47 protein-coding genes and 1 tRNA gene are annotated in these 51,576 nt (G+C 46.2%); 5 read left to right on the top strand and 43 right to left on the bottom strand.

Annotated features, from left to right (window positions below; genetic code table 11):
- Positions 1–218: 218 nt before the first annotated feature.
- From metA to ACTO17_RS12700, 13 genes are all read right to left on the bottom strand, one after another.
- On the bottom strand, positions 219–1,142 hold the full coding sequence (metA, locus tag ACTO17_RS12760; protein ID WP_482558184.1) for a homoserine O-acetyltransferase MetA: 924 nt from the start codon (positions 1,140–1,142) through the stop codon (positions 219–221).
- 97 nt (positions 1,143–1,239) lie between these two features.
- Entirely contained in the window at positions 1,240–3,240 is a 2,001-nt protein-coding gene (gene ligA, locus ACTO17_RS12755) for an NAD-dependent DNA ligase LigA (RefSeq protein WP_482558183.1), read from the bottom strand.
- Positions 3,241–3,245: 5 nt separating this feature from the next.
- Positions 3,246–3,956 carry a pseudouridine synthase gene (locus tag ACTO17_RS12750; protein WP_482558182.1) on the bottom strand — a complete coding sequence of 237 codons (711 nt, stop codon included), beginning with the start codon at positions 3,954–3,956 and terminating at the stop codon, positions 3,246–3,248.
- Between the two features lie 14 nt (positions 3,957–3,970).
- Entirely contained in the window at positions 3,971–4,402 is a 432-nt protein-coding gene (locus ACTO17_RS12745) for a hypothetical protein (RefSeq protein ID WP_172537854.1), read from the bottom strand.
- Between the two features lie 139 nt (positions 4,403–4,541).
- A complete protein-coding gene (locus tag ACTO17_RS12740) occupies positions 4,542–5,714 on the bottom strand; it encodes an SH3 domain-containing protein (RefSeq protein ID WP_172537855.1) in 1,173 nt (390 codons plus the stop codon).
- A 127-nt stretch (positions 5,715–5,841) separates the two neighbouring features.
- A tRNA-Arg gene (locus tag ACTO17_RS12735) sits at positions 5,842–5,913 on the bottom strand.
- A 153-nt stretch (positions 5,914–6,066) separates the two neighbouring features.
- Positions 6,067–7,089, bottom strand: coding sequence for a TRAP transporter substrate-binding protein (locus tag ACTO17_RS12730; RefSeq protein WP_482558181.1), 1,023 nt, complete (start codon positions 7,087–7,089; stop codon positions 6,067–6,069).
- Positions 7,090–7,100: 11 nt separating this feature from the next.
- On the bottom strand, positions 7,101–8,390 hold the full coding sequence (locus ACTO17_RS12725; RefSeq protein ID WP_482558180.1) for a TRAP transporter large permease: 1,290 nt from the start codon (positions 8,388–8,390) through the stop codon (positions 7,101–7,103).
- A gap of 2 nt (positions 8,391–8,392) precedes the next feature.
- A complete protein-coding gene (locus tag ACTO17_RS12720; RefSeq protein ID WP_482558179.1) occupies positions 8,393–8,929 on the bottom strand; it encodes a TRAP transporter small permease in 537 nt (178 codons plus the stop codon).
- A gap of 74 nt (positions 8,930–9,003) precedes the next feature.
- Entirely contained in the window at positions 9,004–9,765 is a 762-nt protein-coding gene (gene aroD, locus ACTO17_RS12715) for a type I 3-dehydroquinate dehydratase (RefSeq protein ID WP_482558178.1), read from the bottom strand.
- Between the two features lie 45 nt (positions 9,766–9,810).
- Complete coding sequence (locus ACTO17_RS12710) at positions 9,811–11,004, bottom strand: MFS transporter (RefSeq protein WP_482558177.1); 1,194 nt, start codon at positions 11,002–11,004, stop codon at positions 9,811–9,813.
- Between the two features lie 102 nt (positions 11,005–11,106).
- A complete protein-coding gene (locus ACTO17_RS12705; RefSeq protein ID WP_482558176.1) occupies positions 11,107–11,982 on the bottom strand; it encodes a shikimate dehydrogenase in 876 nt (291 codons plus the stop codon).
- Positions 11,983–12,099: 117 nt separating this feature from the next.
- A complete protein-coding gene (locus ACTO17_RS12700) occupies positions 12,100–12,987 on the bottom strand; it encodes a LysR family transcriptional regulator (RefSeq protein WP_482558185.1) in 888 nt (295 codons plus the stop codon).
- A gap of 297 nt (positions 12,988–13,284) precedes the next feature.
- Between ACTO17_RS12700 and ACTO17_RS12695 the strand changes: the two genes are divergently transcribed.
- Positions 13,285–15,291, top strand: coding sequence for an oxidoreductase (locus tag ACTO17_RS12695; RefSeq protein WP_482558175.1), 2,007 nt, complete (start codon positions 13,285–13,287; stop codon positions 15,289–15,291).
- A 106-nt stretch (positions 15,292–15,397) separates the two neighbouring features.
- Here the strand turns inward: ACTO17_RS12695 and ACTO17_RS12690 are convergent, their stop codons facing one another.
- Complete coding sequence (locus ACTO17_RS12690; RefSeq protein WP_172537863.1) at positions 15,398–16,186, bottom strand: shikimate kinase; 789 nt, start codon at positions 16,184–16,186, stop codon at positions 15,398–15,400.
- 199 nt (positions 16,187–16,385) lie between these two features.
- Here ACTO17_RS12690 and ACTO17_RS12685 point away from each other — a divergent pair, with 199 nt between their 5' ends.
- The gene (locus ACTO17_RS12685) at positions 16,386–17,417 is read left to right on the top strand and encodes a 3-deoxy-7-phosphoheptulonate synthase (protein ID WP_172537864.1); all 1,032 of its coding nucleotides are present in this window, start codon (positions 16,386–16,388) and stop codon (positions 17,415–17,417) included.
- A gap of 8 nt (positions 17,418–17,425) precedes the next feature.
- Here ACTO17_RS12685 and xerD read toward each other — a convergent pair whose 3' ends face one another.
- From xerD to trxA, 7 genes are all read right to left on the bottom strand, one after another.
- Positions 17,426–18,307 (bottom strand): site-specific tyrosine recombinase XerD, encoded by an 882-nt coding sequence (xerD, locus tag ACTO17_RS12680; protein ID WP_172537865.1) that lies wholly within the window; start codon positions 18,305–18,307, stop codon positions 17,426–17,428.
- A gap of 16 nt (positions 18,308–18,323) precedes the next feature.
- The gene (locus tag ACTO17_RS12675; protein WP_172537866.1) at positions 18,324–18,956 is read right to left on the bottom strand and encodes a stage II sporulation protein M; all 633 of its coding nucleotides are present in this window, start codon (positions 18,954–18,956) and stop codon (positions 18,324–18,326) included.
- 50 nt (positions 18,957–19,006) lie between these two features.
- Positions 19,007–19,549 carry an NUDIX hydrolase gene (locus ACTO17_RS12670; protein ID WP_482558174.1) on the bottom strand — a complete coding sequence of 181 codons (543 nt, stop codon included), beginning with the start codon at positions 19,547–19,549 and terminating at the stop codon, positions 19,007–19,009.
- 138 nt (positions 19,550–19,687) lie between these two features.
- Positions 19,688–21,235, bottom strand: a complete 1,548-nt coding sequence (gene rny, locus ACTO17_RS12665; protein ID WP_172537868.1) for a ribonuclease Y — start codon at positions 21,233–21,235, stop codon at positions 19,688–19,690.
- A gap of 139 nt (positions 21,236–21,374) precedes the next feature.
- A complete protein-coding gene (locus tag ACTO17_RS12660; protein ID WP_482558173.1) occupies positions 21,375–21,980 on the bottom strand; it encodes a regulatory protein RecX in 606 nt (201 codons plus the stop codon).
- Between the two features lie 40 nt (positions 21,981–22,020).
- Positions 22,021–23,193 carry a recombinase RecA gene (recA, locus tag ACTO17_RS12655; protein ID WP_482558172.1) on the bottom strand — a complete coding sequence of 391 codons (1,173 nt, stop codon included), beginning with the start codon at positions 23,191–23,193 and terminating at the stop codon, positions 22,021–22,023.
- Between the two features lie 209 nt (positions 23,194–23,402).
- Positions 23,403–23,711 carry a thioredoxin gene (trxA, locus tag ACTO17_RS12650; RefSeq protein ID WP_172537871.1) on the bottom strand — a complete coding sequence of 103 codons (309 nt, stop codon included), beginning with the start codon at positions 23,709–23,711 and terminating at the stop codon, positions 23,403–23,405.
- Between the two features lie 199 nt (positions 23,712–23,910).
- Between trxA and ACTO17_RS12645 the strand changes: the two genes are divergently transcribed.
- From ACTO17_RS12645 to ACTO17_RS12635, 3 genes are all read left to right on the top strand, one after another.
- Positions 23,911–24,990 (top strand): sensor histidine kinase, encoded by a 1,080-nt coding sequence (locus tag ACTO17_RS12645; protein WP_482558171.1) that lies wholly within the window; start codon positions 23,911–23,913, stop codon positions 24,988–24,990.
- Entirely contained in the window at positions 24,983–25,687 is a 705-nt protein-coding gene (locus ACTO17_RS12640; RefSeq protein WP_172537873.1) for a response regulator, read from the top strand. Before ACTO17_RS12645 ends, ACTO17_RS12640 begins: the two co-directional genes overlap by 8 nt.
- 108 nt (positions 25,688–25,795) lie before the next feature.
- A complete protein-coding gene (locus ACTO17_RS12635) occupies positions 25,796–26,866 on the top strand; it encodes a delta-lactam-biosynthetic de-N-acetylase (protein WP_172537874.1) in 1,071 nt (356 codons plus the stop codon).
- Positions 26,867–27,038: 172 nt separating this feature from the next.
- Here the strand turns inward: ACTO17_RS12635 and ACTO17_RS12630 are convergent, their stop codons facing one another.
- The 22 genes from ACTO17_RS12630 to ACTO17_RS12525 all read right to left on the bottom strand — a co-directional run bounded on the left by ACTO17_RS12630 (position 27,039) and on the right by ACTO17_RS12525 (position 51,313).
- A complete protein-coding gene (locus tag ACTO17_RS12630; protein ID WP_482558170.1) occupies positions 27,039–28,640 on the bottom strand; it encodes a peptide chain release factor 3 in 1,602 nt (533 codons plus the stop codon).
- Complete coding sequence (gene pepF / locus ACTO17_RS12625) at positions 28,628–30,436, bottom strand: oligoendopeptidase F (RefSeq protein ID WP_482558169.1); 1,809 nt, start codon at positions 30,434–30,436, stop codon at positions 28,628–28,630. Before pepF ends, ACTO17_RS12630 begins: the two co-directional genes overlap by 13 nt.
- A 93-nt stretch (positions 30,437–30,529) precedes the next feature.
- Positions 30,530–31,897 carry an MATE family efflux transporter gene (locus tag ACTO17_RS12620; RefSeq protein ID WP_172537877.1) on the bottom strand — a complete coding sequence of 456 codons (1,368 nt, stop codon included), beginning with the start codon at positions 31,895–31,897 and terminating at the stop codon, positions 30,530–30,532.
- Positions 31,898–32,046: 149 nt separating this feature from the next.
- Positions 32,047–32,850 carry a SpoIIIAH-like family protein gene (locus ACTO17_RS12615; protein WP_482558168.1) on the bottom strand — a complete coding sequence of 268 codons (804 nt, stop codon included), beginning with the start codon at positions 32,848–32,850 and terminating at the stop codon, positions 32,047–32,049.
- A gap of 16 nt (positions 32,851–32,866) precedes the next feature.
- The gene (locus ACTO17_RS12610; protein WP_172537879.1) at positions 32,867–33,448 is read right to left on the bottom strand and encodes a stage III sporulation protein AG; all 582 of its coding nucleotides are present in this window, start codon (positions 33,446–33,448) and stop codon (positions 32,867–32,869) included.
- A gap of 48 nt (positions 33,449–33,496) precedes the next feature.
- Positions 33,497–34,042, bottom strand: a complete 546-nt coding sequence (locus ACTO17_RS12605) for a stage III sporulation protein AF (RefSeq protein ID WP_482558167.1) — start codon at positions 34,040–34,042, stop codon at positions 33,497–33,499.
- Positions 34,043–34,058: 16 nt separating this feature from the next.
- Complete coding sequence (locus ACTO17_RS12600; protein ID WP_482558166.1) at positions 34,059–35,324, bottom strand: stage III sporulation protein AE; 1,266 nt, start codon at positions 35,322–35,324, stop codon at positions 34,059–34,061.
- Positions 35,325–35,334: 10 nt separating this feature from the next.
- Positions 35,335–35,721, bottom strand: coding sequence for a SpoIIIAC/SpoIIIAD family protein (locus ACTO17_RS12595; protein ID WP_172537882.1), 387 nt, complete (start codon positions 35,719–35,721; stop codon positions 35,335–35,337).
- A 28-nt stretch (positions 35,722–35,749) separates the two neighbouring features.
- Entirely contained in the window at positions 35,750–35,944 is a 195-nt protein-coding gene (gene spoIIIAC, locus ACTO17_RS12590; protein WP_016286129.1) for a stage III sporulation protein AC, read from the bottom strand.
- A 22-nt stretch (positions 35,945–35,966) separates the two neighbouring features.
- A complete protein-coding gene (locus ACTO17_RS12585; protein WP_172537883.1) occupies positions 35,967–36,482 on the bottom strand; it encodes a stage III sporulation protein AB in 516 nt (171 codons plus the stop codon).
- Positions 36,476–37,432, bottom strand: coding sequence for a stage III sporulation protein AA (gene spoIIIAA, locus ACTO17_RS12580; protein ID WP_482558165.1), 957 nt, complete (start codon positions 37,430–37,432; stop codon positions 36,476–36,478). The genes ACTO17_RS12585 and spoIIIAA overlap by 7 nt, the downstream gene beginning before the upstream one ends.
- 305 nt (positions 37,433–37,737) lie before the next feature.
- Complete coding sequence (locus ACTO17_RS12575) at positions 37,738–38,760, bottom strand: hypothetical protein (protein ID WP_482558164.1); 1,023 nt, start codon at positions 38,758–38,760, stop codon at positions 37,738–37,740.
- A 1-nt stretch (position 38,761) separates the two neighbouring features.
- Positions 38,762–39,958, bottom strand: coding sequence for a hypothetical protein (locus tag ACTO17_RS12570; protein ID WP_172537886.1), 1,197 nt, complete (start codon positions 39,956–39,958; stop codon positions 38,762–38,764).
- Between the two features lie 212 nt (positions 39,959–40,170).
- Complete coding sequence (gene rpsU, locus ACTO17_RS12565) at positions 40,171–40,347, bottom strand: 30S ribosomal protein S21 (RefSeq protein ID WP_004054229.1); 177 nt, start codon at positions 40,345–40,347, stop codon at positions 40,171–40,173.
- A gap of 179 nt (positions 40,348–40,526) precedes the next feature.
- Positions 40,527–43,178 carry an alanine--tRNA ligase gene (gene alaS, locus ACTO17_RS12560; RefSeq protein WP_482558163.1) on the bottom strand — a complete coding sequence of 884 codons (2,652 nt, stop codon included), beginning with the start codon at positions 43,176–43,178 and terminating at the stop codon, positions 40,527–40,529.
- Positions 43,179–43,197: 19 nt separating this feature from the next.
- Positions 43,198–43,344, bottom strand: coding sequence for a hypothetical protein (locus tag ACTO17_RS12555; protein ID WP_482558162.1), 147 nt, complete (start codon positions 43,342–43,344; stop codon positions 43,198–43,200).
- Between the two features lie 76 nt (positions 43,345–43,420).
- Complete coding sequence (gene rnhA, locus ACTO17_RS12550) at positions 43,421–43,900, bottom strand: ribonuclease HI (RefSeq protein ID WP_172537889.1); 480 nt, start codon at positions 43,898–43,900, stop codon at positions 43,421–43,423.
- Positions 43,901–43,914: 14 nt separating this feature from the next.
- Positions 43,915–45,603 carry a right-handed parallel beta-helix repeat-containing protein gene (locus tag ACTO17_RS12545; protein WP_482558161.1) on the bottom strand — a complete coding sequence of 563 codons (1,689 nt, stop codon included), beginning with the start codon at positions 45,601–45,603 and terminating at the stop codon, positions 43,915–43,917.
- A 48-nt stretch (positions 45,604–45,651) separates the two neighbouring features.
- Positions 45,652–46,404: an MBL fold metallo-hydrolase gene (locus ACTO17_RS12540; RefSeq protein ID WP_482558160.1), complete on the bottom strand. Its 753-nt coding sequence runs from the start codon at positions 46,402–46,404 to the stop codon at positions 45,652–45,654.
- Between the two features lie 249 nt (positions 46,405–46,653).
- Entirely contained in the window at positions 46,654–47,871 is a 1,218-nt protein-coding gene (locus tag ACTO17_RS12535; protein WP_482558159.1) for an FprA family A-type flavoprotein, read from the bottom strand.
- 20 nt (positions 47,872–47,891) lie between these two features.
- The gene (locus ACTO17_RS12530) at positions 47,892–49,808 is read right to left on the bottom strand and encodes an acyl-CoA dehydrogenase family protein (protein ID WP_172537893.1); all 1,917 of its coding nucleotides are present in this window, start codon (positions 49,806–49,808) and stop codon (positions 47,892–47,894) included.
- Between the two features lie 299 nt (positions 49,809–50,107).
- The gene (locus ACTO17_RS12525; protein WP_482558158.1) at positions 50,108–51,313 is read right to left on the bottom strand and encodes a hypothetical protein; all 1,206 of its coding nucleotides are present in this window, start codon (positions 51,311–51,313) and stop codon (positions 50,108–50,110) included.
- Positions 51,314–51,576: the final 263 nt, after the last annotated feature.

Below are 51,576 nucleotides of genomic sequence, written 5' to 3'. Positions count from 1 at the left end.
ATCATTTTGCCTTTTAATGTATTATTTTTTCAATTGTTTTACCATGTAATAATTATCTTCACCTAATTTAGATTGTCTCCAGCTAATTTTAGGTTGTCTCCATTTTGTCTCCAGTAAAATGAAAATCTGTGCCAATTTACATCAATTTACACCAACTTATTTTGTATTTTAATAATTTTCCCTAATTCTTCAATCCCTTGATTTATCGCGGTTTCCCGCTATTTTTTCGGCACCGAAGTATACTCATAGGGCGTCGCCTGATATACGTAATAATTGAGCCAGTTTGTATACAGGGTATTGGCATGGGCCCGCCACTGCAGATTGGGGCGGATGGTACAGTCGTCGTTTTCGTAGTAATTCTTCGGCACCTTTATATCCAGTCCCTTCTCTTTATCCCGTATGTATTCTGTGTGGAGGGTAATCCTGTCATACTCCGGGTGGCCCATCACAAAGATCTTTTTACCGGTGGTATCCATAATCAGATAGGCGCCGGCCTCTTCGGACTCTGCCAGTATGGTAAGCTCCGGCACTTTTTCAATCTCTTCGATTCTCACCTGGGTATGCCTGGAATGGGGCGCCAGAAAATAATCGTCAAACCCCCGGACCAGAGGAATCTTCCGGTTCCTCACTTTATGCCGGAACAAACCGAACATTTTATGATCCAGCATTTCTTTGGGAATTCCGTAATGGTAATACAAACCTGCCTGGGCGCCCCAGCACAAATGCATGGTGGAGGTCACGTTGGTTTTCGTCCACTCACAGATTTCCCCAAACTCTTTCCAGTAATCCACTGTCTCGTATTCTATCTTTTCCACCGGCGCGCCGGTAATGATAAATCCGTCAAATTTACGGTCTCTGATCTCCTGAAAGGTATGATAAAATTTATTTAAATGGCTGCTTGAGGTATTGCGGGATTCATGACTGCCTGCCATCACAAAAGTAACATCCACCTGCAGGGGCGTATTGGAAAGTTCCCTGAGGATCTGCAGCTCTGTCTCTTCCTTTAAGGGCATCAAATTCAGGATTCCAACTTCAATGGGACGGATATCCTGATGCACCGCCCTGTTTTCATCCATGGTAAATACATTTTCCCGCTCTAAGGTTTCCTTAGCCGGCAATTCACTCTGCACTTTAATGGGCATGACTCTTCCTTCTTTCTTCTATAATTTATGGTAATTCAAATCTGCAAAAGCACGCCTTTGACTGCTTTCTGCCGGCTGTATCCAACATAAGCAATCTTTATATCAGCATATCAAGCAGCTCTTTTTCTGAAATAACCTGAATTCCCAGTTCCCGGGCCTTTGTCAGCTTGCTGCCGGCATTCTCTCCCGCCAGCACCATACTGGTTTTCTTAGAGACAGAACCGGACACTTTGCCGCCCTGCTGTTCAATCAGAGCTGCCGCTTCTTTCCGTTCCAGAGTAGGCAGCGTTCCGGTCACTACAAAAGTCATTCCCTGAAATCTGCTGCCCAAAGGCTGCTCCTTTGATTCCATATTTACGCCGTATGCTTCCATGCGCTCCACCATTCTGCTGTTCTCTTCCTCCGCAAAAAAGTCCAGAATGCAGTTGGCGCTGACGGTACCGATATCATTGACATTTACCAGGGACTCTGCATCTGCGTTCCGCAGGTTTTCGATGCTTTTAAATTCCCTTAAGATGGATTTAGCCGCCGCTTTCCCCACATTGGGAATGCCAAATCCGGTGAGAAGCCGGGCCGCGTCATTTTCCTTTGATTTCTCAATGGCGTCTAACAGCTTGTCGGTATTTTTTTCTTTCCCGATGATACCCTGCTCAATCAGTTCCTCCCGGTAATCCTTCAATGCATAAATATCCGCAATATCCTTCAAATACCCACGGCGCACCAGCTCTTCCACATAAACAGTTCCGAATCCCTTAATGTCCATCGCGTCCCTGCCCACAAAATTGATAATGCGCCGCTCTAACTGAGCCGGGCAGTTGGGGGAAGTGCACTTGAGATCTGCCGTATCCTTTTCCTTGCGTGTCTTTGCCCCGCAGACAGGACAAATCTCCGGCAGACGGTAAGGCTCGGTGTGTTCCGTTCGTTTTTCCTTTAACACTTTACGGATTTTCGGTATAATTTCTCCTGATTTATACACCAGAATCCGATCTCCGATGCGGATATCCAGTTCATCAATAAAATCCTGATTGTGAAGCGTCGCCCGGGATACGCTGGTGCCGCAGAGCCGCACCGGTTCAAAGATTGCGGTAGGCGTAATTCTTCCGGTACGTCCCACGGACAGCTCAATATCTAAAAGAGTGGTTTCTTTTTCCTCCGGCGGATATTTGTAGGCCACCGCCCAGCGGGGAACCTTGGAGGTGGCTCCCAATTTTTCCCGATCTGCCAGGGAATTAATCTTGACCACAGCGCCGTCAATATCGTATCCAAGGCTGCCCCGGTTTTCTCCAATGGCGCAGATAGCTTCCCAGACTTCTTCTTTACTCCGGCAGACCTGATAACCGTCAATGACGGGAATGCCGTTTTTCTTCAAATATTCATATCCCTGGGTATGGGTGGCAAGCTCCATTCCCCGGATCTGCTGAATATTGAATACAAACATGGACAGGCCCCGTTCCTTTGTAATCTTGCTGTCTAGCTGGCGAAGCGTTCCTGCGGCGCAGTTTCTTGGATTGGCAAATGGCTTTTTGCCCTTCAATTCCTGCATCACATTCACATGCTCAAAGTCTTTATTGGTCATATAAACTTCCCCGCGGATTTCCAGATATTCCACGGGAACTTTTAATTTCTTCTTCACATCAGAAATCACTTTTGCATTAACAGTCACATCTTCCCCGAAATTCACCCCGTCTCCGCGGGTCACTGCTGTTTTTAAGGCTCCCTCCTCATACCGGAGAGCCATGGAAAGCCCGTCGATTTTATACTCCACCACAAATTCCGGGTTCTCTAACTGCTCCTGCATCTCCTCCACAAAGTCCTCCACTTCCTCTTTGGAAAATACATCCTGCAGGCTGAGCATGGGAACATTGTGCCGGACTAAAACGCCTGCCTCCCGCTTTGCCGTTCCTCCCACTTTCTGGGTTGGAGAATCTGCCGTTACCATATCCGGGAATTCCTGTTCTAAAGATCTCAGTTCCCGCATTAACGTATCGTATTCAAAATCACTGATTTTAGGGCTGTCCAGATTATAATAGCGGTCACTGTGATATTCCAGCTGACTGCGGAGTTCTGATATCCTTGTCTCTGCCTGATTTCGCTCCATGTTTTCTATCCTTTCAACTGCTGCTGTAATTCTTTCCATTCCTGACCGGTAATTTTCCGGTATGTACCCTCTTTCAAATCCCCCAGGCGGATATTCAGAATCCTTACCCGTTTTAAATCCACCACCCGATATTGAAAAGCCTCGCACATCCTGCGGATCTGACGGTTCAGCCCCTGGGTCAAAATAATGCGGAAGGTACGTTTTCCTACTTTTTCCACCTGACAGGGCCTGGTTTCCGTTTCCAGCTCCTTCAGATACACGCCTTTTGACAAATTCGACAGAAATTCCTCCGTCACATCCCGGTTTACCTTCACAATATATTCTTTTTCATGTAAATTCCTGCTGCGCATAATCTGATTGGCAATCTCTCCCTGATTTGTCATCAGAATCAGCCCGTGGGAATTCTTATCCAGTCTGCCGATGGGATAAATCCGTTTGGGATAATTCACATAGTCCACAATATTGTCTTTCTCCCGCTTCTCGGAAGTGCATACAATTCCGGCAGGCTTATTTACCGCCAGGAGCACCGCTTCCTCCTCTATGGAGACTTTCTTCTTCCCATACATTACAACATCTCCCGGGCTGACTTTATCTCCCATCACTGCTGTTTTGCCATTAATCGTGATGGCTCCCCGTTCAATCTGACGATCAGCTTCTCTTCGGGAGCAGACTCCCGCCTCGCTGAGATACTTGTTGATTCTGACTGATTCTGACACTGCAAACCACACCTTTACAAAAATCTTTTTAATCTTGCGATATTTTCTTCTTCAAAATCCATCAATTCCTCTGCCAGTTCATTGGCAAAGCTTCCGGTATTTTTATTATTGTGTTTTACCTTCAAAAGTTCCGTAATTCCCCTGGTATTTCCCTGTATCATCATATCCGCCACATGGGGCGTGCTGATATTCAGCATGGTATTGGCCTGTATGGCGCCCCACAGCATTGCTTTGCCAAGGCCCGACTCTTTGGGCACTATCCCGTGTTCCCACAGTCCGGCCTCCGCCTTCCGTTCAAAATTCTTAAACCGGTTCCTCTCGGCTGTCAGTTCGTAGGCAAATTCCTGATTATACACTTTTCCCATCAGGGCGTCGATGGCCTTTACTGCCATGGCCGCATTTCTTCTGGTTTCTTTTAAGACATTAATTTCCTGATAATTACGCATGGTTTCCTCCTAATCGTGTTTCCTATTAGGTTGAAACATTTTGCATTTTTTATACCAGTTTTATAATAGTTCCTTTTGCTAAAAAGAGAACTGCCCATCCAGGCAATTCTCCTTCTTTAGACCTCTTTGTCCTGTCATTTTAATTATTTAACAGTAAATCTGTCCGGATATATCCGGTCTGACCATTCCACTCTACCTTTGTCCAGCCTTCTGCATAACTTAAAATTACTTTGATGCTGTCGCCTTCTGCCGTAGTTCCCACCAGTTCTGCCGACTCATTCATGGACTTGCGGACATTATAGCTGCTGCTTGCAGTAAGTACTTTTCCTTCCGGTACATAATTAATCTCCGGTGTACTGTCCTCCTCAGGCGTCTCTGCATCTGTATTCTCAGCAGTTTCCTCAGAGGGCTGCTCTGTATTCTCTTCTGAAGATTCTTCCGGCTTCGCATCGGTGTTCTCTGTATTTTCCTCCGGCTGTGCCTCTGCATTTTCCTCTGGCTGTCCCTCTTCCTTGGGGGCGTCCGGGCTATAAGACTCTCTCCACTGACGGATTGCGTCTGAAACAGCGTCCGCCTTACTCTTCAGGTTCTCGTCTGCCGCCTCGGCCTGTTTATATTTCTCATCAAATTCTGCACGAAGCTTCTGCACATCTTCTCCGGCTTCAAATTCTGCAATCAGACTGTCTATTTCCGCTTCTGTCTCCTGTTCCTGAAGCAAACGGTTGAATGCGCTGTAACGGTTGTCAATATACAGTTTTCCGTCCTCACTGGTTCTCAGATAGTAGAAATCCAATCCCGGAAGTCCGCCTTCCACACCGCTGAAATGCATATTAAATGCCACAGACACCAGATAAGAGCCTTCTTCCAGTCCTTCCTTGGTGTAGCATGTCACATCGCTGTAGCTTTCCACATGCTCATTCATCATCTGAATGTAGCTTTTTTCCATATCAGAAAGAAACTGGGTAATAGAAACCAGTTTGTCAATATCTCCTGCAGCATAAGAATTATAATAAGTAGATATCAGTTCCTTAACCTCCGGCTGCGCGTCTACTTCATACTCATCTTTCTCAGCTGTCGGCTGCTGTGCATTGTCTGCGGAAACTTCCTGCCCGTCCTGAGCCTGATCCGGTTCTTTGCCGTCATTCTTCTCATTGCATCCTGTCAGCATAAGAACAGACGCCAAAGCAAAAATCATTGCGGTTCTGGATACATATTTCACATTTTTCTTTAAAAATTCTGTAATTTTATTTATAATCATTCCATTTTCGGATACTAATTCAACGTTGTCATTCTTTCTATCTGTAAATCTCATATTTGCTCCTTACCTACAAACGCAATCTATCGTTATCAGCCACACCCGGCCTGTCCGTCAAAAGATTATCTGCCGGAATACAGCAGTTACTATGTTTCATCAATTACTGTACATCAGTAATTATAAATGCACCCAGAGGGAATCGAACCCCCAGCCCCAGAACCGGAATCTGGTATTTTATCCGTTAAACTATGGGTGCTTTTTCCAGTTATTTTTTACAACGCAACTATTGTACCATACTTTTTTCAAAAAATCAAAAGAATTTTGATGTTTTTCAAATTTTGTGCAAATTGCACCTGAAATATATATTTCAGGTGCAATTAATATACATTTTCATGTGTATGCAAGAAAATTACTGCTCCGTATATGCCTTTACAATTTCCCCGTCCACAACTTCTTTAATTTTCTCATAAACCTGCTCCGAGGCTTCCTTCATTTCCTCCCGCAGCTCTTGTTCCAGAACAACAATCTCTGTTCCGCTGTCCGCTATCTCTCTTTTTTTATCCGCAATGCGTTCATCTGAGGCTTTTCTGGCCTCTTCCCCTGCGAAGGCCGCCGCTTTTCTTAAAATTTCCTGCTCTTTGGGCATTAGCTCCTCAAAAAAACTGTCGCTGACAATCAGGGAAATCAGATGGGGCAGGTGATTGGTTTCCACCACATAATCCTGCTGTTCATAGAGCCGGTTGGATACAATGACCTCATAGGGATTTTCCTGGGCGTCAATGGTTCCCTGCTGAAGCCCGATATACACTTCGCTGAAGGTCATGGGCGTCGGGGCTGCCGCCAGCGCTTTCCAGAAATCCATGTGATAGGAATTCTCCATGGTTCTGATTTTCTGTCCTTTGAAATCGCCGAAAGCCCCAATGCTCCGATTGGTGGACATCACCCGGAAGCCCTGGTCTGCATATCCCAGCAGCCGGTATCCATGCTCCCGGTACACCTGCTGCACCAGTCCGTAAAATTCACCATCATCCACTTTCTCCCGGACTTCTTCAATGGTATCGAACAGGCAGGGCATGTCAAACACCGCCAAATCCTGCATAAAGGGCACCTGGGGCGCAGTATTTTGAATCACAAAGGGGATATCTCCAGCCCGGCAGGATTCCAGCAGCTCCCGGTCGCCGCCCAAGGTGCTGTTGGGATATACCTGAATCTTCATTTTCCCGCCGCTGAGCCTGTCTACCTCCCCGACAAATTTCTCCGCATAAATCTGGGTGACAGTATCCTCCGGGCTTGCCGTCCCAAGAGGCCAGGCGTATCTTTGCTCCCCTTCTCCTGCCTCCGGCCTGCCGCAGCCGGAAACCGGAAGAAACAGTAAAACCGCCAGACAGAACACTGTTCGCCATACACTGTGCCTTATCTTGTTTTTCTCCATCTCCGCACCTCCTAAAGAAATGCCAGGCTGATTGCCGGCACAAAAGTTAAAAGAAGCAGCGCAGCCAGAAAATACAGAATCATGGGCATGGCTTTTCCTGCAATCTCCATCACCGGAATATCCGACAGAGAGCTTGCCACAAACAGATTCACGCCTATGGGCGGCGTCACAAATCCAATGGCCAGATTCACCACCATCATCACTCCAAAATGTACCGGGTGCATGCCCACGGCTTCCACAATGGGCAGCAGAATCGGCGCCAGAATCAGAATCGCCGGCGTGGTGTCCATTACCATCCCTACTATTAATAGAAAGAGATTAATCACAAGAAGCAATGCGATCCGGTTGGTCACATGGGCAAGCAGCCATCCGCTGACTGCCTGGGGCACCTGGATCAGAGTCAGAACCCTGGAAAATGCCACAGAAGCAGCCAGAATAAACATAATGGGTGCATAAGTGCGGACAGATTCTTTCATAATCCCCCAGATATCTCCAAATCCAATGGATTTATAGACAAACAGACTGACAAACAGCGCATAAAACACAGAGATTACCGCCGCTTCCGTGGGGGAAGCAATTCCCGAATAGATGCATCCCAGGATAATCACCGGGCTGAGCAGTGCAAAAAAACTGTCTCTCAGCACGGCAAACAAACCCTTTTTATGGAGTTCTCCCACCACGGCGCTTATTTTTTCCCGATCCTCCCCATGCTTTCTGCAATAATAAAACGCATACAGCATCAAAAGCGCGCTGATCAGAAGCCCCGGGATAATTCCGGACAGAAACAAATCGCTGACGGAAGCTCCGGAAGCCATGCCGTACATAATAAAAGGGATACTGGGCGGAATAATCACTCCCAAACCGCCGGACACCGCCACCACCGCGGTGGAAAAAGATTTGTCATATCCCAGTTTTACTAAAATGGGAATGGTCATGCTTCCAACCGCCGCCACTGTAGCAGGCGCGGAACCGGAAATCGCTCCGTAGAACAGACAGGTGACAATCACGGCGCAGGGAACTCCCGCCGTGCGGCTGCCCAGAAAAAAGGCAAATACGTCAAACAGCTTTTTGGAAATTCCGCCTTTGGCCATCACAATACCTGAAAGCACAAACATAGGCACTGCAAGCAGCGGAAAACTGTCAATGCCGCCTAACATGGAACGTATTACAAACTGCCCGGAGGCCGTAAAGGAAGGATCAAAGGCTCCCGGAAGCACTGACACAATTCCAAGGGAAATGGACACCGGAATTGCAATGACCAGGCATATCACAAAAATTATAAATACAACCACTGCTGACATGTTCAGCCCACCTCCCTCTTGTTTTTCTCTTCTGCAGTTCTTTTTCCCGGCTCCTCCTGCCCGGTCCGCAGCACCTGCAGCTCAATATACCACCGCTGGATAATCCGCAGCGCCGTCAGAAGAAAGCTGAACAAAGGCGCCGCCTGGATATAGTACATGGGAATCCGGCAGGCCGGGCTGACCTGGCCGCTTTCCACTGCGGATATCAGATACTGTACGGCAAAAGGCATCAGATAGAAAAAGAAAATCAGTTCAAAGGTATGGTTTACCAGTTTGAACACCGCCTTGCCCCGCCTGGGAAACATGGCTACAAACTGCTCAATTTTAATAGAAACACATTTCTTTGTGCAATAGCTGACGCTTAGAAACCCCGCCCACACAAAGATATATCTAGTAAGCTCTTCGGACCAGGAAAGAGATGCTCCCAGCGCATACCGGGAAAACACCTGGATTCCCATAATGAGCATCATCAGAATCAGGCTTACCGCCATAAGGAATTCTTCCAGGCTGTCGTTGAGCCAAGAGAATACTCGCTTCATAGGCTTCCTCCTTATGCATCGTAAAGGGCCCGGCGAACTTACATCGTCAGGCCCTTCATTATTTACCTATTTCATTACAGACTCTTATGCAGCAGGGAAAGTACCTGCGCCAGATCCTCCACTCCCATCTGCCCCGGCGCGGAAGCTTTTTTCGCCGCTCCAAAGGTCAGCGCAGAGCCGAACACTTCGCCGCACAGACGGCTGATTACCCCTGTGCCTGCCATAGACATGGTAATAATCGGACGGTCTGCATGTTTCCGGTTCATCTCCTCTGTTGCCGCAAGCAACGTCAGGACATCCTCCTTGCTTTTGGGCATTACGGCAATTTTCGGAATATCTGCGCCAAGCTCCTGCATCTTGCAGAGCCTTCCCACAATATCGTCTTTTGCCGGGGTTTTGTCAAAATCATGGTTGGAGGCAACCACTTTCACCCCATGCTGATGCACTGCTTCAATTATTTCTTTTACCACTTCATCCCCGGTAAACGCTTCCACATCCACCAAATCCACACAGCCGCTTTCTGCCGCCGCAATATTCAGCTTCTTGTAAGCTTCCGGCTCGATAGCCCGCTCTCCGCCTTCTTTGGAAGTGCGGAACGTAAACAGAATCGGAATTTCCTTTAATGCCTCACGCAGCTCTGCCAGAACTTCTTTCACTTTATCTGTCTCAAATACATGCTCAAACCAGTCTACGCGCCACTCCACAACGTCCACGGGAATTGCGTCAAAGGTTTTGGCCTCTTTGATAATCTCCTCCTTAGTCACTCCTACAATCGGCATACAGATTTTGGGAATTCCTTCCCCTATTTTAATATTCCTTACTACTACCGGATTCATTTTACTACCTCCTGCTTCTTTGGATTTTCAATAACAGTTCTGATATTATCCCTGATTCGATTTCCGGGAATTCTCCACTAAGGTTCCATACCTTATATTTACAAATACTGCAAGAATAACTCCTACAACTGTAATAATTAAGTTCATAATAATTACATTCATAGCTGTCATCTTAGAAGCTGCGCTTAAGATCGTATAGTTGCACAAACTGGAGGCAATCATCACCAGACTTGTGATGGTTCCCTTGATCTTGGGGAACAGATCATTGACTGTAGCAGTGGCCATCTGAAGAACGCCGCCTGCCGCCGCATATCCAAGCACAAAGGCTCCCACATAACAAATCATCGGAGTTTTTATAAGATATACCAACACCAGCATCACGGCTGAAATCGCCGGGTAAATGACAAGAAATCTCACCTGTTTGAATTTGGTAATCAAGACACTCGTCACCACAAGCGCAACCATCGTTCCGGCTGAATAATAGGTCTGCATGATGGAAACTGTCTCTGAGGGGATGCCCGCAACTTCTTTTCCGAATGTCTGGGCGCAATTGAGCCAAAGCTGGAATGTTGCCGTGCTTGTAAATCCGATCAAAATAAGGGCAACGCTTTCCAGTGAAAAATGCGCATTTTTCAGGTTATCAATGAATGATTCTGATTTGCCGCTTGCAGATTCCTGGGGCAAAGGCGCAAAAATTGCCAGTACGCCCAGAACTGCAATTACAATGCCTGCCACCAAAGGCAGCGTCAGGTATGACATTTTCGTTCCTGCAAACACGCCTAAGAAGAACGGCATCATCAATTGGGCAATAGAAATAAAGAATTTAATTCCCATGGTTGCAATTCCTGTGTATGCGTATATAATCTCCGCCACTGCAGGATAAGTCGCCGTATCCAGGAAAGAATTTGCAATGCCGCCTAAGACTGCTGCCACGTAAGCGATCTGTATATTGGGTGAAAAAGCAATTCCCACAAAGAAGATTACATAGGAAGCCACGCCAATCAAAACAGATACCCTGCGTCCCAGCTTATCCGACAGAGGTCCTGCAAATGGAAGTGAAATCAGTCTCCCCAACCCCAGGGCCGCCGCAATTGCAGTTACCTGCATTACATCATCAATTCCCCATTGCGCAATCAGCATTTCCTTTACCACCTGCTGGCTTAAAATAGAACAGCCGATCCCATGGATAAAAAAATTCAAATACAGAATCAGTGCACTAAATAAATATTTCTTTTTCATGTTTTCCTCCACTGGTGCAAAAGCGCATCCAGTGCGCCATGCACCGTCCACTATCATTCCTATGATGTTATTCAATTGTCAATCTGCAAATATATTTTTATTTTAGTCGTATTTAATGTCAAGAATTTTCTTCATATGCTCAATGGGCATTTCTTTTCCGGTCCACATCTCAAAAGCAGCCGCACCCTGGAACAGCATCATTCCCATGCCGTTCATAGTCTTGCAGCCCACTTCTTTTGCCATCTTAAGCATTGCTGTCTCTCTGGGAGAATATACAACGTCTGTTACAATCAGCTCCGGACGGAAGAAAGATTTGTCAGGAATATATGTCTGTCCCTCCAAAGGTTTCATTCCCATACCCGTTGCATTTGCAAAAAGATAAGAATCTGCGATTTCTTCTTTTAATTTATCCAGATCTGCCAGATCGTATAAAGCTACCTTGCAGTTGGTTTTTTCGCTGATTTTACGCACAGTTTCCTCTGCATTGCTCCAGAATTTGTCTTTGATATTGAAAATAGACATCTCTGCCACTCCGTCCAGAGCCGCCTGCACCTCAATGGCTGTAGCTGCGCCGCCGGAGCCTACGATAGTCATTTTCTTGCCGATCACGTCGATATTGTTGTCTTTCAGAGATTTCATATAGCCGATACCGTCTGTAATGTGTCCGGTCAGTACGCCGTTCTCATTGACAATGGTATTCACTGCGCCGCACAATTCTGCTGCCGGTGATAATTTGTCCAGATATTTATGTACTACTGTCTTGTTGGGCATGGATACATTCGATCCCACCATCTTCAGCGCCCTGAGACCTTTCACTGCGTCCTCCAGAGTATCGTTGTCTACTTCAAAAGCAAGATATGCATAGTCCAGACCAAGATATGCAAATGCCTCATTGTGCATTGCCGGTGAACTTGAATGTCTGATTGGATAAGCCATTAATCCGATAAGTTCTGTATGTCCTGTAATTCTCTCTGCCATGTTATTTCCTTCTTTCATTCTTAATTTTATCGTTCTCTTATTGTCTTTCCTATTGTGTCTCCTGCCCGTTTGTTAAATCTCTGACAACCTCTTGGCAATCATTATATACTACCTTTTTCATTTTTTCAACTGTTGATTTTGCACATAATCCAAAAATTTTTTTAAAACCGGCGGCTGATACTGGCCTTTTAACTGGGCCATATAGATGTAGCGTTCGATGACAGGCTCCGTAATATTCAAGGTTTTCACATCCAGATATTTCAGCACCGGAACCTCCGGCATCACTGCAATTCCGAAATTTCCGGCCACAAGGCCCGCCATGGCGCTGTCCTCCTCAATCTCATAGGCAATCTTCGGTGCAATTCCCGCCATATCGAACATTTTCACAATGGTAGGGCGAAGGCCGCTGGATCTGGTGAAAAATATCTGAGGAAAATCTGCCGTCTCTTTCAGGGAAATCCTGTCCTTTTGAGCCAGGGGGTGATTTTTCGCCACAACTACCACCAGTTTTTCCTCCGCTACCGGCTCAAATATCATCTGCTTCTCTTCTTCTTTTCTGGAACAGAAGGCCACGTCATATTTCTCTTCCTTCAGCCCCCGGATAATTTCTATGGTATTTCCCACTGTAAACCGAAACTGCACATTCAGCTGCGGATGCTCCTCCATAAACTGCCGTACCAGCCGGGGCACAAATTCCAGTCCCAGCGTATAGATATAGGCCAGATCAATGACGCCGGAATTTTTTCCAGTCAGCGCTTTCGTCTTTTTAATGCCAACTTCTAAAGACTGCAGAGATTCCCGGGCATGCTCCAAAAATACTTTTCCATATTTGGTCAGAACCACGTTGCGCCCTCTTTTTTCAAAAAGCTCCGCTCCCAGTTCCTCTTCTAACCTGGCAATGGCGTGGCTTAAGCTTGGCTGAGTGATGGACAGTATTTCCGCCGCCCTGGAATAATGCTCTGTTTCTGCCAATGTTACAAAATAATAAAGCTGATTTAGATTCATTTTCTGCACATATCCTTTCCGAAAACTTACTTCCACAGGGCAGCCTGCGCCGCCAAAGGTATTCTGAATCATATCATACCAAAATCCATGCACATTTTCTATAGATTTTAACAAAAATATCAATTTGTTTTCTGATTCTTTATCCATTATACTGAATGCAACAAATATACCAGGGCTGCCCGTACCTGGATATATGCTATATTGACAACCTCTCAAACCTATTTGATTGTCACTCCTGCACAAGATTCTCCAGCAGGATCGGCAAAATGAAACTTCAGAACCTGGGGGTAATCATACATGAAAAATGAATACAAACATATTTTTGAACCCTTTACCGTCAAGCGCATGACCATGAAAAACAGGATTGTCATGATGCCCATGGGAACAAATTACGGTGAGCAGAACGGCGAAATGAGTTTTCTGCACATCAATTATTATGAACAGCGTGCCAAAGGCGGCACAGGGCTGATTATTGTGGAAAATGCCAGTGTATTTTCCCCGCAGGGTTCCAATGGGACTACCCAGCTGCGCATTGACCATGACAGTTATATTCCCAGATTGTACAAGCTATGCGAAACCGTACATAAACACGGCGCCTGCATTGCCATTCAGATCAACCACGCAGGCGCTTCCGCACAGGCCCACCGTACCGGAATACAGCCGGTCTCCGCTTCCGATATCCCTTCCAAAGAAGGCGGCGAAATTCCGCGCCCTCTGAACAAAGAAGAAATTCTGGAAATTGTGGAGAAGTACGGAAAAGCAGCCAAACGCGCCCAGACAGCAGGATTTGACGCTGTGGAAATTCATGCGGGCCATTCTTATCTGCTGAGTCAGTTCCTCTCACCGCTGACCAACAAGCGGACGGATGAATTCGGCGGCTCGCCGGAGAACCGCGCCCGTTTTGCCAGACTGGTTATCGAGGAGGTCCGCAGGCAGGTAGGGCCATTCTTCCCTATTTTCGTCCGGTTAAGCGCCGATGAATTTATGGAAGGCGGAAACACTTTAGACGACACTCTGGAATACTTGCAGTATTTTGAAAAAGAAGTGGATGTATTTGACGTATCCGCAGGATTAAACGGCTCCATCCAGTATCAGATTGACGCCAATTACCTGGCAGACGGTTGGCGTTCTTATCTGGCAAAAGCTGTAAAAGAGCGTTACAACAAACCCTGCATCACTATGGGAAATATCCGTAATCCCAGAATCGCAGATGATATCCTGGCCAGGGGAGACGCTGATTTAATCGGCATCGGCCGGGGACTGATTGCTGATCCGGAATGGGTCAACAAAACGGAATTCGGAGATGTGCAGGACATCCGCAAATGTATTTCCTGCAACATCGGATGCGCCGGACACCGAATCGGCATTAACCGCCCCATCCGCTGCACCATTAATCCCGGCGTAAACACCGGAGAAGATTACAAGAAAAAACGTGTGAAACGGCAATGCAACGTGGTGGTTATCGGAGCAGGTACCGCCGGACTGGAGGCTGCATGCACCGCCGCAGAAGTGGGCTGCACTACTTTCGTTATTGAGAAAAAATCTTATCTGGGCGGCCTGGCTGCGGAAATTTCCAAAATTCCGGATAAAAACCGCCTGGCAGATTTTCCCAATTATCTGATTCACCGGGCAGAAAAAATGAAGAACCTGTTTATCTTCAAAAATACAGAAGCCACCATTGAGCAGATTGAGAGCCTGCATCCTGACATTATCGTCAACGCTACCGGTTCCAGTCCTCTTCTGCCTCCCATTAAGGGGCTGCATGATGTAATTGACAAAGAAAACGGAAAAGTTTCTTCTATATTAAATATGATAAACCACGTAGTCTCCGGTGACTATCCGAAAGATATGTCCGGCAAAAAAGTCGTTGTCATCGGCGGAGGCGCCGTGGGCCTGGATGTGGTGGAATACTTTGCGCCCCGAGGCGCTGATGTGAGCATTGTGGAAATGATGCCCATCATTGGAAACGGTATCGATCCGGTATCCAAAACAGGCACTTTCAACCTGATGGAGAAACACGGCGTAAAACAGCTTACCAACACTGCTCTTCTGGAAGTGAAGGAAAGTTCTTTCCTGGTGAAAAATCCTGACGGAAGCGAAGAAGAGCTTCCCTTTGACTATGGCTTTGTATGCCTTGGAATGCGTGCAAACAATCCTATTTTAAAACAACTGCAGGATAGCTTTGACACTGGAACAACAGAAATTATGAATGTGGGAGACAGCGTTCGGGCAAGAAGAATTATTGAAGGCACAGAAGAAGGCCGTAATATTTTAAACGTTCTGGACAAACGGAATTTTATTTAAAATTTCAAATTTGGAACTGACGCCGCAGAAGTTCTCTGCAATTGCCTCTTGGCAAAAACTGCAGAGAGCTTCTGTTTCTGTTGTCTTAAAGCAGTTTTGCAGCGCCTTACCGCTTTTCATCCAGTTCCATCAGACGCTGCACCAGCTCCTCACAGATTTCCAGTTCATTCTTACCGTCTGTCTCTATAATCACATCCGCAGCGGTCTCATATTTTACCCTTCTTTTTTCCATCAGTTCGGTAATAAAAGAAACGTTTTTGTTATTTTCCAGCAGCGGTCTGTCGTGGCTGTCTTTGACCCGGTGATAAATCGTTTCCGGGCTTGCCGTTAAGAGCACCACTCTTCCGTTTTTCTTCATCTCAGCCACATTTTTTTCCCGCATCGGCGTTCCGCCGCCGCACGAAATTACCACATTATTCCTGGACTGCATTTCCACCAGAAGGTTTGTTTCCAGGTTGCGGAAATACTCTTCCCCATATACTGCGAAAATATCTGAAATGCTCATGCCCTCCCGCTGGGAAATAATCTGATCCATCTCCACAGCGTCCATGGCAAACATGGTGCTCAGATAATCGGATATGGTGGATTTGCCGCTTCCCATAAACCCAATCAGGACAATATTGTAATGGAACAAATGTCTGGCCTGGATTTTCTTACTGTTATAAGTAATGCGGTGAAAAATATCCAAAATTTCTTTGGCATGTCTTTTCCCTTCCAGTTCCTGTTCCAGTTTCTGATTCTGCCGTTTTTCCTGCTCCGGCTGAATAATCTGCATATTATGGGATTCTTTATATTTCATAATATCTTCTACAATGGCATTTCTTTTCAAAAGACATTCCAGAATCTGCTCATCGCATACTGACAGCCTGACGCGCAACTCATCTAAATGATTCATGACTTCCTCCATTCGTATTCCTTTTCCTCACCTCTGAAAACAACAGACTCATTATAGCAATTCCCCCTTTGTATTGCAATAACAAAATGTAAAAGTCCAGTTCTGCCGGGAAGGTCTGATATTTGGATACAGACATTGACAGATTTTCGATTATCTATTAAGATATTTCGTGGGATTATTGTATAAGGAGATGATGACTATGAGTTTTACATTTTTAAAACAGCTTCCAACCCCGGAAGAAATCAAACAGGAATATGCCTTATCACCCTCTGCGATTCAGACGAAAGCAGAACGGGACAGGCTTGTCAAAGATATCATTACCGGCCAGTCCGACAAATTCCTTGTGATTATAGGCCCCTGCTCTGCCGACAATGAGGACGCCGTCTGCGATTATATCAGCCGGCTCAGTAAAGTCCAGGAACAGGTGGCTGACCGCCTGGTGATTGTTCCCCGCATTTACACCAATAAACCCCGTACCACGGGAGAAGGATACAAAGGCATCGCCCATCAGCCAGACCCGGAAAAACGGCCGGATATGCTTGCCGGGCTGATTGCCATGCGCAAAATGCATATCCGCGCATTGGAAGAAAGCGGCCTTTCCTCTGCAGACGAAATGCTCTATCCGGAAAACTGGCCCTATGTGGAAGATTTGCTGTCTTATGTTGCCATCGGCGCCCGTTCTGTGGAGGATCAGCATCACCGTCTGACTGTCAGCGGTTTTGACGTGCCTGCCGGCATGAAAAATCCCACCAGCGGAGACTATTCCGTTATGCTGAATTCCGTATATGCCGGTCAGCATCCCCATCATTTTGTATTCCGGGGATATGAAGTCAGCACCACCGGAAATCCGCTGACCCATGTAGTGCTGCGGGGCGCTGTAAATAAACGGGGCGTCTGTATCCCCAACTATCACTATGAGGATTTGGAGCTGCTGATCCAGATGTACGATAAAATGGATTTGGTAAATCCGGCCGCCATTATTGACGCCAACCACTCCAACTCCAACAAGCAATACGAACAACAGATACGTATTGTAAAAGAAATTATGCATAACCGCAAAATCTCACCGGAACTGAAAAAACTGGTAAAGGGAGTTATGATTGAAAGCTATCTGGAAGCAGGATGCCAGAAAGTCGGAGAACATGTTTATGGAAAATCCATTACCGACCCCTGCCTTGGATGGCAGGAATCGGAAGAATTGATTTATCAGATTGCTGAAATGAACCAATAAGAGATGTTCTAACTCCTCGGATGGGTTCTGGCATAAACCTCCCGCACGCGGCTTTTAGTCATTTGCGCATACATCTGAGTGGTTGAAATATCTGAATGCCCCAGCATCTCCTTCACAGAATGGAGATCTGCGCCGTTGCTTACCAGATGAACGGCAAAGGAATGCCGCAGGGTATGGGGCGTCAGCTCTCTGGTAATCCCGGCTTTTCTGCCGTAGGCTTTCACCAGTTTCCAGAAGCCCTGACGGCTCATGGCCTGGCCGGAGCAATTGGTAAACAGGCAGGAGTTGTCTTTATCTGTCATAACGGGACGCCCCTCTTCCAGATACAGCTCCAAGGCCTCCTTTGCCACCGTTCCAAAGGGAACAATCCGCTCTTTCATTCCCTCCCGGCAGACAATGTATTCCATCTGGAGATTTACATCCGATACTTTCAGGGAAATCAATTCCGATACCCGGATTCCTGTGGCATACAGAAGCTCTAACATGGCGCTGTCTCTCAGTTCCTTGGGCGTTTTGCCTTTTGCTTCTTCCAGTAACCGGCTGGTCTCTTCTTTCGTCAGAATCATCGGCGCTTTTTTCTCCACCTTCGGCGCCTTTAACTCCTCTGCCGCATCTGTGTCTGCCAGTCCTTCCTTCTGCAGATAATGAAAAAATGCTTTCAGGGCCGCAATACTCCTGGAAATGGTGGACGGTTTCCTGCCCTGCTTCTCCTGAAATAAAATATAGGAATTCAGCATAATCCCCGTGATCTGATTTACCTCTTCAATTCCCTGTTCCATGAAATACTGATTCATCTTCTTCAAGTCCCGTTCATAAGAAACCACTGTATTGTAAGAAGTTTTCCGAACCTCTTCCATATATTGAACGAACTTTTGAATCTCACACGTCATAATTTACTACCTCATTTTAGAAAATTTTTAATATATTTTTTAAAATCATCGGATTCACATAGCTTTCCAGAAAAATCCCGGCAGCAAACACCAATAGCAGAACAGCAAAAGATATTCCCCCCATTCCGTATACCAGCTTACGATCCATGATTTCTCTCCCTTCCCCGGCGGAACGCCGCCGAAGAAAAACTGCCACATAACAATAAGATACATAAACAGCAAGATAAAAGAGATACTGCGGAAACAGGCCGCCCAAAACCAACACAATACCTTTTATCCCATATTTGGCAATTCCTGTGGAAAGCATAAATCCCACGGAAAATCCCTGCCACCCCAGGACAAGAATCCCGCCGAAAATTCCAAAAGACGTAAAAACCAGAGCAAACAGCAAAAGCAGCAAAGGCATCCGCTCTCCCACAATATAGAAAAACAGATTTTGCCCGTCCACCCTGGCATACTGAAATTTTTCTATAAAATAGTCATTCAGTACCCCTGCATTGGAAACCGCTTCCCTTCCCATCAGATTTGCCGCAAAAATACCTGCAACAAATGAAATCAGAAGAAACGCCTTCATGATCTTCACCCAGAGAGGTTGGGTTCTGGCCCCATCGCTTTTCTGCTTCCAGGAAAAACGCAACATTTTTTTCATAGACTTCTCATTCTTTTTTCTTAAATCTTATGCAAGTCCATGGAAAAAAATTAACTGTATTTGTTCTTATATGCCATAATCGCCGCTACCGTCTTAGCGTCCTGTATCACGCCCTGGTAAATCAGCGTACACAATTCTTCCAACGTATAAGGCTCCAAATTAATAAATTCCCCTTCATCCAAATGCTGATGGGAGGGAATCAGCTCCCGGGCTGCATATACGTCCACCAGTTCATTGCAGAAAGCAACCGTGGTACGCAGCGAAATCAGAAATTCCAGATTCTCGCACCGATACCCTGTCTCTTCCTCCAGTTCCCGGGCTGCGCACTCAATGGTGGGTTCTGTCTTGGAATCTCTTGCCCCGGCAGGGATTTCCAGGGTAAACCGATCCAGGGCATTGCGGTACTGACGAACCATCAGAATCCTTCCGTCTGCCATTACAGGCACCACTGCCGCAGCTCCCTTTCTGTGCTCCACATAATCCCATTTTTCTATTTTACCGTCCGGAAGTTCCATATAATCCGAATAGATATCCAAAATCGCTCCTTCATGCTCCAACACTCTTTTGGTTCTTTTAATTAATGGCTGTTTCATACTTGTATCCTCCCAAGCCGTTTCCATGACTTTTCTGCAATTCAAAGACCGCCAACAAACTGTTGACGGCCTGATAATTCTGGCATATGGGATCATCTTCCATTGAAAGATTGTCCACTTCCCCAAATTGTGCAACCTCTACTTAGCGTAATCTGTCACACGAGACTCACGAATTACATTCACTTTAATCTGACCCGGATATTCCAGTTCATTCTCAATCTGTTTTGAAATATCACGCGCCAACAATACCATATCAGCATCAGTAATCTGATCAGGAACTACCATAATTCGAATCTCTCTACCTGCCTGAATAGCAAAAGACTTATCAACACCCTTAAAACCATTAGCAATATCTTCTAACTGTTTCAATCTGTTTGAATATGTTTCCAATGTTTCTCTTCTTGCCCCCGGTCTTGCTGCCGAAATTGCATCAGCGGCCTGTACCAGACACGCAATCAAAGATTCTGCTTCCACGTCTCCGTGATGTGCTTCCACTGCATTAACTATGGTGGGACTCTCTTTGTACTTTCTGCACAAATCCACACCAATCTGAATATGTGAGCCTTCCATTTCATGGTCAACAGATTTACCGATATCGTGAAGCAGGCCAGCCCGTTTCGCCACCCTCACATCCACGCCAAGTTCTGCTGCCAGTAACCCGGAAAGCTGGGCTACTTCAATCGAATGTTTCAGAGCATTCTGCCCATAGCTTGTACGGAACTTCATCTTACCAAGCAAACGCACAAGTTCCGGATGAATTCCATGCACTCCGACTTCCAGCGTAGCTGCCTCGCCTTCTTCCCGAATCATGGTCTCCACTTCCTTCTGGGCTTTCTCAACCATCTCTTCAATTCTTGCAGGATGGATTCGTCCATCCACAATCAGTTTCTCCAAAGCAATACGGGCAACCTCCCGCCGAACCGGATCGAAACCGGAAAGAATCACTGCTTCCGGCGTGTCGTCGATAATCAAATCCACTCCCGTCATTGTCTCCAATGTCCGGATATTTCTTCCTTCCCGACCGATAATCCGACCTTTCATTTCGTCATTGGGAAGCTGAACTACCGATATCGTAGTCTCGGCCACATGATCTGCCGCGCATTTTTGAATGGCAGTCACCACATACTCTCTTGCCTTCTTCCCAGCTTCTTCCTTTGCTTTGATTTCCATTTCTTTGATTAATTTTGCAGTATCAAGCTTTACATCATCTTCAACCATTTTTAAAAGATAATCTTTTGCCTGTTCAGAGGTTAATCCAGAGATTCTCTCCAGTTCCTGTACGCGCTCTTCGTGTAGTCTGGAAACTTCCGCTTTTTGTCTGTTAATTTCTTCTTCCTTCGCTGCAAACCCGGATTCCTTCTTTTCAATTGCTTCCAGCTTTCTATCCAGATTTTCTTCCTTCTGAATAATCCGCCGTTCATTGCGCTGAATCTCATTTCTGCGTTCTTTGATTTCTTTATCAAGATCATTCTTGGTCCGGATGGACTCTTCCTTGATCTCCAGCAAAGATTCGCGCTTCTTGGTCTCCGCAGTCTTGACAGCTTCATCTATGATTTCCCTTGCCTTCTCCTCTGCACTTCCAATCTTGGATTCAAACACGCGTCTGCGGTATTCCAGAGTGCAGAAGTAGGTAACGGGTACTGCAAGAATTAACGTGACTACTACAGCGATTAAAATTTGCGACACAGGAGCACCTCCTTATTAAGTTTTCATTGTACATATAGCAAACTTTCATCTCTAATATGTCATATACAATAAATTACAGTGTTGGTCCGCAATCTATGAACATGAATTACAACATATTGATTTTATACTTTTTTCCGCTTTATGTCAAGTAGTCTAATACATGCAAAATATCATCTGACTGAAAACCTTTCCTCATCAGGAACTGGTACATCCTCTGTTTTTCCTTTAAATCCGCCGTTTGGGCAGAGTAATGCTTTTTTTCCACCCATTTTAAAATCAATTCCTGTTCATTTTCTCTCTGACATTCTTCCTCCAGCGTCTGCTCTGCCAGTTCTCTGTCAATTCCTTTCGCCATCAGTTCCATCTGTATCTTTCTGCGGCTTTTTTTCTCCCTCTGATTCCTGACATAATTCTCTGCATACCGGCTGTCATCCAGATAATGATACCCCTTGACATAAGCCACGGCATCTTCAATAATCTCTTCCGGATAAAAGCCCTGGCGCAGCTTCTCCCTGATCTGGGCCTCTGTCCGATCCATCTTTTCCAACAGATGCATCGTCCTTCTTCTGGCTCTCTTCTTCAAAATCTCACTGCAGATTTCCTCATACTGTCCGGCGGAAAGCTCCGCCCCTTCCTCCAGAGAATATCGTCTCACTTCTCCCCGGTACAGGACAAAGCTTCTTCCGTCCTCCAAAAAAATACGCATGCGTTTCTTATCAAGCCCGCTTATCTGCATCACCTGCATTCTGATTCTCTCCTGATTCCCTTATGCTGCCGTTCTTCCCTTACGGCTCCGGCATAGGCTTCTCTTCCGGCTTTCCGGCCTGTTCCTCCGGTTTCCCGGCCTTCTCCTCCGGCTTCTCTTCCTTGCCCGGCTTTTGCTCCTTGGCTGCCGGTTTCTCCGGCTTGGCTGCAGGCTTCTCTGCTTTCTCAGCCTCCTCTTCTTCCGTTCCCTGGGACAACACCTGATCCCGGACTTTCTTCTCCACTTCCAGGCAGATGTCCTCATGCTCCCGCAAATACTGTTTCGCATTCTCCCGTCCCTGGCCGATCTTTGTGCTGTTATAAGCAAACCAGGCGCCGGACTTCTGGATAATGGAATGGTTCACAGCCAGATCCAGAATATCTCCTTCTCTGGAAATTCCCTGGCCGAACATAATATCGAATTCCGCCTCTTTAAAGGGCGGAGCCACCTTGTTCTTCACCACCTTAATTCTGGTGCGGTTCCCGATAAATTCTCCCGCCTGCTTCAGAGATTCTATCTTCCTTACATCCAGACGGATGGAGGAATAAAACTTCAGCGCCCGCCCGCCGGTGGTGGTCTCCGGACTTCCGAACATTACGCCCACTTTCTCTCTGAGCTGATTGATGAAAATAACAATACAGTTGGACTTGCTGATAACAGCCGTCAGCTTGCGGAGCGCCTGGGACATCAGTCTGGCCTGCAGCCCCACATGGGAATCCCCCATATCGCCGTCAATCTCCGCCTTGGGCACCAGAGCCGCAACAGAGTCTACAATCACAATGTCCACTGCTCCGGAACGCACCATAGTCTCTGTAATCTCCAATGCCTGCTCTCCATTGTCCGGCTGCGAAATATAGAGATTATCAATATCCACGCCAATCTTCTTGGCATATACCGGGTCCAGGGCATGTTCTGCATCAATAAACCCGGCAATTCCTCCGTTCTTCTGCACTTCTGCCACCATATGCAGCGCAACCGTGGTCTTACCGCTGGACTCAGGCCCGTACACTTCAACAATTCTTCCCTTGGGCACGCCGCCTACCCCCAGGGCCAAATCCAGGCTGAGACATCCGGTGGGAACCGCCTCCACATTCATATTCGCCACGGATTCTCCCAGCTTCATAACAGAACCCTTCCCGTAATCCTTCTCAATCTTCGCAATTGCGGCATCCAATGCTTTTAATTTATCTTCTCTCTTATCCTCTTTCGCCATATCAATTCTCCTTCTGCGAACTTATGTTCGTATTTATACTAATATACTTTTGGGAAATTGTCAACTGTTTTCTGGTAATTTTTGCGACAGCTTTCTGCTCCATAACCGGCACAGCTAAAAAGACCCGCCCATGGATGATTTTGCTGAAAAGAAAAAAGAACAGTTACAGAAGTAACTGTTCTTTATTATAAAATTTATTTTTGGATTCGTCAAGGCAAAAGCTGCCTGATTTCTTCCAGTGAATGAAATCCCACTGCCTTTTTATAAATTTCCCCGCCTTTGAATACAATCAGTGTAGGAATGCTCATTACGCCGTACTTCTGCGCCACTGCTCCCTGCTCATCCACATTCAGTTTCCCCACTTTAATTTCCGGATATGCCTCTGCGGCCTCTTCAATCACCGGGCCCTGCATCTGGCAGGGTCCGCACCATACGGCCCAGAAGTCCACCAGCACCGGAACTTCGCTCTGCAATACTTCCTTCTCAAAATTATCTGTTGTAATCTCCAACACTGCCATAGTAAATCCCTCCTGTTAATTTTTAAATGCTGAAATTTTAACTATAAATTTTATTCTATCATACTTTCCATAATTACTGTTACACTTTTTTGCTAAAAAAATGTTAAAATTTTCTTTCCTTCTTGAATCCTCATGTTCTTCATGGTACATTAGTAACAAAACCACAGTTACAATTTGAATCTTGAATCGAGGTGTACAGATGAAAAAAATTATAAAAAGACAACTGTTCCACGATTTAGCCGTCACAATTGGGCTGCTTTTTGTAACCACCGGCCTGACATTTATTCTATTTTACTTCATTTCGCAAAGTCCGGCAAATATTGCCCTGTTTTATGTGATTGGCATCATTACAGTTGCGCGGTATACGACTGGTTACTTTTACGGCATTCTTGCTTCTTTGCTCAGTATTATTTTAATCAATTGTTTCTTTACTTATCCATATTTCAGATTGGATTTTTCTATAAATAACTATCCTTTTACGTTCATCTGCATGCTGACCCTCTCTTCCATCACCAGCGCTACTACATCCAATCTGAAGCAACAGACAGAAATTCTTGCATTTCATGAAAAACAATTGATGGAAGCAGAAAAGGAAAAAATGCGCGCCAACCTGCTTCGCGCAGTCTCTCACGATCTGCGCACTCCTTTAACCAGTATCCTGGGCTCTGTCTCTTCGATAGAAGCCGAGGAATTTAGTTTTTGTTCTCAGGAATGCCAGAAACTTCTTCACAATATCCATGATGATGCAGAATGGCTGCTGAACATGGTGGAAAATCTTCTGTCTGTCACCAGAATCCAAACCGGAGCTTCCAGTTTAAAGACCAGTCCGGAAGCGGTGGAAGAAGTGGTGTCTGAATCGGTGGACCGTCTGAAAAAACGGTTCCCGGATGCGGAAATTAATGTATCTGTTCCCGATGAACTGCTGATCGTCCCCATGGACGCCATGCTCATCGAACAGGTTTTAATTAATCTTTTGGAAAATGCCATTACGCATTCCAAAAGCGCCCTGCCCGTACGTCTTGTAATTGAAAATCAGCCGGAGTACATTTACTTCCGTATTATTGACTACGGAATCGGACTGCAGGAGAGCCATCTGGAAGATATTTTTGACGGCACCTGGTCTGAGAATTCTCCTTCCGACGTACATAAAGGCACGGGCATCGGCCTGTCTATCTGCAAAACAATCATTACTGCCCACCACGGCAGTATCACTGCGCAGAACCATAAAGAAGGGGCCGAATTTGTATTTACACTGCCAAAGGAGGAAGCATATGCATAAATTTACCGTACTTGTTGTAGAAGATGAAAAAAACATTTGTGATTTTATTTCCAAAGTTCTGACATCCCACGATTACCGGGTCAGCTGCGCTTCTACCGGAAAAGAAGCCCTTTCTCTGGCTTCTTCTCTCTGCCCTGACATTATCCTGCTGGATTTGGGGCTGCCGGATCTGGATGGTATCGAAGTGATTCAAAAAATCCGTTCCTGGTCCGGAAATCCGATCATTGTCATTTCCGCCCGCAGCCTGGAGGATGACAAGGTGCAGGCATTAGACGCCGGAGCAGACGACTATCTGACCAAACCCTTTGGAACCTCTGAGCTGTTGGCCAGAATCCGCACTTCGCTGCGTCATAGCAATAAAATAAGCAGCAACGGACTTCCCCAGCACCCATTCCGGGCCAAAGGCCTGGAAATTGATTTTTTCAAACGCAATATTACTGTAAACGGACAGGCGATCCACCTGACTCCCATTGAATATAAAATCGTGGCCTTCCTGGCCCAGAACAGCGGAAAAGTCATGACCTATTCCGCAGTCATGAATAATGTCTGGGGGCCTTACGCAGAATCCGACAACAAGATTCTGCGGGTAAACATGGCAAATATCCGGCGCAAACTGGAGAACAATCCGGCGCAGCCCATCTATATTTTTACCGAGGTGGGCGTAGGCTACCGGATGGTAGATGAAGATATTCTGTAAAATTTAAGAAATAATCCATTGTTTTTTTTCACTTTATTATATACAATGGTTATGGTGTCTTTGAAAAGAAAGACAGAAATCTATAACAGAATGAAGGGTTGAAACAAAATGATGGATGAACGAGAACGGAGACGAAGGAGAAGAATCAGACGGAAGCGGCAGGTCTACAGAGCCCGCATTCTCGTGGGCGCCGCTGCGCTTGTCCTTGTGCTGGCCGCCGGATTCGGAATCTCTTCAGCCGCCAAAAAATCTGCCGAACGAAAAGCACAGAAGGAACAGGAGTTGCAGCAGCAAAAACTGGCTGAGGAAGAAAAGAAAAAAGCCGCAGAAGAAGAGAAAGCCAAAAAAGAAGCTGCCAAAAAAGCCGCAGAAGAAGAGGCGGAAAAAACTTTTACACTGGCAGATCTGGACAACCCTGACGGGTTTGACACACGGCCCACCGAGCTTGGAATCGCGCTTGAGAACCAGCCGGTTGATTTAAACGGACTGGATACCACCGGATTGGACTGGGGCCAGGGCGGAGACAAGGATCAGTGGAACCGGCCGGCAGGATGTCTGCAGTATCAGGAAAAATACGGAAAGTACAACGCTTATTTTATCAAGGATGAACCGGAGAAAAAAGTCATTTATCTGACCATTGACGAAGGTTACGAGTACGGCTGTTCTCCGCGGATTTTAGATACGCTGAAAGAGAAAAAAGTGCCTGCTGTCTTTTTTGTGACCAAGTCTTTTGCAGAACAGAATCCAGACCTGGTAAAGCGCATGATCGAAGAAGGACATGAGGTGGGCAACCACAGCGTAACCCATCCGGCTGCCGGTCTGTCCTCCCAGACCATTGAAGAACAGACCAATGAAGTCATCGGCCTCCACAATTACATGAAGGAGCAGTTCGGCTATGAGATGCATCTCTTCCGTTATCCTTCCGGCAAATTCAGCGAGCAGTCTGTGGCTCTTTTGAACAATTTAAATTACAAGAGCGTGTTCTGGAGCTTCGCATATCTGGATTACGATGTGGAAAATCAGCCGGACCCGGCAGAAAGCCTTCAGAAAACCATTGACTGCCTGCACCCGGGCGCTCTCTATCTGCTTCATGCAGAATCAGAGACGAACACCCAGATTCTGGGAGACTTTATTGATCAGGCCAGATCTCAGGGGTATGAGTTTAAGTTATTCCAGTAGAGCGGGATATTTTGCACGGATAAACATGCCGGATTCCCTTTGACCCGTAAACCGGACGATACGTCGGTGAACGCTTGATATATTGACAGCAGACAAAACTGCAGGATTTCCCTTTGCTTCGCAAATTGGGCGCTCCTGCAGTTTCTGTATTGGAACATCCTGTACTTTACTTTTAATTCCGGCCGAACTCTGACAAGATCAAACCTTCGTTTCGATCCAGCGTCATGCCTACGCTCCAGGCATTTACAAACAATAACAGGGGATTTCCCTTTAAATCCTGGATCTTTTTCATGTCGGAGGTTCCTGTTAACTTCTCCATATCAATTTCTTTATTCTCAATCCACCGGATATGCTCATAGGGCAGTTTCTCCAGGCGGATATCCACGTTGTATTCATTTTCCAGACGGTATTTCAGCACGTCAAACTGCAGTTCTCCCACTACGCCCACAATGATTTCTTCCATTCCAGTGTGGTATTCCTGAAAAATCTGTATGGCGCCCTCCTGGGCAATCTGGGTAATTCCCTTGACAAACTGCTTGCGCTTCATGGTATCTAACTGGCGCACTCTGGCAAAATGCTCCGGCGCAAAGGTGGGAATGCCTTCAAAGGCAAATTTCTTATTGGCATTGGTGATGGTATCCCCGATGGAGAAAATTCCCGGATCGAACACGCCGATAATGTCTCCGGCATAAGCCTCCTCAATAATTTTCCGCTCCTGAGCCATCATCTGCTGGGGCTGAGAAAGACGCATTTTCTTTTCTCCCTGAACATGGGTCACTTCCATGCCTGCATCAAATTTCCCGGAGCAGATGCGCATAAAGGCGATCCGGTCCCGGTGGGCCTTGTTCATATTCGCCTGTATTTTAAATACGAAGGCAGAAAAATCCTCCGAAAAAGGATCGATCTCCCCTAAATCTGAATTTCTGGGAAGGGGCGTGGATGTCATCTGCAAGAAATGCTGCAGAAAGGTCTCCACACCGAAATTCGTCAGAGCAGAACCGAAAAACACCGGGGACAGTTCTCCCTTTGACACCAGTTCCATGTCAAATTCTGCGCTTGCGCCGTCTAACAGTTCTATTTCCTCCAGCAGCGCAGCCTTGTAATCCTCTCCGATTTCCTCCGCCAGAGCCGGATCGTCCAGATCAATATCTTTTTCCACTCCTTCTTTGGTTCCCTTTAAGGTGTCCGCAAAGGTCATGATTTTCTTCTGGCTGCGGTCGTAGACCCCTTTAAAATTCTTTCCGGAGCCGATGGGCCAGTTGATGGGACAGGTGGCAATTCCCAGTTCCTTTTCAATCTCATCCAGTAAATCAAAGGTATCGTTGGCGTCCCGGTCCATTTTATTGATAAAGGTAAAAATCGGAATATGGCGCATCACGCAGACCTTAAACAGTTTCCTGGTCTGGGCCTCCACACCCTTAGAGCCGTCAATTACCATCACTGCAGAGTCCGCCGCCATCAGCGTACGGTAGGTATCCTCCGAAAAGTCCTGATGCCCCGGCGTGTCCAGGATATTGATACAGTACCCGCCGTAATTAAATTGCAGGACAGACGAAGTCACAGAGATTCCTCTCTCCTTCTCAATCTCCATCCAGTCTGACACGGCGTGGCGGGCAGTGGCCTTGCCCTTGACAGATCCGGCCAGATTGATGGCGCCGCCGTATAAAAGAAACTTTTCCGTCAAAGTGGTTTTCCCCGCGTCCGGATGGGAAATAATGGCAAAGGTTCTGCGCTTTTCAATTTCTTTCTTTCTGTTTTTTTCTATTTCTGACAAGACAATTCCTCCATTTCTGCAATTAATTCTCCAAAGGTTTTTAAAGCCTCCCGGATGGGCTCTTTCGTGGTCATATCCACGCCTGCGTCTTTCAAAAGTTCAATGGGGGATTTGCTGCACCCGCCCTGCAGAAACTTCAGATAACGGGCCACTGCAGGCTCCCCCTCCTCCAGAATTTTTTTGCTTAAAGCCATAGACGCCGCAAAACTGGTGGCATACTGATACACATAAAAATTATAATAAAAATGCGGAATTCTCGCCCATTCCACGGCAATTTCGTCATCCGCAATGACATCCGGCCCATAATACTGCACATTCAGCTCATAATACAGTTTTTTCAAAGCTTCTGCCGTCAGCGCTGTTCCCTCTTCCACCATCTGATGGGTCAGAAGCTCAAATTCCGCAAACATGGTCTGGCGGTACAGCGTGGCGCGGAACTGCTGCAGGAAATGATTGATCAGATACGCCTTTCTCTTCCGATCTTCGGTGCGCTTCAGCAGATAATGCATCAGCAGGGCTTCATTGCAGGTAGACGCCACCTCTGCCACAAATATCTTATACTCACTGTCAAAGATATTGTTGTGTCTGGCTGAATAATAAGAATGCAGGGCATGTCCCATTTCATGGGCAAGGGTAAATTCAGAATCCAGGTTATACTGATAATTCATCAGCACATAAGGATGGGCCGAATAACACCCGGCGGAATAAGCCCCGCTGCGTTTTCCCTCATTCTCATATTTATCAATCCAGCGGTTCTCAAATCCCTCCTTCAGCACCCGGACATAGTCATCCCCCAGAACCTTCAGGGCTTCCCCAATCTCCTCCTGGGCCTGCTGATAAGTGATTCTGGCTGTCTCCTCTGCCACTATGGGCACGTACACATCATACATATGAAGCTCTTCCAGTCCCATCAGCTTTTTGCGCAGAGACATGTACTGATGCATATAATGCAGATTCTCGTGCACCGCTTCAATCAAATTATGATACACCTCTTTGGGCACATTGTTGGCGTCTACAGCCGCTTCCATGGAAGAAGGATAATTTCTGGCTTTGGCGTAAAAGAAATTGGCCTTTGCTTTTCCTTCATAGAGGGCTGCAAAGGTATTCTTGTACTGTTCATACCGGGCATAATATGCCTGAAAGGTCTCCCGGCGTACATTTTTATCCTGGCTTTCCAGCATCGGCACAAACCGGCCGCTGCTGATTTTGACCATTTCGCCCTTTTCATCCCTTACCGAGGGATGTTCAAAATCTGCGTCCGTCAGGAGACTGTAGGCTTTCTCCATAGCCTCTCCCATCTCCTTAGAAGAAGCAAGAAGCTCCTCCTGTTCCGGCGGCAGGGTATGTTCTTTCAGCCTGCGCAAATCTGAAATTGTCACCCGGTAATTGCCCAGTTCTTCTGTTTCTTTATAAAACTGCTGCAGCTTCTCTTCCTCCATCGACACAATCCAGGCATCCCTGGGCGCCGTTGCTGTGGCAAATTTATGGTAAATTCCCATCATTTTTCCACTTAACGCCTGAGAGCTGTCATTGCCGGTATCCACATCCGCGCTCCGCTGGGAATAGCAGATGGTCCGATCTAACAGCGTCACGCTCTTCTCCAATTTCTGAAAATATTCCAGAAGATGGGCGCCGCATTCCATCAGATATTCTTTCGTAAAATTTTTTAACTCTTCCACCATCTCTTCCAGTCTGCGGGCATCTTCTAAAAATAAATCCACGGAATCATATAAATCTTCTATTGCCCAGGTATCCGCAGCGGCTGCCTGGCTTCTTTTTAATAATTCTGCTGCCATATTCTGTACAACCTCCATTTTTCACATACCGGCACATTATAGCACAGCCGGCTTTTCTTGTCACCTTTTTACGCTTTGTTTCCGGAATTTCTGTCACTTATTTTTGCTGCCTGACAGAAATGAAGCCAGTTTTTTCCGTATAACAAAATAACAGATCAAATGCACGGACGCCGTCAACGTCCAGGACACCGGATAGGAAAGATACAGGCTGAGCAGGCTCTTTTGCTCCTGAAACACTGTAAAAATCCACAGTATCCGGAAACCGCAGGCTCCCAGTAAAGACACAATCATAGGCATTACCGCATAGCCCAGGCCCCGCAGCTCCCCCACTAACACATCCATAATGCCGCAGAGGCAATAGGTGGTGCAGATAACGGACAACCGCAGCATCCCCACCTCAATTACTTTGGGATCAGAAGAATAAATTCCCAAAAGCTGAGGCCCGAGCAGATAAGCCGTCCACCCCATGGAAAGCCCCACGCAGGTTACCATTCCAAGGCACTCTATCAGCACTTTTCCAATCCGTTTCCACTTCCCTGCCCCGAAATTCTGACTGGTAAAGCTGAGGGCTGTCTGATGGCAGGCATTCATGGCCATATAAATAAAGCCTTCAATGTTGGACGCCGCGGTATTTCCCGCCATTGCCACAGAACCGAAGGAATTGACGGAGGACTGAATCAGCACATTGGACAAAGAAAAGACGGTGCCCTGAAGTCCCGCCGGAAGTCCAATCCGTATAATCTGAATGACCTTGTCTTTTTTCAGCGCAAGGTTCTTCCATTCCACCCGGCAGCCTCCTTCCATTCCCATCATACAGCGGAAAATTAATCCTGCAGACACAATCTGGGAAATTACCGTCGCCAGGGCCACGCCTGCCACGCCCAGATGAAATCCTATCACAAAAACCAGATTCAGCAGAATATTGATGATTCCCGCCGCAAACAGATAATACAGGGGTCTCTGGGTATCTCCCACCGCCCGCAGGATGGAGCTGCCGAAGTTATACAGTAAAATCACCGGCATTCCCGCAAAATAAATCCGGATATACAATACCGCCTGATTCAGCACATCCGCCGGCGTCCCCATCATTACAAGGATCTGAGGCGCCACAAGCATTCCAAAAATCATCAGCCCCAGGCCGCAGACTACGCTCAAAACCATTGCGCTGTGCACCGTTTCACTGATATCTTTTTCCTTCCCGGCGCCGTAAAATCTGGCCACCAGCACATTGGCTCCTACCGAAAATCCGATAAATAGATTGGTCAGAAGATTAATCAGCGACGCATTGGCTCCCACTGCCGCCAATGCCGTGCTTCCTGCAAATCTTCCCACCACCACCATGTCTGCCGCATTAAATAATAACTGCAGAATACTGGAAATCATCAGCGGAATGGAAAACAGCAGGATTTTTGGAAACAGCGGGCCGCTGCACATGTCAATTTCATAAGATTTTCTTCTCATTTTCATTCGTATCCTTTCCATTGCTCTCCCCAAAGAAGCCGGCCTTTCAGGCCCAGAGCTTCAGACTATTTCACAAAGTATACCACAGCCCTGGGACGAGTTCAAGAACGATAAAACAGAGAGCCGTTTTCCGGCTCCCTGCGATATTTCTATTCCTGAGGCACATCCTCCTTTGGCGCGCTTTCGCTGCCTGCTGCATCTGTACCTTCTGCCGGCGCTTCCCCGGAATCCGCCTCAGGTGTTTCTGTGCTTTCCCCGGAGGAATTCTGAATGGGGGTAATAATAATATTTTCCGCCTGCACGTTGGTTTTGCGTTTTACAATATCCTCCACCTGCGCCCGCTTTGCATCTGTAACCTCTCCCATATTCAGAACCACGTCTGCATTGCCGTCTGTAATGCTTACCACCACATCCGTAAATCCTTTTGCTTCTAACAGCATCTCAGCAGCCGCTTCCCGCTCTGCAATGTCTGTCATGGCGATCATGGCGTTGATGGCGTCCTGCTTCTGCTCTTCCCCAATGCCGGTATTGTTGATAATCTCCAGCAAAGACGCTTTATTCTGGGAACGGACCTGCTCCCGGTTCAGCTTCACTTCCGATGCAAAATCAACGCTGTTTACATTGGTGCTGGTCAAAACGGCTTCTCCCGGATTGTCTACCCCTTCTCCCTGTCCGTTGGCCTTTGCAATCTCTTCTCCCGTTTTAATCCCCAGGTCTGCGTCCTGAGCCTCTGCAGCTGTTTCCTCACTGGCTTCTGTGTCTGTGAAAATATCCTCTGCGCTGTACATGTCTTCGTCGGATATTTCATATGTACTTTCATTGGTGTCTGCGCTGGCCTCCTTGGCCAGATCGCTGTCGCTCTGGCTTCCGGTGTACTGCAGATAGCCTGCCACAGCAATCATAAGAGCCAGAGCCGTAATAATAATCTGGTTCTTTTTAAATACTTTCTTCAAAACTTAAGCCCTCCTGTCAATTCATCTTAACTACCTTAATTTTATGTACTTCCACTGGAAATAATGCCAAAACCGCATCGGAAATATTTTTTACTGTCTTTGCATTTTCACCTCCCTCTGCCACCACCAGAACGCCTTCCACCTGAGGCGCCGTTTCTTTTGCAATAAAAGGCTGTCCCTGTTCCGTTTCCCTGGAAAACACTGTTTCCTCCTGATACTGGCTTTCGCGGGTATTCCGTTTAATGGCGCCGTCCTCTTCCGAAACCTCCTGGCTGCTGCGTGTAATATCTTTATCTAAAATCCTCTCCCCGTCATCTTTCAGCGTAATCATCACCTCCACCTTCCCCACCCCCTCCATTTCCCCTAAAATCTGCTCCAGCTTCCGCTCCAGCTCCCTGCCGTAGCCAGTATAGGCTCCTGCGCTCTGTTTTGTTTCTTCCCCGCTTTCTTTTTCCGGCAGTTTCTGCTCCTTATCTTTGTCCGTATTGACAGGCATTGCGATAACCAGCAGTAAAATGCCCGCCAGCCCTCCGATCAAAAGCTGATTTTTCGATATTCCCTTTATTTTCTCCAGGGAAAACCATTCCTTTTTTTTCATGAATTCCCTCATTCCTTTCCAGATATAAACACAGAAAACAAATCCTTTTCACTGCACCGAAACTGTAATTCTGTTTTCTTCCAGGCGGTAAAATTCCATCAATTCCTGTTTCAATTCGTCTGCCCCGGGATGCTTTAAGCTGTCATCCCCCAAAGACACTTTCGGAACCAAAACCCCCTCTTTAGAGTCGCTTACCTCCAAAACTATGGATTCCACCTGATAATCCTCTGACAGACAAGCCTCTGTTTTAAGCGGATTCAGTCCCTTTCCCTGGGCAATTCTTTCGATATCCATTTCAATTGCCCGTTCATATTCCTGCAGATACGCTTTTTTCTGGGTCTGCTCCAGATGGGCAGTATCCAGCTTGATATTGTCAAGCTCCTGGAAAAAACCGGCCTGGCTGATTTTCTGCATCAGAACCTCCTCCTGCCCCAACACAGACAGCACCGGCGTGGCCACCAGTATCATCAGCAGCATTCCGGAAAAAAATCTGACGTATTTCCGGTAACTGTCTTTGGGCAGCAGATGAATGATGATATTCATAAAAATATAAAAGCACACGATGTTTTTTACCCAGGTATAAACCAGTTCCATTTCATTTCCCCTTTCGTCATAAGTGAAATGTGGTAGCCGCCGTCACCATGGCGATGGTTACCAAAAACATCACCGCCGTGGTCACCACCACTTTTCCCATCATTCTTCCGCTTTCTCCCGCGCTGCTGATGCAGCCAATCATCCGTTTGTCTGAAATAGGCTGAATCACCGCCGCCAGTATTTTATAGAGAAAGGTCATAACGCCGACTTTAATCAGCGGTTCTGCACACAAGGCCAAAATCGCCAAAATCGCCGCAAGGCCAATGCCGTTTTTAATGATAATCCCGGAGCCCACCATAATCTCTGTTACAGCATTAATGGACGTCCCAAGCCCCGGCAGCATCCCCGCCGTCTTGGAAATCAGACCTGTTTTAAAGGTGTCAATCACAGGCGTCAGCAGGTTCTGCACCACATTGATGCCGATGACAATGGTAAACAAAAATTTCAGCGCCCAGGCAACGCCGGATTTCAGCAGCTCCGTCATTTTCGACAGCAGTTCTTCCTCCGTGAGATAATTCATAAGCTCCAATGCCATATAAATCTGCACAGCCGGAAGAATCATGTATTTCAATGCCCATTCCATTCCGTAAATCAAAAGAAACGTCATATCATAAAATCCTGCCGCCGTGGTAATCTGACCGGAAAATGCCATGCTCATGGTAAAGGTTGGGATCAGCACCTTCAGAAATACCATCATCTCCTCCAATACCTCTGCCGACACATCCCGAAGAATAAAAAAGGATTTCATCAAAAGCACCAACAGCAGCATGTACACCAGATAAAAACTGATTTCCGTCACCGCCGGATTTTCAAATACATCTGCAAAATTATACAAAATGGCAAACACCATGCACAGCAGCACAATCTGCACCAGGGTTTTCCGAAAAGCGGTAATTTCCCCGAATACCATACGGCAGACTTCCTGTATCAGCCATCCCTTGTCAATTTCTTCTCCCGCAATCAGACGCTCCACCAGCTCTCTGAAATGAAGCTCCTTTGTGCTCTCCTGCTCCCCCAGTATTTTGTCAATATCGGAAAAATCCAGTTCTGCCAGATAAGACTCCACCGTTTCGCTGCTGTCAGGGAAGATTCCTTCTGATTTTTCAGTATGTTCCGGCATTTCTGAGCCTGCCGCTTCCTCTGGAATTTCCTGATTCCTGGGCTCCGCCCCATAGATTGTTCCTGTCAGAAGAACCAGGCCTGCCGCCGCCCCCAATGCACACATCCATACCCTTCGCGCTGCCGCCTCCTTCTGCGGAATCCGTATCCATCCTCTTTTCAACCTGCCCACCTCAACTTAAGAACTCTCCTATGGTTTCCAACAGCACCAGAAGCACCGGCATGCTGATCACCAGAATCGACAGCTTTCCAAACATCTCAATCTGGCCCGCCACCGCCTGATAACCTGCATCCTTACAGAGATTAGAAGAAAATTCCGCCACATAGGTAATCCCAATCATTTTAATCAGAATGGCAATGTATCCGGCGTCCAGCCTGACATACTCCTGCATCCTGTTTATCACCGACAGCACCAGTTCAAGCTTGGACATAATAAAATAAAAAATACACAGGGACACCCCCAGGGTGACGAACAGCTCATATTCTTTTTTCTGATCCTTCAGCAGAATCCCAAGCAGCATTCCCGCAATGCCCAGAACTGCAATTTTTAAAATATCCATTCCCGATTCTCCATGGTTCTCAGATTAATTACAAGGCAAACAGATTCCGCATCGTCTCAAACAATTCATAGATATAAGGCACAATCCAAAACAGTACAATCAAAAGTCCTGCCAGACTGGTGAGAAAGGCATGCTCCTCCCGCCCGCTGTGTTTTAAGACCTGACTTAACACGGTAACCAGTATCCCCACTGCCGCAATTTTAAAAATCAAACTTATACTCATAGCTTCCTCCGTACATCCCCCGCTAAATCAGCAGAATTACCAGAAACAAACCGCACATCAGGCTTAAGGTGCGGGCCACTTTCTGCCTGTCCTTCAATTCCTTCTGGGCCCTTTTAAGAAACACCTCCGCCTGCTCCATATACAGTTCCAGATTCTTTAACTGCATCTTAACATCCAGATATCCGAAATTCTCTCCTGCCCGTTTCAACAGCCCCTGCTCTTCCCTGGTAAAATAAAATTTCTCTGCTTCCTCCTCCACCAGACCGCCCCAGAATTCCCCAATGCTCCCCTCATGTTTCTCCAACCCTTCAGCCGCCCGTTTTAAAAAATCAGAAAAAGGCTCTTTCCCCTGAGAAGCCATCTGCAAAAAAGCCTCCCTCAAAGGCGTTCTGGCATAAGAAATTTCCCCCTGCAGCATCAGAAACATTTCCTTCATGGCAATCAATTGTTCCACATGCTCTTTTTGCTCCTCATTGACCTTCCACCCATACAGGATGGACGCGGTAAGAATCAAAAGGCTTCCCAAAAGCTTCAGCATAATTTCTGCAGTTTTCCGTCATATACAGAAAACCTTCTCTCCCCTTTCTCTCCCATACTCAGCAGCACAAACCGTTCAAAATACTCCCGTTTGAGCCATCTTTTCAAGTGCATTTTTTCTCCCAGCTCTTCCACGCGTTCTGCGTGCATCGTTCCGAGAATCCGGCAGCCGCAGTGGAGCGCCTCTTCCACTGCCATGCAGTCTTTTTTGCCGCCCAGTTCGTCCACGGCGATAATCTGGGGCGACATGCTCCGCAGCAGCAGCCGCACGCCCTCCGCCTTGGGGCAGGCGTCTAATACGTCTGTCCGGCAGCCCAGGTCATTTTGGGGAATCCCGAAAAAGCTGGCTGCCACCTCTCCCCGCTCGTCCACCAGGCCGATTTTCTCTCCCGGCGTCTGGGAGGTTCCCTCCGACAGCAGGCGGATGCAGTCCCGCAGCATGGTGGTTTTCCCCACTCCGGGCGGAGAAAGGATTAAGGTATTATAAATGCCCCCCTGCCGGCACAGCCACGGAAGAACCGCTCTGGCGCAGTCTTTCTTCTGTCTTGCCACACGGATATTCAGACTGGAAATGTTGCGGATTGCCGTAATTTTTCCCTGCTGGCAGACCGTTTTTCCCGCCACCCCAATCCGGTGTCCGCCCTGAATGGTGAAAAAACCATTGCGGATTTCTTCTTCCAAAGCATACATCGAGTACTGGCTCATTCTGGCTAAGGTTTCCTTCATATCCTGCTCCGTCCAGAGATAGGCAGTCCCAGAAGATTTGGAAAAAAACTTTTTCTCTATGAGCCCGGAGCCTTCGCGGCTCCAGAACCACTCGGTTCCCCGGCCTGATACCATCACAGGCTGTCCTGTCCGCAGCCTGAATTCCTCCGGCTCCCTGCTTTCTTCAAAACTGTTCCGGCAGAGCTCCCTTAAGGCCCCCGGAAATACCCGGATAATTTCTTCCATGCGCCCTCCTTTCTGCGGCGGCAATCCAGAGCCTTTTCCTGCCGCGTCCTGCCGCAGTCATTCCGATCTCTTCGCCGCTGCTTCCTGTTGTCCATCTTTTTGTACCTGATTCCATATATATGTACATGCCCGGAAGAATATTCCTTATAACTAAAAAGGCTCCTTTCCGGTAAGAAACCACTGGAGCCTGCCTCTTACTGGAAAGGAGTTTTTATTATTCTTTAAAAAACGATCCTAAAGCATTTTTCAAACACGCTGTAGGAACTGTTAAAAATAAACACGATCAAATCTTTCCCCGATATTTCCTAATATAAATATTCAATCACACTAAGATTAAACTGCAACAAAATATTCCATTCTTTCTCTTTCAAATCTAATGGTGAATGCACTGCCCTGTAGTGTGCAATCGGATTTCGTATTTCTTTATAATACCATTTTGCCACTCCCATTCCCTTCACCTGTTTATATGAATTTTTCACATTTTCTATTGCAGTTGTATCAATATTTTTGAAAATCTCTTGTATTGCTGTTTCTTCATTCGGCCGCCAAGAAATCTTTTCTTCGATTTCCTTTGCTACGGCAAGTAAGGTTAATTCCGTTCCCAATACATCATAAAAAGCCTCTAATCTGATAACAGAAAATAAACGTTCTATACATCTGTATGTTTCTAAAAAACTATGATTCCATTGATTCGCCAGCATAGACATGACAATATTATGATATGGAATTTTATCATTCCCGCTGAATATGATATCTTCAAATAAATCCAAGGTCTTTTTATCCCATCGTCCAATTTTTTCTCTTTCCAATTTTAAAAAATGATATGCATACACATCATAAACATCATTTTTAATCAAACTGCTCTCTTCCACAATCTCATACGCACTTACATTTTCAAAAACTTCCTGCAAATCTTCCAACTGATGCCCATGGTAATTTTCATCCTCTGGCTGGCATAATATTTCATTGTAAATTCTCATGGGCGGTATGGCATAATTAACATTGCCTTGCAAATTACAAATAGCATAAACAAAAATTGCCAAATCAACATTCACATTCAACAACACAGAACCATCATGCTCCGATGTCTGCTCTCCCACAACAATCAGCATATCTCTATTCCTATAACTGACAATCGCAAATTTTGCATTCGGAATAAATTTCTGCACATTTATCTCCCTAATTGTATCTAATGTCTCTTTATCTTCCTTCTGAAAATCAATATAACATTTATCCAAATTATATTTATAGAAAGAATTTGCAGAATCAACATAAGCGGCTAATTTAGCAAAAATGCTTTTGCTGCTTTTCGACCTGTTTATCCCCACTTTAAAATGCCCTCCAACAAATTCCTAAGCTTGACAGTTCCCCATCTTCCTCAACAAGCACTTTAAACGCTCCATAAAACAACTCTCTTTCATAATCCCCAACTTTTGCTGTTCTTCTCTCCATTACCTGATTTAAAGTGGCAAAATCAATATATTCCGCTAGTTCGTCTCCATTTTTCTTTTCAAGATTCCTAATAACATTTAAAATAGCATTTTTAAATTTTTTCTTAGAGCTATCAATTTTTTCTTTGTCTCTTTCATCCCCAGGCCTGCCCATAATTTTCTCTCCGGCAGCCGCCACAAATCCTATCCGTGCCGGCTGCCCTGCAAACAATTCTTTCCCAGATTTAAACTTTTCTATAGAATTTTCTTCCTTTTTTTCCTCAGAATTATCCTCCTTTTTCTTGTATTTAGCATCCAAGAGAATATCCATCTGCACCATGCACTCTAACACTTCACAAAAAAGACGCACCAAATCTGTCTCTCCACTGCTTTGTAAAAAATCATGTCTTGTAAACTCATCTGTTAATTTCTCCTTGGTATTAATTTTCCAAGTACGCGCCCCAAACGCTAAAAACAATTCCACTAATCCATCTGCCTGGTATTGCCCGCCTTTGCTCCTTTTTGCTGAATCATCTATCTCAAAAACTTCAATACCTGCAACATGCTCTTTTATTTCTTTCACAATACCAGAAAAAACAATTTCTATTTGCCGCCTTACATTCCATGGCACTTGACCTGTATTCAAAATTAACATTCGGTATAATAAACTATTGCTATTATCTGAAATCCAATACTCAACACGTAATTCTCTTTGATTCACTTCTTCTTTTTCGGATACGGCTTTCATCAAAGCAGTTGTTCTTTGCATTCCATCTATGATGCTTAATTGTTCAACTGTATCATTTGTTATCAATTGTTCATACGCAATTTCACCCTTTTCAACTTTCTTATATTGTTCCGCATCTGTTACAATCCCTATTACAACAGGAGGCAATATCGTACCTTCTTTTATATCCTCGATCATTCTGTTTCTTATGGAAATTGCTGTTTTTTGTTTTAATGCTTCTCTTTGCCCAGAAATTCCTCCTCTGTTTTGATATGCCTTTTCCACCATTTGAAGATACTCTCTGACCGACATATTTTTAATTACTGACATGCATTTTAATTTCTTATCTAACAAAATACTTCTATTCATATTTTTCACTCCAAATTCATACTTTTGTTTATTGTAAAACTTAAGACCGCTTACTTATACCCTTTTATAGTATCCCATTTTTTTCTAAAATACAACATTAAACTATATTACATTTCCTGACTTTTCAAGAAAGCCAAAATTTATTTTCTGAAATTCAAAAAAGAGCCTTGTATCATCCATTCCCACAGATGATACAAGGCTCTTTCTCTTAATTAATTATATTTACGCTTTCTTGCCGCTTCGGATTTCTTCTTGCGTCTTACGCTTGGCTTTTCGTAATGCTCTCTCTTACGAATCTCCTGCTGAATACCAGCCTTCGCACAGTTTCTTTTGAATCTGCGTAAAGCGCTATCCAAAGTTTCGTTTTCTTTTACGATAACATTTGACATAGTCTCACACCTAACCTCCCTCCAGTTGCGTATTGTGCATATTCAACTGTTTGGGTCATTTTATTGCACTGCTATTAATTATAACAGATATTTCCGGTAAGTCAACTATTTTCATAGAAAACTTTTAAATACTGCCTTCCATACATGACTGCGCATGTGTCGGGCTGTTTCCGGTGCTCTTAGATCTGACCCTCCAGAACAGTTTTCACTTCTGCAATGGCATCCGGAATGCCTGCCGGATTCTTTCCGCCGGCCTGGGCCATATTGGGGCGTCCGCCGCCGCCTCCGCCGACTTTGCCTGCAATGGCTTTAATCAAATTGCCTGCATGGGCGCCTTTCTTCATGGCTTCCTCTGTTGCCATGGCAATCAGGTTCACCTTGCCGTCTTTTTCTGAAGCAAGAACCACCACGCCTTCACCCAGCTGCTCTTTTAACTGATCGCCTAAATCCCGCAATCCGTTCATATCCACGCCCGTCACGCTGGAGGCCAGGAGTTTGACGCCCTTTACCTCGGTTACCTGGTTCATCACATCCCCCAGGGCGCTCTGGGCCGCCTTGCTCTTTAAAGATTCATTTTCACTCTGCAAAGCCTTCAAATCTGCCATCAGATGCTCTAATTTCTCCACCAGTCCCGCCGGATTGGTCTTTACGGTTTTCGCTGCCGTATGAAGCAGCTCTTCCAGTTTGTCATAATATTCAAACACTGCCTTAGAGGTCAGCGCCTCAATTCGGCGCACGCCTGCCGCCACGCCGGATTCTGAGATAATCTTAAAGGCGCTGATGCTGCTGGTATTCGCCACATGGGTTCCGCCGCACAGCTCCACAGAAAAATCTCCCATCTTCACCACACGGACAGAGTCGCCGTATTTCTCGCCGAATAACGCCATGGCACCTGTTTTCTTCGCTTCTTCCAGGGTCATCACTTCTGTCACAACCGGAAGGGAAGCTGCAATCTTCTCATTGACAATGGCTTCTGTCCGGGCGATTTCCTCCGGCGTCATTGCCGCAAAATGAGAAAAGTCAAAACGAAGCCTGTCCGCATTCACATCGGAACCATGCTGCTCCACATGAGTGCCCAGCACTTCCCGAAGGGCTTTCTGCAACAGATGGGTGGCGCTGTGGTTTCTTCCAATCAGCCCCCTCTGTTCTTCTGACACGGACAGCTCTACGGAATCGCCTGTTTTAAACATACCCCGGGTGACCACGCCTACATGGCCGATGCGCCCGCCCCGGAGATGAACGGTATCCTCCACCCGGAATTCATTTTCCCCGGCGCGGATAACGCCTGTATCGGCATTCTGTCCGCCCATGGTGGCATAGAAGGGCGTCTCTTTTACAATGATGGTTCCCCGCTCTCCGTCTGACAATGCCTCCGTCAGTTCTGTCTCCGTGGTTAATACGGTAATCTCCGAACTGTGAACCAGACGGTCATATCCTACAAATTCCGTGGTTACGGAAACGTCAATCTCATCGTAGACTGTGGCGTCCGCACCCATGTAGTTGGTTTCCTTCCTTGCATTTCTGGCTTTATTCCGCTGCTCTTCCATACAGCTTTTGAAGCCTTCTTCGTCAATGGAAAATCCCTGTTCTTCCAAAATCTCCAGTGTCAGATCCACCGGGAATCCGTAGGTGTCATACAATTTAAATGTATTTTCTCCGGACAGTACCTTTGTACCCTCCGCTTTCATTGCTTCCTGCATTTCCGCCAGGATGCTGAGTCCCTGATCGATGGTCTTGTCAAACTTCTCTTCCTCCTGGGTCAGCACCTTAAAGATAAATTCTTTCTTTTCCTCCAGTTCCGGATATCCGTCCCGGCTTTCCGCAATGACCGTAGCGCTTAAGGTTGCAAGGAATTTCCCGCTGATTCCAAGAAGCCTGCCGTGGCGGGCCGCCCGCCGGATCAGGCGCCGGAGCACATAGCCACGCCCTTCATTACCGGGCATAATGCCGTCGGAAATCATAAAGGTTGCGGAACGCATATGATCTGTAATCAGCCGGATGGAAACATCATCCATGGCGTCGGTCTGATAGGTCTTGCCGGACACCTGGCATACCTTGTCCCGGATTGCCTTCATGGTATCAATGTCAAACACAGAATTCACATCCTGCACCACTACCGCCAGACGCTCTAAGCCCATGCCTGTGTCAATGTTTTTGTTGGCAAGCTCCTCGTAATTGCCGTGTCCGTCTCCGTCAAACTGGGTAAATACGTTGTTCCACACTTCCATAAAGCGGTCGCATTCACAGCCCACCTTACAATCAGAGCTGCCGCAGCCGTAAGCCTCTCCCCTGTCATAATAAATCTCAGAGCAGGGGCCGCAGGGGCCTGCGCCGTGTTCCCAGAAATTATCGCATTTCCCATTTTCATCCCGGTAAAACCGGGTAATCTTCTCTGCCGGAACGCCCACTTCCTTCGTCCAGATTTCAAAGGCTTCCTCATCTTCTCCGTAAATGGAAGGATAGAGCCGCTCCGGCTCCATGCCGATGACCTCTGTCAAAAATTCCCAGCTCCAGGCAATGGCCTCGTGCTTGAAATAATCCCCAAAGGAAAAATTGCCCAGCATTTCAAAAAAAGTAAGATGTCTCGCTGTCTTACCTACATTCTCTATATCTCCGGTACGAATACATTTCTGGCAGGTGGTCACACGCTTTTTGGGCGGAATCTCCTGCCCGGTAAAATAAGGCTTCAGCGGCGCCATTCCCGCATTGATAAGCAGCAGGCTGTTATCGTTGTGGGGTACCAGAGAAAAACTTTTCATCGCCAGATGATCCTTGCTTTCAAAAAATTCCAGATACATCCTGCGCAGTTCATTTACTCCATACTTCTTCACGACCAATTTCCTCCACTGTCTATTTATCTTGCTGTGTCAGTTCCGCTGCTGTTTTGCTGTCTTTTCTGTCACGCAGTTTCTTTCCCAGAAAAAGTCCGCAGCCGGCTACTGCCGCCATAAGTACAAACTTCAAGGCATACTGTATCAAACTGGCCAAAAACGTCATAAAAGCACCTCCTATCAAGTGTTAATCATATCATATGACCGGCCGATTTTCAAGAACGGCCAGGGATAAATCGCCTTTATTCTGTCAGCGGAGCATCCTCCAGGAGATTCTCTCCGTCTGCCGCCGAGGTGGCAAGGGCGTCGCAGCGTTCATTCATCACATGCCCGTCGTGGCCCTTGACCCAGATAAAGGTTACCTTATGGGGCGCCATTGCTTTCAGCAGCGCTTTCCAGAGATCGATATTTTTCACCGGTTTTCCGTCTGATTTCTTCCAGCTCCTTTTCAGCCAGCCGGACACCCAGTTCTGGTTGAAGGCGTCCACCACATATTTGGAATCGGAATACAGTTCTACCTGGCAGGGCCGGTTTAATTCCTGCAGGCTGCGGATAACCGCCATCAGCTCCATACGGTTGTTGGTGGTTTTCCGGTAGCCGGCGGAAATTTCTTTTTTATAAACTTTCCCTTCCTGATCCGTATAGACCAGAACTGCGCCGTAGCCGCCCGGCCCGTCGGGATTGCCCCGGGCCGCGCCGTCTGTGTATATTTTTACATCCATGTTTTCCCCATTCCTTATTTCTGTCCGGTATTTCCTTGTATCTTTGTCTGGGTGTAAGAAGAGCCGTTGAAAATACCCTGTCTCTTACATTTTTTAAGATTATTTTTAACAATATAATAAACTCTGGCGTCACCGGACAGGGAAATTCCGTTTACGCCCATATTGGAAATCTTATTCTTTCCAATGGAAGAAATTGTTCCGCTCATTGCCACGACTCCATGCTGCTTGCAGCCTGTGATTTTATTCTCCTGAATTCCCTTTGTTCTGCTTTTTCCAGAACCAATGCTTCCGGCAATTAACACAATTCCGCTTTTATTGATGGTTTTTAAGGTATTCCCGGATACATTGGTGACCTTTGCCTTGTTGATGCAGATTCCGTTCTCACCGGTATTGCTTATTTTGTTTTTCGTAATATTCTTCAGGGCACAGTCTGCTTTTCCATGGATATCAATAATTGAAATTCCGTGCTTTTTGGCTTTGTTGATGGTATTGCCTGTAATACTGGTTACCTTACCGTCATCTACGCTGATTCCGTTCCATTTCACATTGGTAATTTTATTTCCGGAAACTTTCTTTACCGTTCCGCCTCCGATGGAAATTCCATGTTTTGCAATATTCTTCAGCGTATTATTGGAAATCACCACATTCTTCCCGGAGTCTACCATGATTCCGTTCTGTTTCATGCCCTCGGCCTGATTGCCTTCAATCACCACACCGTCTGCAACCATCACATGCATGGCAAACTGGTAAGGCCCTTTGACAATGTTGTTCTTTACTGTCAGATTGTTGATGCCGATACAGGTAATCGCAATCTTTGCCGCCTTGTTCTTAGAAGAACAGGTGATAGTATTATTGGTAATGGTAATGTCTTCATTCCTGTACTTTCCGTCTTTTGTATGGCGGTGCTGCCCTACGCCGCAGGGAATGTCGTTGAATTTGTTGTCCGTAATAACCACATTTTTGCAGGATGTACCGTCAATGACAGAGCCTCTCGCCCAAGGCTCATTGCCGGTTTTCCATGCAGTTTCAATCTGAATGGCTTCCCTTGCATATTTATAATCGTTTTCCTTGCCTTTCTTATAGCGGAACCCGGTAAAGGTACATCCGCTGACCTCTCCGTTTTTCACTCCCACCAGTTCTAAGATGTGGCAGTCATAGGTATTCTTAATGGTACAGTCCTTGATGGTAATATTCTCTGCATGGTCAAAACGGACCACATCGGTTCCCTTGGCAGCCTTTGCCGTATTGCCGCCGTCGATGGTTCCGCCTTCTATTGTGATGTTTTTGGACATATTATATTTTCCCACAACATCTCTTTTACTGTTCTGATCCACATTAAAAAGAACTTCCCTGTTAATCCAGCTGTCCATTCGGTACAGGGTCGCATTCTTATCCAGAATCAAGTGGGTATTGGAATACACCCGAAGAGTCTTGTCAATGTTGTAAGTTCCTGCCGGAAAATAAATGGTAATTTCTTTCTTGGAACCGATGGCTTTGTTCAGTACGCTCTGGATTCCTTTGGAATCAGATATTTTGTCCTTGGGGTTGACCTTTTCTTCTGCGTCTGTAACTACATTATAATCGTAATTCGGCGCAGATGACGCCTGAACCCGTCCTGTGTTCATAAGCACGCCTGCGCTTACCAGCATGGCTGCCCACAGTCCCAGTTTTCTTTTGGTAAATTTGATTTGATCTTTTTTCATTTTGCACCTCCGTATGATTTCCTATTATACCGAATAACACAGAAACAATCAACGAAAAATTTCCTGATTCTCCTTCTCCACAACAAGTATCTTTTCCCGTACTGCCGCAGTTCTCGGAAGGCTTCGGTATTCCTGAATCACCTCATACTTTTTCCACAAATGCATGGGTACAATACATTCTGCCTGCACATGTTCGATGAAATAATCAATTCCCAGATACCGGTCATGCTCCTGCCTGGGGTCCAGCACCACAAAGGCCAGGTCTATGTTTCTTCCGGAAAGCAGATCGATCTGCGCTTTGTAAGTTTTTTCCTGATACTCATTAAATTCCTCCGGCTCCCCTTCCCATTTCCACCAGTTCAAATCCCCTGCATGGTAAATGGTTTTGCCGGAAACAGACGCAAGAAAGGCCACGCCGCTGTCTGTGGAACGCAGGGTTTCCACAGTAATTCCGCCTATTTCATATCGTTCTCCCGGCTTGACATAAGTAATGCAATCCCTGATTTCTTCTTCCACCCCCAGGCGTTTCAGAGCGGAATTTCCCAGTTTTTTTCTGATGTCTTTGGAAAAAATATAATGGATATCGGGATATTTCCTGCTCCATTTCAGTACCTCCGGGTCAAAATGGTCCTGATGGCTGTGGCTTGAAAACACATATACCGGCGTTTCTTCCGGCAATTCTGGCATTTTCCCATGATAGATACAATCCGAAACTCTGTCTCCTCTGAAATAGTCAAAAACCAGCGCCATTTTGTCCGTTTCTACGCAAAAGGCGCTGTGGTGAATATAAGTAATCTTCATTGTCTCCTCCGCTTTCTTCCAAAGCGTGTTTGAAAAATACCTTCCGACAGATGTCAGGAATAATTTTTCAAACACGCTTTGACATTTTGTAAACTGTTTTTTATTATACTGTAATTTTTACAAAATGTACAGGCACAAAAAGAGGGCTGCCGGGAAATGAAGCTTACACCCGATATACAGTTGTGACACGAAAAGAATCACAGTATATATTGGGGAAAATCTGTCAGTTCCCAACAGCCCTTTATCTTATTATTCTTCTTTCATTGAATCAATAATTGCATCTGCAAGCGCATCCAGCTCCAGGCTCTTATCCGGGCCCATGGAAGAAGCGATGCTTAACCGGTCGTTTAAAACGGTCATGTTTTTCATTTCTTCATCAATAAACTTCTGCATTAAATCTCCGGACTTGCAGGCCCAGGAGCCATTCTCTATCAGTGCAAAGGTACGGTTCTGCATATTCAATGCCTTCATATCCATCAGGAAGTTATGCATCACAGGATAAATGCCCAGGTTATATGTGACAGACGCCAGCACGATATGGCTGTATTTAAAAGCTTCTGAAATCAGGTACGAAACATGGGTGTTGGATACATCATAAACTGCCACATTGGAGCATCCCTTTTCGCAGAGCCTTGCCGCCAATGCCTGAGCCGCTGATTCCGTATTGCCGTACATGGACGCATAGGCAATCAAAACTCCCTGCTCTTCCGGCTCATACCGGCTCCATTTATCGTATTTTTCTACAAAATAGCCCAGGTTCTCACGCCAGACAGGGCCGTGAAGCGGACAGATGAACTTAATCTGATCTAAAATCCCGGAGGCTTTCTTTAACAGAAGCTGAATATGGGGGCCGTATTTGCCTACGATATTCGTCAGGTAGCGGCGGGCTTCGTCAATCCAGTCACGGTCGAAATCCACCTCGTCAGCAAAGAGCTTGCCGTCCAGGGCGATAAAAGAACCGAAAGCGTCTGCCGCAAACAATACGCCGTTGGTGGTATCAAATGTCACCATGGCTTCCGGCCAGTGCACCATGGGAGCCGCTACAAAGGTTACTGTATGATCGCCGAAGCAGTGGGTATCTCCTTCTGCCACAGTAATGCATTCATGCAGATCCGGATGGAAGCCGAACTGACGCATCAGCATAAAGGCTTTCTCACTGGAAATTACTTTTACATCCGGATAGCGAAGCAGGATCTGTTCGACGGACGCTGCATGATCCGGCTCCATATGATTGATCACAAGCCAGTCCAGGGGACGGTCCCCCAGCAGATAATCCAGGTTTTCCGCAAGCTGACGGTACGCCGACCAGTCCACCGTGTCAAACAAAACTGTTTCCTGATCCATCAGCAGATATGCGTTGTAGCTTACTCCCTGCGGAATCGGATGAATATTTTCAAATAAATGAAGCCTGTGGTCATTGGCTCCCACCCAGTACAAATCATCGGTTACTTTCCGTACACAATACATAGATTCGTTCCTCCCTTCTGTTACGCCTCAATAAACTGTTCTTTGCCTTCTGCGCATTCCGGACATACCCAGTCTTCCGGTAATTTCTCAAATAAAGTTCCCGGAGCGATTTCCGCATCTTCGTCGCCGATTTCCGGAATATATTCGTATCCGCAGCCGCCGCATACATAGCTTTTGCCAATGGGTTCCGGCTTTGGAACAGGCGGCCGTTTCATCTTCACCATAGGAGGCGCAGGCTGTTTCTCTCCGGTGCCGAGAGCCTCTGTAAGAAGCGGAAGAATCTCTGCCACATCTCCTACAATGCCGTAGTCGCAGTTTTTGAAAATAGGAGCATTGCCGTTCTTATTGATCGCCACAATTGCAGACGCGTCTTTGATTCCCTTTAAATGCTGAATGGCGCCGGAAATACCGCAGGCAATATACAGGTTGCCTTTGAATTTCTGTCCGGACATTCCCACATAGCGGTTCAGCGGCACATATTTCAATGTTTCCGCAACCGGACGGGAAGAACCGATGGCTGCGCCTGCCGCTTTGGCCAAATCTTCAATCAGCTTCATATTCTCCCTGCTTCCGATTCCTTTTCCGGCGGAAACCACCCGCTCTGCCTGAGCAATGGGCGTATCCACAGGAATTCCTACTGTGAAATCATGTCCGTCTTTTTTCAGCGCTTCCGCCAGAGCTTCTACCCGTTCCTTCGCTCCGCCTTCTTTAAAAATCTTCCCTTTGCGCACGCCAGTGATGGGCGCCGGTTTCTTTGCCGCGGAACGGCTGCCGCCTCCGCCGGAGCTCTTCTTCATTCTTCCGATAATATGAGAAGCGATGACCACCCGCTGAATCTCATTGGTTCCTTCATAAATAGTTGTAATCTTGGCATCCCGGTACATCCGCTCTACATCCATGCCTTTTAAGAAGCCTGTGCCGCCGAAAATCTGCACTGCGTCATTGGTCACTTCAAGGGCAATGTCAGACGCATACATCTTCGCCATGGCAGCTTCCATGGAATAGGAGCTGTGGGCCTCTTTCAATTCTGCCGCGGAATAAACCAAAAATCTTGCGCAGCGAAGCTTGGTAGCCATATCTGCCAGTTTGAAGGAAATGCCCTGCTGCGCGGCAATGGGCTTACCAAACTGAACACGCTCTTTCGCATAGTCAAGGGCCTGTTCGTACGCTCCCTGGGCAATGCCGAGAGCCTGAGCTGCAATACCGATACGTCCGCCGTCCAAAGTGGACATTGCGATCTTAAATCCCTCTCCTTCTTTGCCCAGAAGGTTTTCCTTGGGAACCTTCACATCATTAAAAATCAGTTCCGCTGTGGTAGAGGAACGAATGCCCAGTTTGTCGTAATGGTCGCCGAATTCAAAGCCTTCCCATCCTTTTTCCACAATGAAAGCGGAAATTCCCCGGGTTCCGATATCCGGCGTTGTTACCGCAAATACCACGTATGTATCTGCTTTCGGCGCATTGGTAATAAAAATCTTGCCTCCGTTTAACAGATAATAATCTCCTTTGTCAAGGGCTGTCGTCTCTGTGCCTCCGGCGTCCGAACCGGCATTGGGCTCCGTCAAGCCAAAGGCTGCAATCTTCTCGCCTTTTGCCAGAGGAACCAGGTATTTCTGCTTCTGCTCCTCATTGCCGTATGCAAAGATCGGAAAAGAGCCCAGAGAAACATGGGCGGAAAGAATCACGCCTGAACCGCCGTCTATCCGGGCAAGCTCTTCTACAGCAATGGCATAGCTTAAAATGTCAAGCCCTGCTCCGCCGTATTCTTTGGGATAAGGAATTCCCATAAGGCCCATCTCGCCCAGCTTTTTCACCGCTTCGTCCGGGAACCGGTTTTCCTGGTCCAGGGAAAACGCAATGGGTTTGATTTCCTCTTCGGCAAAGGCGCGAATCTTCGCCCGTAACTGCTCATGCTCTGCTGTTGTCTGGAATAACATAACATTACCTCCTTTTCTATCTGTCAATATTTGATTAATGACCGAACTATCGTTTCTTGCATTTTTGCTAATTTTAATATAACAAATTTGCAAATTTTTGTCAATTCTTCTATACAATACTTTGAAATTTTCTTCTTTTTTCGTAAATCATTGAATATCCAACGGGTAAAGTCAGAGAACCGTAAACTTTCACACATCATAGTAAAAATGTTTTTCTGCAAAATAAAAAGGATGCGAATCCTTCAGACAAAACTCTGTGGACTCGCATCCTCTGTATTCTTATCTTTACTTAAAACAGATTAAATGTAATCTGCATAGCGGAATCCTTCCTGCAGGTTGTACGCTCCGGCAGCTGTATAACTATTGGCCGTATTGGCATGGGTAGTCATATAAAAATCTACCAGTGAAGCATTGGTGGAAATAGAAGAGCCATAGTTCTTGAAGAACTTCTGTACCTTGGACATATCTGCTTGCTTAAACGTGTCCTCATCAATCTTCATTCTGCCTTTTGTGTCCACGCTGATTCCAAACTGTTTCAGCATATCCGCATTGCGGGCTGTCTTTCCTCTGATCTGTGTCAGATTTGATATTACGCCGGAATTGGAACTGGATTCAGCAACATCAAACATCTTATTATAATTGGTGACAAAGCTCTTTGCTACTGCAAAAATTTTGTCAATGTCATAGTTCTCATTGCCATCTTTATCTTTTACTTTTTCATACAATTTGTCAGACGCCAATGTCTCACTGTCTGTTTTAAGAGCTGCCGCACTGGAACCTGCCGTATTATTAGTGGCGCTGTCCTCAGTGTCCGTCTTATCTGTGGTGTCTGTCTTATTGGTGGTATTCGAAGTGTTCGCATTGGCGAACTGAATCCGGGAGGAGATTTTGGAACCATAACTCATAATATCGTTGGTGGAAAACAACTCCTGTACCTTAGAAACATCTGTTCCCTTCAGCTTGCCTTCATTCAGCTGAAGTGTTCCGTTCGCATTGATTGTGATGCCCAGTTCTGCAAACTTATCAGCATTCGCATTCGTGCTGTCCATCATATTTGCCACATATGCTGTTTTGCCTGCCAATGTGGATTTCTTCGCCGCAGTCACAACGCTGTTATAATCCGCCACAAAATTCTTCATGGCTGCAGTCACCTTGTCTGATGCGCTCTGACCGTTTTCTGTATCTGTATAAGTTTTATCATTCTGTAATGCGGATACAGAATTCTTCAGATTGGAAAGCCCGTTGGTCAGATTGGTATTTGCCTCCTGGGCCTGTTTGGAAATCTTCGGATTCTTCTTCTCTTCTAAAATCTTGTCAAGCGTATTGGTGGGGCTGCTCTTCTTGCTTGCAGCTGATGTACTGGAACTGCTGCCTGTGCCGTAATATGCCTTTAAAAGTTTGCCGTAGCTTCCGCTCTTAATGCTGGCATAATCTGAGAGGAAATTCTGATTTCCCGCTCCGCCGCCTGAAATACTCTGAAATAATTGTGAATAACCCTGACTCATACATCATCACTCCTTTGAATAAAACATCAACTTCCCTATCTCTATGTCTGATAGATCAGGTATATCATGATAAAATCTCTTTTGTTATGCCTATTATAGCATACACATTTCAGGATTTCAAGATAACTTCCGGCCTTTTGCACAGAAAAATGCTACCGTTCACACAATGTCATTAACTTAAGAAAAAGCAATACCGGATAGCTTTACACCCATCCAGGGGGTAAAGGACATCCGGTATTGTTCTGGAAAATTAATTCTAATAT

This window comes from Petralouisia sp., assembly GCF_056822245.1.
This window is presented reverse-complemented; position numbering and strand designations above follow the sequence as displayed.

What these genes read in the sequence shown, in the direction of transcription:
- metA (WP_482558184.1), bottom strand. Translation starts at nt 1,142, where the DNA reads ATGCCCATTAAAGTGCAGAGTGAATTGCCGGCTAAGGAAACCTTAGAG.
- ligA (WP_482558183.1), bottom strand. Translation starts at nt 3,240, where the DNA reads ATGGAGCGAAATCAGGCAGAGACAAGGATATCAGAACTCCGCAGTCAG.
- ACTO17_RS12745 (WP_172537854.1), bottom strand. Translation starts at nt 4,402, where the DNA reads ATGCGTAATTATCAGGAAATTAATGTCTTAAAAGAAACCAGAAGAAAT.
- ACTO17_RS12740 (WP_172537855.1), bottom strand. Translation starts at nt 5,714, where the DNA reads ATGAGATTTACAGATAGAAAGAATGACAACGTTGAATTAGTATCCGAA.
- ACTO17_RS12730 (WP_482558181.1), bottom strand. Translation starts at nt 7,089, where the DNA reads ATGGAGAAAAACAAGATAAGGCACAGTGTATGGCGAACAGTGTTCTGT.
- ACTO17_RS12725 (WP_482558180.1), bottom strand. Translation starts at nt 8,390, where the DNA reads ATGTCAGCAGTGGTTGTATTTATAATTTTTGTGATATGCCTGGTCATT.
- ACTO17_RS12720 (WP_482558179.1), bottom strand. Translation starts at nt 8,929, where the DNA reads ATGAAGCGAGTATTCTCTTGGCTCAACGACAGCCTGGAAGAATTCCTT.
- aroD (WP_482558178.1), bottom strand. Translation starts at nt 9,765, where the DNA reads ATGAATCCGGTAGTAGTAAGGAATATTAAAATAGGGGAAGGAATTCCC.
- ACTO17_RS12710 (WP_482558177.1), bottom strand. Translation starts at nt 11,004, where the DNA reads ATGAAAAAGAAATATTTATTTAGTGCACTGATTCTGTATTTGAATTTT.
- ACTO17_RS12705 (WP_482558176.1), bottom strand. Translation starts at nt 11,982, where the DNA reads ATGGCAGAGAGAATTACAGGACATACAGAACTTATCGGATTAATGGCT.
- ACTO17_RS12700 (WP_482558185.1), bottom strand. Translation starts at nt 12,987, where the DNA reads ATGAATCTAAATCAGCTTTATTATTTTGTAACATTGGCAGAAACAGAG.
- ACTO17_RS12695 (WP_482558175.1), top strand. Translation starts at nt 13,285, where the DNA reads ATGAAAAATGAATACAAACATATTTTTGAACCCTTTACCGTCAAGCGC.
- ACTO17_RS12690 (WP_172537863.1), bottom strand. Translation starts at nt 16,186, where the DNA reads ATGAATCATTTAGATGAGTTGCGCGTCAGGCTGTCAGTATGCGATGAG.
- ACTO17_RS12685 (WP_172537864.1), top strand. Translation starts at nt 16,386, where the DNA reads ATGAGTTTTACATTTTTAAAACAGCTTCCAACCCCGGAAGAAATCAAA.
- xerD (WP_172537865.1), bottom strand. Translation starts at nt 18,307, where the DNA reads ATGACGTGTGAGATTCAAAAGTTCGTTCAATATATGGAAGAGGTTCGG.
- ACTO17_RS12675 (WP_172537866.1), bottom strand. Translation starts at nt 18,956, where the DNA reads ATGAAAAAAATGTTGCGTTTTTCCTGGAAGCAGAAAAGCGATGGGGCC.
- ACTO17_RS12670 (WP_482558174.1), bottom strand. Translation starts at nt 19,549, where the DNA reads ATGAAACAGCCATTAATTAAAAGAACCAAAAGAGTGTTGGAGCATGAA.
- ACTO17_RS12660 (WP_482558173.1), bottom strand. Translation starts at nt 21,980, where the DNA reads ATGCAGGTGATGCAGATAAGCGGGCTTGATAAGAAACGCATGCGTATT.
- recA (WP_482558172.1), bottom strand. Translation starts at nt 23,193, where the DNA reads ATGGCGAAAGAGGATAAGAGAGAAGATAAATTAAAAGCATTGGATGCC.
- trxA (WP_172537871.1), bottom strand. Translation starts at nt 23,711, where the DNA reads ATGGCAGTGTTGGAGATTACAACAGATAATTTTGAGAAGGAAGTATTG.
- ACTO17_RS12645 (WP_482558171.1), top strand. Translation starts at nt 23,911, where the DNA reads ATGAAAAAAATTATAAAAAGACAACTGTTCCACGATTTAGCCGTCACA.
- ACTO17_RS12640 (WP_172537873.1), top strand. Translation starts at nt 24,983, where the DNA reads ATGCATAAATTTACCGTACTTGTTGTAGAAGATGAAAAAAACATTTGT.
- ACTO17_RS12635 (WP_172537874.1), top strand. Translation starts at nt 25,796, where the DNA reads ATGATGGATGAACGAGAACGGAGACGAAGGAGAAGAATCAGACGGAAG.
- pepF (WP_482558169.1), bottom strand. Translation starts at nt 30,436, where the DNA reads ATGGCAGCAGAATTATTAAAAAGAAGCCAGGCAGCCGCTGCGGATACC.
- ACTO17_RS12620 (WP_172537877.1), bottom strand. Translation starts at nt 31,897, where the DNA reads ATGAGAAGAAAATCTTATGAAATTGACATGTGCAGCGGCCCGCTGTTT.
- ACTO17_RS12610 (WP_172537879.1), bottom strand. Translation starts at nt 33,448, where the DNA reads ATGAAAAAAAAGGAATGGTTTTCCCTGGAGAAAATAAAGGGAATATCG.
- ACTO17_RS12605 (WP_482558167.1), bottom strand. Translation starts at nt 34,042, where the DNA reads ATGGAACTGGTTTATACCTGGGTAAAAAACATCGTGTGCTTTTATATT.
- ACTO17_RS12595 (WP_172537882.1), bottom strand. Translation starts at nt 35,721, where the DNA reads ATGGATATTTTAAAAATTGCAGTTCTGGGCATTGCGGGAATGCTGCTT.
- spoIIIAC (WP_016286129.1), bottom strand. Translation starts at nt 35,944, where the DNA reads ATGAGTATAAGTTTGATTTTTAAAATTGCGGCAGTGGGGATACTGGTT.
- ACTO17_RS12585 (WP_172537883.1), bottom strand. Translation starts at nt 36,482, where the DNA reads ATGCTGAAGCTTTTGGGAAGCCTTTTGATTCTTACCGCGTCCATCCTG.
- spoIIIAA (WP_482558165.1), bottom strand. Translation starts at nt 37,432, where the DNA reads ATGGAAGAAATTATCCGGGTATTTCCGGGGGCCTTAAGGGAGCTCTGC.
- ACTO17_RS12570 (WP_172537886.1), bottom strand. Translation starts at nt 39,958, where the DNA reads ATGAATAGAAGTATTTTGTTAGATAAGAAATTAAAATGCATGTCAGTA.
- rpsU (WP_004054229.1), bottom strand. Translation starts at nt 40,347, where the DNA reads ATGTCAAATGTTATCGTAAAAGAAAACGAAACTTTGGATAGCGCTTTA.
- ACTO17_RS12555 (WP_482558162.1), bottom strand. Translation starts at nt 43,344, where the DNA reads ATGACGTTTTTGGCCAGTTTGATACAGTATGCCTTGAAGTTTGTACTT.
- rnhA (WP_172537889.1), bottom strand. Translation starts at nt 43,900, where the DNA reads ATGGATGTAAAAATATACACAGACGGCGCGGCCCGGGGCAATCCCGAC.
- ACTO17_RS12545 (WP_482558161.1), bottom strand. Translation starts at nt 45,603, where the DNA reads ATGAAAAAAGATCAAATCAAATTTACCAAAAGAAAACTGGGACTGTGG.
- ACTO17_RS12540 (WP_482558160.1), bottom strand. Translation starts at nt 46,404, where the DNA reads ATGAAGATTACTTATATTCACCACAGCGCCTTTTGCGTAGAAACGGAC.
- ACTO17_RS12535 (WP_482558159.1), bottom strand. Translation starts at nt 47,871, where the DNA reads ATGTATTGTGTACGGAAAGTAACCGATGATTTGTACTGGGTGGGAGCC.
- ACTO17_RS12530 (WP_172537893.1), bottom strand. Translation starts at nt 49,808, where the DNA reads ATGTTATTCCAGACAACAGCAGAGCATGAGCAGTTACGGGCGAAGATT.
- ACTO17_RS12525 (WP_482558158.1), bottom strand. Translation starts at nt 51,313, where the DNA reads ATGAGTCAGGGTTATTCACAATTATTTCAGAGTATTTCAGGCGGCGGA.